Here is a 55,668-nt window from a genome sequence, read left to right on the forward strand (position 1 = left end):
CTTGATAGTGATTTGAACAACCCTATCTTGGCTCATTTGAAGCCTTTATGGGAGGAGAGGGTCCATACCATTAATCCGCATAGATCATTGCCCTCTCAGAAGGCGCTGGCAAGTTTCCTAGCGAAGCGTGGGAAGGCAGGAATGGTGTTCCCTTTCAAATTCCCAGAATGAAGCTAGGAAGCATGCCAGACCTTCCCGAAGGGCGAGTTTAAAATGTCCGTACTCTTTGTTGTGTCACCTTGATGTAGAGCCACTACACCTGCGGTAACACGCCGCGATTCCGAACATTTTAAATCTCGCTGAGTGGGTAATGATCTACGCGGACTGGTATTAGTTGTGTTATTTTTATTTTTGCGTAGAGTCTGTCATTTAATATTGATTATTTTTAAAACAATCACAAACAGCTTCTAGAGTATTTTACCCAAATCGATGGTCATCTTATTTCGCTTATCAGCTATATTCGCTGTTTTAACGCTTTTCGCATGTTCACAGTCTTCACCCAACGCGCCGGTTTGTCGCGTTTCCGATAGGCTTTTATCTCAACAAAACCAAGTCGGAGAAAACAGTCCAGCCCCTTTGATTGCTGCCGCGTGCCTAGTCAAAACAAATAATAAGGTACTGTTAGTAGAACACCGTCTTTCAGGTAAATTGGATTTTCCTGGTGGAGGGGTGCTTGAAAATGAATCGGTCGCCTGTACTGCACACAGAGAAACGTGGGAAGAAACTGGGTTCAATGTTGAAGTTACCCAATATTTATCCACCACACCTAATGGATTGGCTATATTTGGTTGTGATTTAGATGCCGGTGTTGAGACCCTTCCAGACGCCTTCGATGCGCCTCCTTGGGCCAAATTAGAGATAAAAAAACTCGTAAAAGCCGACCCCTTTACCCTTGACCACGACGCAATGCGTTTCGCTGACGATCTTATTCCCTTGCGCGATGGCTACACCCAATTCGATATAACGCAGCACTGACAAAGGATTGTTCATTGTTGCGGGTATTGGTAAATTGTCACCATGAAAAGAATAGGAGAAGTGGCTTGTTTTCACTGCCAACCTTAAGCCTTAAAGGCAAAGTATCTGAACAAGAATGGCAAACTCGTGTCGATTTAGCTGCGTGCTATCGGTTAGTGGCAGATATGCGATGGGGCGACCTTATTTACACGCATATCTCAGCTAAGGTACCGGGCACTGAGCATTACTTGGTTAACGCCTTTGGCCTGACGTTTGACGAGGTTACCGCCTCTAACCTGGTTAAGGTCGATTTAGAGGGTAACATCCTTGACGATACACCTTACGGCATAAACCCCGCTGGCTTCACCATTCACAGTGCTATCCACGAAGTGCGCCACGATGCCCAATGCGTTATTCACCTGCATACACTAGCCACAATCTCAGTCGCATCTGTCAAAGGCGGGCTTAAGCCCTGGAGCCAGTATTCCATGTTTTCGCTACCTTCACTTTCTTATCACAGCTACGAAGGTTTAGCCGTTGATGATAGAGAAAAGAAACGTTTGCAGGACGACCTTGGCGACACTAATCACATGCTTTTGCCTAATCACGGCGGTCTAACCCTTGGCCCCACCGTGGGCGACGCCTTTATGCGCTTTTACGATTTGCAGCGAGCGTGCGAAATTCAGCTTGCCCTGATGCAGTCTAATGAAGAGGTTATCGAGATACCGCAAAGCATTACCGATGGCATATACGCACAGGCTAATGTGGTTCACAGCGGCGAAACAGGCGGCCAAAAAGCATGGCCTGCCATGCTTCGCAAAGCTTACAAACTAGACCCGGGCTTCTGCGAATAATTTAGCTTAGCCAGCTAAACGCCAACTTATTTCAAACAGGAATTGTTTATACATTATGAAAGTCACCAAAGTAGAAATTTTTGATATCGAATGCCCTAAGCGCCCTCAGTGGAACCCGGTTTTCGTACGCGTTTACACCGACGAAGGTATTACCGGTGTGGGCGAAGCAGGACTGGCTTATGATTGGGGTCACAGCGCTGCTGCACACATGATTAAAGAAATTGCCGAAGCCATGCTGATTGGCTTTAATCCTTTTCACACTGAACTGCTGTGGTCGAGAATGCTGCGCGAAGGCTTTTGGGGATTAGGCGGCGGCCCGGTTATTTATGCTGCGATGAGCGCTATTGATACTGCACTTTGGGACATTAAAGGCAAAGCGCTTGGCTTACCGGTTTACGAATTACTGGGTGGCAAAACTAATGGCAAGCTCCGTAGCTACGCTAGCCAGCTACAGTTTGATTGGGACAAAGAAGTAACCAAGCTTAACGACCCCGCTGACTATGCTCGCGCCACTGAAAAAGCACTTAAAGATGGTTACGATGCGGTTAAAGTTGACCCCATCGTTTACGATAAAGACGGCAACACCCATTTCGACAGAACCAAACTATTCACTAAGCCCGAGCTTAAACTTTTCAAAGCCCGTCTTCAGGCGATTAGAGACACAATGGGCGAAGATGGCGACATCATCTTTGAATGTCACAGCTTATTAGGTGCATCAACGGCTATCCAGCTGGGTGACATCGTTGAAGAAATTGACTGTCTATATTACGAAGAGCCAGTGAATTACCTTAACTCGAAGCTTCACGACAAAGTAGCGAAGAACGTGAATGTGCCTATTGCGGGCGGTGAGCGCTTGTACCACCGCTGGGATGTGCGCCCTTACCTTGAAGACCAATCTATTGATGTACTTCAGCCTGACGTTGGCCTATGTGGTGGTTTCACCGAAGCGAAAAAGGTGTGTGACTATGCCGACATTTACGATGTACGTATTCAGGCTCACGTTTGCGGTGGCCCTGTTGCGACAGCGGCAAGCCTACATTTAGAAACGGCCATTCCAAACTTCTTAATTCACGAGCACCATACCTACGCTATTAAAGACTGGAACCGTGAACTTTGCATTCAAGATCCTCAGCCAGTAAACGGCTTTATTGAAGCGCCTGACACACCGGGAATTGGTATCGATCTAAACGATGAGGTGGTTTATCGCTCGCCGCACATAACGGTAACTGCGCTTAAATAAAACTAAAACTCAACGGGTTTATTGAAGGCAATAAACCCGAGGCTAGTTCAGCAGCTCAACTAAGCTAGCTTTATGCGATGTCGTACCATCGCTTCGCATTTTTGTACAGCAGCGCCGCTTTTTGAGTTACAGAAAGCGGCGTTGTCATATCAATGAACCCATGCCAAAGCGCGGCATACGGCATTCGCCACAGACACAGCGGGAAGTTGCTGGCAAACATCATGTGATCTGTGCCAACGGTGTCCAGCAAGGTTTCAAAAACATAAGACGCGCGCGGCCACAGCCAACGGCGATCTTGCATTTCTAATCCCGAGAACTTAAACACAACTTGCTGCGTTTCATTCAAGTCGCGAATATGCTGCCGCCATGTTTTAAACGCAAAGCTATTTACATCAATCGGCGCTATTGCGGCATGGTTTATAGCCACTTTTAGCGAGGGTGTTTGTTCTAGTACCGTTAGCAGCGCATGCACAGCATTGCTATCTGCAAGATTTAACTGCGCTTCAAAAGACAAGCCTTGCGACGCCATATGATGTAGCCCCCATTTAACTTTAGGGGTGCGTAAAAGTACTTTAGCATCGTCATCTAATATGTGACGAAGCCCACGTATTGAGTGGTACCGCTTTAGCTTGTCGATATGACTGCCAACATTACTTCCTGTTAAATCGATACACCCAACTGAACGGAATGGCAACGTACAATGACGCTCCAGGAACGCAATTTCACGCCAGGGTCTTTCGTTATCGTAACCCGCTTCAATGTGAACAAAACCGCCTAACTGCCCTAACGACGCGCGATAGAGCATGTGCTCTGTAGTATGTTTTGCAATCGCTTTTTTATCTGGCCAAAAAGGGGCATTGGCAGGCTTTAGCCAATCATAGTGCCCTTCGTTTAAGGCAAAGAAGTGAATATGAGGGTCTATCCAAGTGATTGAAGGCTTGCTCATCTTTGTTTATAAAACCTTGGTTTATTCTATTGCTGATAAGGCATTTCACGTTGCTTTTTTGTTCAGCTCTTTCTATTGTGCTGTGTAGCCCCCATCCACCGCATACAAGCTACCCGTGATGAACGATGCTTTGTTGCTGCATAGGAAATAAGTCAGTTCAGCTACGTCTTCGGGCTGGCCCAAACGTCCAATAGGTTGTGCAGCGGCTTCTTCAGCTACCACTTCATTTTTATCTGCCCCAGAACGTGCCACGTAATTATCAATCGCGTTATGAAATAGAGGTGTTTCGATGGTACCCGGGCAGACCGCGTTAACGCGAATATTATGGGGTGCGTAGTCAAGCGCGGTGGTTTTCGCCATAGACGCCAATGCACCTTTGCTGACCCCGTAGGCGAACGAATTGCGCTTTCCAATAAAGGACTGATCTGAGCCCATCACCACAATCGCGCCGCTGCCCTGCTCTTTCATGGTTGGCAGGCAAGACTTAATCGCGCCATACGCCCCTTTTACGTTCAAGTTTAGTACCTTATCAAGCAGCGCTTCATCAGTGTCTTCAATGGTTGCTGAAACATGTATACCGGCATTACACACCAATGCGTCTATGCGTTGATAAGAATTAATAACCTCATTCACCGCGGCTTCAATATTACGCACAACACTTACATCACACGGCTTCCAGATAGCATTAGGTAACGCTTGCTCAAAGTCTCTGATATCTAAATTAATGACTTGATAACCGTTTTGACTAAACAGCTTGCATACCGCAAAACCGATACCCAAGCTTCCCCCCGTTACAATGCAAACCGGGATCTGCGCATCATCACTGCTATGTTTAAGGTTTTTCTTCGCGCTTTCTGGATTCATGTTTTTATGTACCGTGTTGCTTGTGCGTATGTGAACGGGTTATTTCAATGTAGGCTAAGCATGCCAGTGAGAATTTGAATTGCAAGCGAGCTTACCACTTGAGTTCACTTTTCCATATTAACATCAATGCGTCAGACATCATCATCAGAGCCTGTGTGACCTTTGCTGCACATTTAAAGTCAACGAGTCTTGGTAAACCTATGTGTTTCTCTCATATCAGTCCGTATAGATCATTACCCACATCATCCAAATTTATTATTAACTTTCCTTTAACGGACTATTCGGATTACGCTTTTTGTGACTATAATAGACAAAATTAAAACACTTGTTTGAAAAAAGGAGTCATCCATGCCTCTGTACCACGCCCCTACGACTGATTTTCAGTTCTTGTTAAAAGACTGGCTTGGACTTGATGCTCACTACGAAAAGCTCGGTATCAGCGATTTTGATAGCGAACTTGCCAACGAAATTATTGCACAGGGTGCAAAGTTTGCTTTGGATGTGGTTGCCCCTCTTAACCGTGAAGGCGATGAAGAAGGCTGTACGCTAAAAGACGGCAGCATTACCACGCCTAAAGGCTTCGCTGATGCCTATCAGGAATATGTTGCTAACGGCTGGAATGCAATGCTAGGTACTGCCGAGTACGACGGGCAAGACTTGCCGTATACCATGGCTGTGCCTGTTCACGAAATGCTAAACGCGGCGAACTTAAGCTGGCGTTTAACCACCATGCTTACTGAAAGCGCAACACTTGCGGTTACTAAGCACGCCAGTAAAGAATTAAAAGATATCTACCTTGCTAAGCTAATCAGCGGTGAGTGGACAGGTACCATGAACCTGACCGAACCTCACGCAGGAACAGATTTGAGCTTGCTTAGTACCAAAGCTGAGCCACAAGGCGACGGCAGCTATAAAGTCACCGGTAATAAGATTTTTATTACCGCAGGTGATCACGATTGGAGTTCGAACGTTATTCACCTTGTTCTAGCTCGTCTACCTGACGCCCCTAAAGGCGTTAAGGGTATCAGCTTATTCTTAGTGCCCAAGTTCCTTCCAGATGCCAGCAATGAGCCTGGCGAGGCGAACAGCTTGTCAGTGGGAAGCATCGAACACAAAATGGGGATCAAAGCGAGCCCGACTTGTGTGATGAATTTTGACGGTGCAACGGGTTACCTTGTTGGTGAAGAAAACCAAGGCCTAGCATGTATGTTCACTATGATGAACGATGCACGCTTCCAAGTAGGTCTGCAAGGTTTAGGGGCGGCAGAAGCCTCTTACCAAGGCGCGCTGACTTATGCCCGCGAACGCGTTCAGTCTCGCGCACCTCAGGGAATTCAAAATCCAGAAGGCAAAGCAGACCCGATCGTCTTTCAACCTGACGTGGCGCGTATGTTACTTACGCAGAAATCACTGATTGAAGGCTGCCGTGCACTTTCACTTTTCTATGCCAAGTTTATGGACGTTGAGAAGCTTGGTGAAGGTCAAGAAAAAGAAGATGCCGACAAGATACTTCAGTTTTTAACCCCAATCTGCAAAGCTTTTATGACTGATATGGGCCTTGAGACCACCAGCCTAGGTGTACAAGTATTTGGTGGTCACGGCTTTATTCGTGAATGGGGTATGGAACAACTTATGCGCGACGTGCGCATTGCTATGTTATATGAAGGCACCAACGGTATTCAGGCGCTAGACCTTATTGGCCGTAAGCTTACCCGAGATGGCGGTCAAATGATGGAAGCGACCTATAATGCGTTTAACGCTTTGGTCAGCGACATTCAAGACAGTGAGGCGAAGGGTCTGGCTCAAGGAATTCTTGATGACTGGCGTGCATCTTCAGCCGATTGCTTAGGTATGGATGCCACCACCGCTGCAGCTGCTGCTTGTGATTACTTGGCATACAGCGCCTATTCCTTGATTGGTGTACTGTGGTACAGCATGGCCGACAAAGCGCAGGCATCAGGTAATGCGTTACTTGCAGCGTCTAAGATGAAGACACGTGACTTCTATATGGAACGTATCTTAGTACGTCGCGATGCGCACAAAGCCGCTTATAAAGCTGGCCCTGAAAGCACCCTTGCAATATCAGGTAATGAGTTTGATTATCTGTAGGCAGCTTATACTGCTATAGTCCGTGAAATATGGGCTATGAACGCAAAAAAGGTCACTATATGTGACCTTTTTTATTATGATTTGAACGAAACTATTAGTCGTTCGCTGCTACTTGGGTTGAAAAGGTATCTGAAAACCAATCGTTAAGCATCGCTTTTTCATAAGAAAGCGATTCCGTGCGATTGCGACGAATATTCGACTCCATAAAATCCATATCTTTAAGTTTCACATCTTCACCACTTAAAATGACCTGACCGTCGGCATTAGCCAACGAGTAGCTGAATGTCATTCTAGGAATATCAACGCGCTTAATGATACGGACGTCGCTACCGGCACCGTTACCGAAGCCGACAAACTGGCTTGGCCAAACCTGGCCAGCTAAATCAACATTTGTTACTGTCATTGACAGCACTTGCGACTCAGGTAAATCACTGGCCAAATCTACAATGTGTTCTTCAAGCTCTTGTAGCGTTCGTTCGCGGAACCGTTTACGAGATTCATTGGTTGGCCTTACATCGCTATAAGACTCAGGTTCTTCCCACGTTATCTTCACCTCAGCGGCTTGAGTGGGAGCAAAAACGGTAAGGAGTCCCACCGCTGTGGCGCAGCTTAAACAAGAAAAAGTACGTAATTTATTCACTTTTATGCTCCTAAATTCAGTCGTTTAAACTATGAGTTAGCAAGACATTTAGAGAAAGCTTAGCATGCAGCAATTGTAGGCTTTTATATCAGCTTTATATTTAACCAACCTTGTTAAAATTGGCTAGTCTCGCTTTGCTACTTGCATAACTGACGACTGTTTAATGATTAGGCATAGTTGAACGCGTTTAGTTCCCGTAAAGTTGGGGTTTATATCGTCCTTTTCACAATAGGTGTGATAAAAACGTTTAACGCTTGCGCTATCAGCGGTGATTTGCTGAACATATGTTTGCTGGTAAGGCTTTAGGGGACTTAGCTGGACATTAATTTTGTCTTGTAAACTACGTAGTTCCTCTCGCTCCGGTAAAGTTGCGATTGAAACTAGCCATTCAGAAAGCGAGTTCTGAATATCTTCAAAGAGATACTGAACAAAAGGGGACCGCAGCACAATTACCAAAACAATAATTTCAGCAGCGATGATAAAGAACCTTAACATGACTTCTCAGCTAACTTTGACAGACGTTTACTACAAATAGCGCCAATTATTTAGCACCTTTCTTACTATGTGCTCAACTACACTTTGCCAATTTACATTTTCACAATGCTCACTGTACACGATTCAAACGGTAATTGACTACATTATTATCGACGATAATAGGGTCATATCGGTTTACCTGTAAATACAGCAAACTATACTCATGTATAGTAGGTAAAGCCTAATCGTCGATGTTGGGCATCAAATGGCATCTGGCCGTCATATTAATCCTCATTATTCACGTAACTGTATTTAACTATTTACAAAGTTACATAGACTGAGGAAATCAAAACAAAAAACGACTTACGTTCTGAAGTTTCAGTATTGACTGAAACTTTAAAAAGATACACCATACGCCGCATTATTGATCTACATTAAACATGACGTTTTGAACGCAGTTATACTGCACAGGCAGTTCGTTACGTCACATAAGGTTAAGCTATGAATGAACAAATACCGGTAAAGACCGTTACACCGGTAAAAGTACATAAACCCAAAGGTGGACCTGAGGGTAAACGCCACGACTCTCGTAGCCGTATTTATGTGCGGGCTGTACAAGGCCCTCTAGAGACGTTTAGACGCATGTTTGGCCTTTTCTTTTTGGGCCTCTTTGCCATCATTCCATGGATTCAGTACAACGGGCATCAAGCCGTGCTACTCGATATTGGTGAGCAGCGATTTACTATATTCTCACTAACTTTATGGCCTCAAGATCTCACTTTACTGGCCTATATATTTATTGTTTCCGCCTTTGCGCTGTTCTTCGTCACCACTTTCGCTGGTCGAGTGTGGTGTGGATTTATGTGTCCTCAAACAACGTGGGTATACATTTATACGTGGTTCGAAGAGAAATTCGAAGGCCCGCGCAACAAGCGTATAGCGCTAGATGCACGCAAAATGGATGCAGATAAATTTTTGCGTAAAACAGCTAAGCACACCGCTTGGGTATTGGTAGCGCTGTTAACGGCTTTAACCTTCGTTGGCTACTTTACGCCAATTGATGAACTGTTTATCGATTTTGTAACATTTAACACCAGCTTCTGGGCAGGTTTATCGGTTATTTTCTTTGCCGTATGTACGTACGGAAACGCTGGCTACATGCGCGAAATCATGTGCACGCACATATGCCCGTATGCGCGTTTTCAGTCTGCCATGTTCGACAAAGACACGTTTACTGTATCGTACGATGCAAAGCGTGGAGAGCAACGCGGCCCGCGACCACGCAAACTTAGTCACGAGCAAGTAAAAGAAAAAGGGTTAGGCGACTGTATAGACTGCAACCTTTGTGTTCAGGTATGCCCAACCGGTATCGATATTCGAAATGGCTTACAATACGAATGCATCAACTGCGGCGCCTGTGTTGATGCCTGTAACGGTGTTATGGATAAAATGGGTTATCCTAAAGGCCTGATAAGCTTTACTTCTGAAGAAGAGCTAGCTGGCGGTAAGACTCACATTTTACGTCCAAAGTTAATTGGTTACTTTGTTGTTTTAGTGGTGATGATAGGCTTGCTGTTTGCCAATATTTGGATGCGCAGCCCCACCGAAGTTGACATTATCCGCGACAGAAACTCGCTATACCGCGAAACGAATGAAGGGCTAATTGAGAACGTCTATACAATAAAAGTACTTAACAAAACACAGCAAACCCAAACCTACTCTATTGCTGTAAAAGGTTTGCCTGACTACAAGTACATTGGTGAGCAAACTGTAACAGTTGAAGGCGGTGCGGTGTATAGCACGCCAATTTCAGTTGCAACTGACGCCTATAATCTGGAAGATACGGTTACCGATATTTTTATCAGTGTAACCACCACTATTGATGGGGAAACGGTTACTGTTGATGAGCCAACTAAGTTCCTTTATCGATGACAGATTTTTCATTCTCTGGGCTTAGCCCAGACACCATATTAGATGCCCTGGAAAGTCAGGGCATTTTTCTTCAAAGCGGTTTACTAGCACTAAATAGTTATGAAAACCGCGTCTATCAGTTTTTGGCTGAAGACGGTCAGCGCTATGTAGCAAAATTCTATCGCCCAGGTCGATGGACCGACGCTCAAATTCTTGAAGAACACGCGTTTGCTGCAGAGCTAATCGACAACGAAATTCCATTGGCTGCGCCCATTTCTCTCAATGGCAGCACGCTGCATCACCACACCGTGGCCGAAACTGACTATCGATTTGCGTTATTTCCTTCGGTAGGCGGCAGGCAATTCGAAAATGACAACCTTGATCAACTCGAATGGATGGGGCGTTTCATTGGCCGTATTCACCGCGTGGCCCATGCTAAAGGGTTTGCACATCGTCCCTCGATTGATATTGAAAGTTACCTCGATGAGCCGAAGCAGGTGCTTACGCAAAGCACACTGCTGCCAGAGCATTTAAAGACAGCATTTTTTGCCATACTTAACCCCGTTATTGATGCCACGAAAAAAGCGTATAAGCCAACATCAAGTATTCGGCTTCACGGTGATTGCCACCCGGGCAATATATTATGGCGCGATGGCCCTACTTTCGTTGATTTAGATGATTGCCGCATGGGCCCTGCTATCCAAGATTTGTGGATGATGCTAAGCGGCGACCGCCAACAACAGCTTTTGCAGATCGATACTTTGGTTGAAGCATACGAGGAGTTTCACCCGTTTGACACTGCACAGTTGCCACTTATTGAGCCCCTCCGCGCTATGCGAATGGTGCATTACATGGCATGGCTTTCACGACGCTGGGAAGACCCTGCTTTTCCGCGGGCATTTCCTTGGTTTGCTGAAGACAAATACTGGGAAGGCCAAATACTTGCTCTGAAAGAACAGCTATCGGCCCTTCAAGAGCCTCCCCTGAAATTAGGATATTGAGCCAGCCCCTTTACTGCTGAAAAAACGCTTTTTCGATGACAGTTGTCGATAATCTTATGGCGGTTACGAAAAAGCGTAAGGTATAAGAAACCGTATTCGCTATCACTTTTTAACTTAGATATAATCGACAGTGTGTAGGTGCTCTTGTCTAGCTCCATATTAACTACGGCGACAAGGGTTAAACGGGAAATCAGTGAAAAACTGATGCTGCCCCCGCAACGGTAAACTCAACGCGTTGTCGTTTTCTTTTCATACGCCACTGTCTTTTATGCGTTACGTATTAAACGCCATTAGATGGGAAGGCAAAAGAGCTATTACATTTTTAGTAATGGTGAGTAAGCCCGGATACCGGCCTGTACTTCATGGTGTCGTTTGCTTGCTCACATCCATAATTAAGCAATGCGTGCACTTTCCCTAATCATGTGCTCGGGTGGAGCGCATCAAAGACAACATAAAAACCATGCGTACACATTTTACTAAAGCAGCCCTTAGCGCTGCAGTTATTTCGTGCTTAAGCACACCTGCCTTTGCTCAAACTTCTGACCAAGATATTGAAACTTTAACAGTAACAGGCACGCGTTTGCCTATTTCGTTAACCAAACTTCCTGGTTCAGTATCGGTGCTAACTGAAAGCGACATTAAAGCTTCGGGCGCACTTCAACTTACCGATCTAATTCGCGGCCTACCTGGCGTTAGCTTGTCTCAGTCAGGCAGTCCTGGTGGCTTAACAGAGCTGCGCGTGCGCGGCGGTGAAACCAACCATCTACTTGTTTTAATTGATGGCGTTGTTGCCAACGACGTAGGCCAAGGAAGCCTAGTTGACCTTGCTCACTTAACTAGCGCAAACGTGGTGCGCATAGAACTTCTTCGAGGCCCGCAGAGCGCAAGATGGGGCAGCGGCGCTATCGGTGGTGTATTGAGCATTACTACGAAATCAGGCCAGTTTGCCGATAATGCGTCACACGTAGACTTCTCTGCTGGCGTTGGCACACAAGGTACGTTGCAGGGCAGCATGAACGCGCGCTCGCAAAGCGATAACGTAGGTATTTCTGCATACGCCAGCTACATACGTACCGACGGCGACAACGTATCTCGTGTTGGTAACGAAGATGATGGCTACGACAACATGACCGCTGGCATTAATATTAATTATGCCGCAACGTCGGAGCATACGTTAATAGCTAACCTTCGCACGGTTCAGTACGAGAATGATTACGACGGCACTGATTTTGTGACGACAGGCCTTCCTGCTGACTCAGATAACGTGACGGATGGTTCACAAATTAGTGCGAAATTAAGATGGGAATTTGCTCCGGAAAATACAGGTTATCGCTCAGCGCTAAGTGCGCATTATCGCAAAGATGATAATGATAACACTGAGTCAGGTGCAGACACTGGCGGAACCACTGGTGAGCGCATAGAGTTAAACTGGACAGGTTTCTATACCATGGATAACTGGGATTTTGCTGGCGGTGTTGAATACCTACAGCGCCTTTTTACCCAGCGCGGCCCAATTGCATTTGGCGATCCGAACCAGAAGCAGCACGACAATACTTATAGCGTATTTGCCGAGACAAATGGTCAGCTAACCGAGTCGCTAACCGCAACACTAAGCGCACGATTCGACAACAACAGTGAATTCGACAATGCCGTAAGTTATCGCGGTGGCCTTACCTGGCAGCTTAACGATTACTACGCTGTTTTTACCAGCTATGGTAAAGCTGTTAAAACACCCACCTTCACCGAGCGCTTTGGCTACTTCCCAGCAAGCTTCATCGGCAACCCAAACTTAGAACCTGAAACCAGTGAAGAATGGGAAATAGGCGTTAAGGCAAACTGGAAATCACTGTCTGCACAAATCAGCGCATACACTACCGACCTTGAAGATGAAATCAATGGCTTCGTATTTGTGTCAGATTTGGGTGCATATAGTGCCGATAATATCGACGGTGAAAGCTCGCGAGAAGGTATTGATCTAGAACTTAACTGGGACAGTGGCTATGGTGATTTTACCGCAGCGTATAGTTATCTAGATGCGGAACAAACCGACAATGGTATAACAACCACTGAACTGCGTCGTGCCCGTCACCAAGGCTCATTAACCTACAACACTGACTTTGGAACGGAGAAGTTCAGCTTCTACACCAAGCTAGCTTACACAGGGAGTCATTACGACACCTTCTTCCCTCCTTTCCCTGAACCGTCTCAGACTCTGGCGCTGTCAGCCTATACGCTTGCAACCGTTAATTTAGGCTATCAGATAGATAAGCAGTGGCAGGTCTCGTTGAAGGTCGACAATGTATTTGATACTGATTATGAAGACATTGTAGGTTATGCAGGCCAAGAGCGTCGCGCTCTACTTTCAGTTAACTACAGCATGTAAGTGATGTAACGTTAATGAACCTTCTGTTGAGCGTTGCTTAAAGGCAAAACTCAACGTGAAATCAACAAACAATAAAGGGCTATACATGGTTATAGCCCTTTTTCTTTGAGTTTCTGTTAGGACCTGATGATTCAGACTCTGTTCATCATGCGTATATAAAATACTGCATTTACCTAAACCTTGAGTCGCGTTTTTTAGTGAGCTTGTCGCGTACTAAGGCATTGAAGTAGAACAGGTCCTAGTTAAGCGAACAAGCCTGTGATAATCTCGGTATCGATAATAGTTTTTTGAACATAGGATTATATTCCATGAAAAAGTTTGCAGTAATGTTTGTCATGGCAATGCTTTTGCCACTAACAGCATGCGCTCAGGAGCCAGCGTCTAAATGGAAAGAAGGTACGCACTATACTGTGCTTGATAAAGAAGCCACAGATAAGCCTGTTATTACTGAGTACTTCTCATTTTGGTGCCCTCACTGCTTCCAGTTCGAACCAATTGTTGCGCAAATTAAAGAAAAGAAAAGCGACGGCACGAAATTCAATAAGGTGCACGTAAACTTTATGCGTTTTACTGGACCTGAAGTTCAAGACGATGCAACTAAAGCCATGCTAATTGCGCGCGCTATGAAGCAAGAAGACGCGATGAACGGCGCTATTTTTAACTATATCCACAAGCAACGTGCATCTATCACTGGCTTGAAAGACCTTCGCAATATCTTCGTTGTGAACGGAGTAGACGGTGAAGAGTTTGACAAAATGGCCAAAAGCTTCGGCGTAAATAGCATGGTGCGCAAGAATCAACAGCAAATTGATGAGTATCGTGAGCACTTAACTGGTGTGCCAAGCTTTATTATCAACGGTAAATATCAGCCTACTTTCACTGCTGACATGACCTTCGACGACATCGCTGACCTAATCGTGTGGCTATCTGAGCAAAAATAATTTGGTTAATAACCAATACACTCATTAGACCTTGAATAACTAAATGGGCGCTCAGGCGCCCATTTTTACGCCTTGGAGCATCCCAATGTATGCAGTAAGTGACTTTGCTGACTTTATCTGTGAACTTGACCAGCTAAAAGCAGTTAAGCGCCAGATCACCCTTCCCTGTGATAACTATCGACAGGAAAACTCCGCAGAGCACAGCTGGCATGTTGCATTAATGGCAAATATGCTAAGCGAATATGCGGCTAAACCCATAGATGTGACCCGCGTTATTCGCATGATCCTTATTCACGATATTGTGGAAATTGATGCTGGCGACATGTTTGCTTTCAATCATCAAACAGATCACGACGCACAAGCCGAGAAAGAAGTAGCTGCCGCTAAGCGCATTTTTGGTTTATTGCCGAGTCCACTTAGTAGTGAAATGCTCGATTTATGGCTTGAGTTTGAAGCAGCGGAAACCGCCGATGCAGAATTTGCAAAATCAATGGACCGCGTACTTCCCGTATTTCAAAATATGAAAGACAACGGAGGAAGCTGGAAGCGTCACGGTATTGCAAGGGAGAAAATTGAGAAGCGTAATGCTCACCTTAAATCTTGCGCACCGGCTTTATGGGACTACGTTATGCAGCAGCTTGATGTGGCCGTTGAAAAAGGCTGGCTAAGTCAGTAACGACTCAGCCAGACCTGTAGTATTAATTACAACATAACGTTGTAATAGTGTATTGCAATTAGAAGCGTGTACCAATCCACATCCAGAAGCGATTGGTATCCACCTTTATATCTCCCGCATCGTAAGTACCGTACTTAATGCCAAAATTGTACTTACCTGCAAACTTCTTCGTATACTGCACATTAATTTCGCTGCCTAAGTCGTCAGCACCGTTGCTGCTGTCGTCAGCGCTGAAATCGTGGTAAGCCAAAAGCCATTTACCACCGGCTAGCCCACCTGATAGAGATAACTTAAGATCTTTTAAGCCCTGTGCTGGCGTGCCCAAGAACTGATCAGTCCAACCGTTGAATTTGTGCAGCGTAGCTAGCGGCGTTGCAAAACCGTACAACCCATCGTCAGAACCTAGTATTTCGTAATCGACCTTAGCAGTCACACCAGAAAACGTGGCTGCGACATACGCATTTAAATACGAGGCGTCAAAGTCGCTGGCCGTTTCGCCCGCGCCAGCTTCGCTTGATTGCGTGGCAAACTCACCACCGTAAGCCCAACTCACGCTCTCACTTTTCGTCTTTCCATCGTAGCTCACGCCATACGTGTCCAACGCGTTATCCGTGTCGTTGTCCACCTCTAAAAGGTAAGCGTAGGCCACAAACTTGCCAATTTTAGATGTATAAGTCGCATGAAGAATATGATCTTTAGAATCTAAATCTGCCGCCTCAGCAAAAATACGGTTGCGTTTGTAAAGATAGCTATAAAATAGCGCTAGATTGTCGGTCGCCGCATATTTTGCGCTTACCGCATCAAAGGTCTGGCGGTCTTGTCGCCAGCCAACGTGGCCAACAAATCGATGGTCATCAAGTGTAATTACTTGGCGCCCTACTCTGGCGGTAAAGTTATCTGCCTTATACTGAATAAAAGCTTGATCAACTTCGGTGGTTTCAGGGTCGGCAATGACCGAGTACTCACCCACGTTAAAGCCAGTAGGCCCCACAGTAAACTCATCTTGCCCCAATACAATACGGCTATCTTCAACCTCGGCAGTAAACGAAAAGCCATTAACACTACCCGAGCTAAAGCCCAAACGGGTGCGCAAAGTCAGTGCACTTGCATCTTCTAATGCATTGTCTTGATCAACAGATTCATAACGTAAATTCAGGTCCGCCCATGCTTTTGAATCACTAAGGGCGGCGTGAATATCGGCAGCCATTACGCTGCCGCCTAGTACTGTCATAACAGATGCCGCCAGCATCTTGATGCCAAAGTTTTGTAACGTGTTCATGTGTATCCCCTATTGGTATTGATGAGGGCCTGCTGGCTTTTGCTGTACATTTTTTGCAGCGGTCTGTGTGCCATCTAGGCAAGGCGGATGTTTGACGGTTTAGTGGTTCTAAATCGAAAACATTCACGGCAGTATAGATGGCACACAGGCGCTGCCCGAAGGGGTCGTTATGGAAGCCTTTTACTCTTTGTCACAGTCCTTTAACTTAGCCCACTAGGCTTGCAGGACTGTTTCGCGATTAAAAGGCTTCCATTTAGACCAAAACTTGTACAACAAAGGCCAACAGGCCCAGAAGTCAAAACTTATCCAGCCAGCATTAGAATGCCGGTTGAAAAGTACTGGTTTTGGTTGGTGGCGGAAAAGGCTTCCGCCCTAGTCAGGTGCCGATAAAGCTAGGCGGCATCTGATTTCTTAGCGTCTTTTTTTTCAGATGACACCCCGCTGGGTTTTGCTTGTTGTTGCGATTGTTTGTTAGTAGTTGGCGCTTGGTTTGCGCGTGACGAAACGGTTTCAACCTTCTTTTGTTTGTCGTAAAGAAAGGTTAAGACTTCATGTCTGTAGTGGTTGTACTGCTTGTTATCTGCAAGTGCTAATCTATCTCGTGGACGCGGCAACGCAATATCTAGAATTTCGCCAATGGTGGCCGCTGGGCCGTTATTCATCATAACAATGCGGTCAGATAGCAATACTGCCTCATCCACATCGTGGGTAATCATAATAACCGTGTTGCCCAAGTCAGCGTGAATTTCCATGAGCGAGTCTTGAAGATGAGCGCGAGTTAGGGCGTCTAGCGCACCGAACGGTTCGTCCATTAGCAGCACTTTTGGTTCCATTGCCAATGCTCGCGCAATGCCTACTCGCTGTTTCATACCACCTGATATTTCACTGGGTAATTTATCAAGGGCGTGGGTCATGTGCACAAGCTCTAGGTTGTGCATGATCCAGTCACGCATCTCGGTTTTACTCTTGTCTCGCATGGTAGATTTCACGGCCAGTTCAACATTTTTGTATACCGTAAGCCAAGGTAATAAAGAGTGGTTTTGAAAGACTACAGCGCGCTCAGGTCCAGGCTGCTTCACTTCTGCGCCATCTAAAATTACGCCGCCCGTGGTAGCTTGATGTAGACCTGCGACGATATTCAACACCGTTGATTTACCGCAGCCCGAATGGCCAATTAACGACACAAATTCACCTTTACTGATTTTAAGATTCACATCTTGAAGCGCAGTAAATGGCCCCTTCGGTGTGGGGAAGTCGATACCCACCTGCTCTAACTCTAAGTGTTTAGTGTGCATAAAATTCTCCTCAAAATTAGCGTAGTACGCTCGACTTGTCCCAGCTTACAGCGCGCTGAATCGATAACATTAAGCGGTCTAGCACAAAGCCAATAGCGCCAATGGTGAGCACTGCTACCATGATTCTCGCTAGCGACTCCGAACTTCCGTTTTGGAATTCATCCCACACAAACTTTCCTAGGCCCGGGTTTTGGGCAAGCATTTCTGCCGCAATCAGTACCATCCAGCCAATACCAAGCGACAATCTAAGTCCTGTAAAAATCATGGGAATAGAAGATGGAAGTACTATTTTGGTGAGATGAGCAAAGGGCGTAAGACGCAATACTTTACTTACGTTGATTAGGTCTTTATCAATATTGGAAACGCCTACAGCGGTGTTAATAAGAGTTGGCCATAAACAACAAAGCGAAACCGTAAAGGCAGAGGTGACAAATGATTTAGAAAACGCCGGGTCATCGCTGACATAAAGGGCACTTACTACCATAGTCACCAGCGGCAGCCATGCCAATGGAGACACTGGCTTAAATAACTGGATAAGTGGATTTATTGCGGTGTAAGCAGATTTACTTAGACCACATAGTATACCCACGGGAACCGCCACGACTGATGCAATTAAGAATCCAACCATGACGGTGTAAAGGCTTGTCCATATCTGATCAAAAAACGTTGGCGCACCGGTGAATTCTCTAATTTTTGGCTGATAAGTAGGGTCCTGCGCTACACGCGCTGCATTTCTTGCTTCTTGACGTTGATAGAAAGCGTCCGCTTTTTCACGCTGTGTAATATGCTCGTCAATTAACGCACTGGCTTGCTCGAAAACTTGTGCAGGTCCTGGGAACTGCCCCAGCGACGTGTCGATACTTTTTGCTACACCATTCCAAATGGCCAAAAACATCAGCAAGCCGATAACAGGCAGCAGCAACGCAGGCGTGGATTGATATAAACGGCTCAACAAAGAGTTGGCGTTTGACGGCGACGATGGAAGGCGAAGAATGGTTGTCATCTTGCTCATTGCTTGCTCCTGACTCTTGATGTGCGCTTTTGCGCTGTTTATGCCCCGCCCTAGTTAGAACTGAAGGTAGGGCCATTAAATCAGACACTTACAGTACAGTGTCGCCCTTCAGACCAATCTTAAATTGCTCTAAGTAAGCGTTAGGCGTGCTTCCGTCAAACGTCACGCCATCAATGAATTCGCTCTGAGGCGGCTTGTAGCCCGTTTCCGTCCCAAACTCTGGAAAATCAGACGCCTTAGCTTTACCTTCGGCAATCAGTGCTTTAGCAGCCTGAGCATAAACCTCTGGTTTATAAACTTTTTTGGCTGTCTCTTTATACCAATCGTCAGACTTAGCCTCTGAAATTTGACCCCAGCGGCGCATTTGTGTGAGGTACCAAATAGCATCACTGTAGTATGGGTAAGTGGCGTTGTAGCGGAAGAACACGTTAAAATCAGGCACGTCGCGCTTGTCACCTTTCTCGTATTCGAAAGTGCCTGTCATGCTGTTAGCCAGTACGTCTTCATCTGCCCCTACGTAGTTACTTTTAGCAAGAATCTTTACCGCTTCAGGACGGTTCGCATTGTCGTTTTCATCCAGCCACATTGCCGCTCGAATTAGGGCTTTAACCACGCGAATGTGCGTATTTGGGTATTTGTCAGCCCAGCCCTGGCTTACGCCGAACACTTTTTCAGGGTTATTTTTCCAAATTTCGTAATCGGTGATCACAGGCACACCAATACCTTTGAATACTGCCTGTTGATTCCATGGCTCGCCTACGCAGTACCCATAGATGGTGCCGGCTTCCATCGTCGCTGGCATTTGCGGTGGGGGAGTGACTGACAACAGAGCCTGAGCGTCTATTTGGCCCGCGGTATCGCCTTTATGCGGCGCATAATATCCAGGGTGAATTCCACCTGCCGCAAGCCAATAGCGTAACTCGTAGTTGTGTGTAGAAACTGGAAATACCATTCCCATGTTGAACGGCTTTCCAGCATTGCGGTATTCATCAACCACTGGCTTTAAATAATCAGCTTTAATAGGATGAACTGGCTTGCCATTTTCGTGTGGAATATGGGCCTTCATTTTGTCCCAAATTTCATTAGAAACGGTAATTCCATTACCATTGAGGTCCATACTAAACGCTGTTACCACATGCGATTCCGTGCCGAAGCCAATGGTCGCACCAAGGGGTTGGCCAGCCAGCATATGAGCGCCATCTAGTTGGCCGTCGATTACGCGATCAAGCAGCACTTTCCAGTTAGCTTGCGCTTCCAATGTAACGTAGAGGCCCTCATCTTCAAAAAAGCCTTTTTCGTACGCCACAGCAAGCGGTGCCATATCAGTTAGCTTGATAAAACCAAACTTAAGTTCTTCCTTTTCAGGCCAGCCTACCGCTGGCTCTTGTGCTGCCACACTCGCAGAAAAACTTGCTACAGAGACGGCAAGTGCTGCACATACTCCAGCACTCGCCGTTCGAAAGCGTTTTAGCAGTGATGTTGTCTTTAACCCAGTCATACGTGTTCCTCGTAGCCAAAAAAAAACCCACCAGCGTACGACGTTTAACCGTCGAGCATGGTGGGCTTCGTTGCCGTGTTTGTAATATCGGAGTTCTTACAAACGCATCAAGTTGTTAATGGTAAGTCAGGAATTCCCGCTCACACACCTCATCTTTAAGGGAGGTTTATTAAAAGCTTTAGCTTATAAAACCATCTTTATTTTTTATTATTATGCACTTGCCATAAATGCCGGAGATGATGATGCTTCCTTACCGTTCTCCGCTGAATCCTATTTGTTTACCCTATGGTAAGTGTTGTGCATTCCACTCTGCCATCGCATTTGTGTTTGCACCCGTTGCATTGTACAGCAACGTTGCTGTTGCACGGATTATTTAGCACCCATCGTGCCAGAAATGTAAGCCATTAAAATTTATGAATATTTACACTATTGAGGTAAGAGAAAAGTGAGAATGAATTCGTTTTGGTGCACCAAAACAGGGGGGGTGTTCAACCTTGGTGCGCGAAAGCAGATACCAAGGTTGAACAAATATGGCCAATGACTGAGGCTGTCTGATTGTGTCGCTAATTTTCTAGAGGCGTTTAGTAAATTGCCCGATAGCGTTTACCACTTCATTGGCACCGCTTTGGATTTCGCTCATTGCTTTGCCTGACTGCGTTGAATACTCTAAGGCTTCGCGCGCTTTTTCCTGACCCGCTTCAATTAACTGAACTGCATTTTCTGTTAACTTTCTGTTTTCTACGACGACGTTTACGATTTCTTCAGTTGCGCTACTGGTTCGCGACGCTAGCTGCCTGACTTCATCGGCAACCACCGCGAAACCACGCCCTTGATCGCCTGCACGTGCAGCTTCAATAGCAGCGTTAAGCGCCAATAAATTAGTTTGATCGGCAATTCCGCTAATACTTTTAACCAAATCCGCAACTTTTTGGGATTGCTCATCTAGGTCCTTAATACCTTCACTCGCATTGCCCATCTGTTTCGTTAATTCGTTCATCGCCTTAACCGTAGAATCGAGCACTTGGTTACCCTTACATGCTTGCTCTCCAGTTTCTTGCGAAATGTTGAATGCAACGTTGGCGGCTTCAGAAATGGCGAATTCCCGCTTCATTTGCTCTGTAATTACCGTTGCGAATTTCACTACTTTATAAAGCTGACCATCTTCGTTTCTGATGGGGTTATATGACGCTTCTAGCCACACGTCATTCCCTCGGCTATCAATGCGTTTGTAGCGTCCAGATTCTAACTGTCCTTGCGCTAGCCCACGCCAAAAATGTTTATATTCTTCCGAGTTCGCCTCTTGCTCTGTGCAAAAGATCCTGTGATGCTTCCCAACTAGTTGCTCCAGCTTGTACCCCAAACCTTTCAAAAAGTTTTCGTTGGCTTTTATGATGGTGCCATCAAGGTTAAATTCAATAACAGCAGAAGAGCGATGAAGCGCGGCAATCATATCTCTAAGCTCATTACTGTAAGAAATATTGCGCGTTTGCTCTGCCATATAGAAAGAAATACACTTCACATTTCCATAGGCGTCGTCTATGGGCTGTATAATTCCTCTTACCCAAATCTCATGACCTTTTGCATTGTTGAATCTAACTGCGCCATGCCAATGACGATGATTTTTAATAGCGCCTAGCATATCTTGAACGTCCGATTTTTTGGGCGATTTCGGATCCATTAGGCTTTCAAGAGACTTCCCTTCTAGCTCTGAAATCTTAAATCCTGTTGCTTGAGTATATAGATCATTAATTGCACTTATACGTCCGTCTGCATTCAACTCAATGTACAACATTTCTTCACGAAGCTCTTCCTTAACCGTTTCATGTGCCGCCATTTCCTTTTCCAAACGTTGGTTTTCGGCTATCAACTCTTTATTTTTGAAAAACATCCTGCGCTCCTAATGAACTTCGTTTCACGCATTATTTATCAGCCGACTCAGCTCATAACGAAGCCACCCTGACAAAATAGGCACTGGCGTATCACACTGAAATACGGTTAGTTGTCTGAAACGATAAGCTAGTATTTATTGGTTTTGATTAAAGATAGCAGAGCAAGTGAAGTTTATTGATGTTTCACACAAATAAAACTAAATTTTTTGTTCAATAAAGATTAAAGATAGCCCAGTTTGGGCATTGACATAAACCCGCCTCTTTTTGCTATACCAAAATACTCATGGCAGCGATGAAAACACGCAGCGATTCCTTCCGCCCGTTTTGGCGTCGTACAACGCTTTATCAGCGGTATTCAGGATCGAAGTTAATGTCCAGTTGTGGTGATTAACGAAGTTGACCGTTGCAACGCCCAAACTTGCGGTAATTACGGGTGAAACTGTGCTCTTGCTGTGCTCTATCCCTAATGATTCTATCGCATCTCGAATCTCTTCAGCTTTCACCTTCGCGCCTTTCTCATCGATATTAGGCAAAATCGCTACGAACTCCTCACCACCGTATCGAGCACAAAAATCAGTATTACGGGTAATAACTTCATTAAGCCCAATAGCGACGGCTTTCAGGCATTCATCCCCTTTAGGGTGACCATAATTGTCATTGTAAAGTTTGAAACTATCGACATCCAAGATAATCACCGTCAACGGCCATTCATACCGTTTTGACATTGCTATTACCTTTTCCATTTCCATTTCAAACGCCCGTCGGTTTGGGATGTTAGTGAGCGGATCGCTAAGTGACAAACGAATCAATTCGGTTTCTTGGCTCTTCACTCTCTCAAAATACAGTGCAAAGGTTTTAGCCAGGCGAGATATCTCGTCACTGCCTTCGAAGCTTGCTACCTCGTCACTATTTTTTTCAACCAAATTGGTTAAAGCAATTAAACGCAGAATAATACGTTTGTAGATGTAGAAGATGATGGCGCAACAAATAATCATCACAATTAATGAGAGTGCCAATGACAGGGTTATTTGTTTGGACACGGCCTGGTTGGCAGACAATGCGTAAGAAGAGGTGTCTTTTGTGATTGAAGATGCCCTAAACTCAATATTTGACGCGACTTCTTCAGCCAAGTGCTCAACAAAACTGCCTCGCCCTCTTGAACGTCCACGAATACGCATGACATTAGCTTGTTTATCAATCATGCCCCATTTACCTAATACCCCCTCCTCTAGCGCTCTTACCAGTTCGCTGCTGCGCTTGTCTAGCGATGTCGCCTCACGCAAGGAAGCGATGCTTTCTTCAATACTGTCCTCTAACTTGCGTAACTCATGCAGTTGGAACTGCTGATTTATTTGGGCAATTTGTAATATCAGAGGAACCAGCGTTTGAGAAGATTGAATACCCACATACTGCGATTTATTGTCTTCGAAAATATTGTTCAAGTAAGTAAAGAGTACTTCCCTTTCCACCCGCACTTCTTTTTCAACATCAATTCGCTGACGCACTAATGCGTTTAGTTCTTCTATTTCTAATGTAAGTACATTCAGTTGCGTCGCTAAGTACTTGTCTCCCTGCTCAAGTTTCAAATTGGAGGAATCCAGGCGCTCTATCGTTTCATCTAACTGAGTTTTGACAATACGCCGAGACGATTGGCTCTCAGACGATGTTAATCGCGCAGTAAGTGAAATTAAGTGCTGAACTTCACGAGTAATTTCAGTAGCTTGGCTAAGAGTGGGGATAGAAGACGAGGTGATATCGTCAAGCACTGTTCGCACGTCATTTAAACGCAGCAGCGTCAAAACCAGTATTAAAAGAAAAAATCCCATCACACTGCATTGTGCAATGATAAACAGATACAAAATCTTTTTCTTATGCTGCATCTGATCACTCGCCTTTTGCCATATTTATTATGCGGTTATCAGTTTTAGGCTTTAAATCGTATTGATTGACGATGGCCTGCATAACAAGGTCTGATATTTGAGGGGGACGTGTGCTCGAGGCCGGACGCTTTTCGGTATTCTTTAACGCATAGAAACCGTCTCCGCCATTAGCCAGAAAGTTACTTGTAGCCAATGAATAGGTTTTCGACTTATCTATTCGCTTTCCATTAATCGTGACATTTTTTACTCGTTGAAGCACTTTCGCTGAAGGGTCGAAACTATAAGACATACCCGATACATGAGGAAAACCACCTTTTAAATTTTGATATTGCGAAAGCCCCTCTTCCAGAGCTTGAATTAACTGAGCGCCAGTTATATCCAAAGCCACAACATGCGCGCGAAACGGCATTTCGGTGACAATATCTTGCCGAGTAATTGGTGTACCTGCCGTATATTGTTTGTTGCCTCGGATACTGCCTCCGTTTATCAAGGCAATTTCAGTATTGGCATAGCGTTTAATGGTATCCGCGACAAAGTTTACAAAAGGATTCTCTTCACTTCTCACTTCTTTGCGCGCAGTCGAAACGGCAATCTTCCATTCGCCAATTTGGATATTTAACAACCGCTTTAGGCGCGCTTCATACTCAATGAGTTGCTCGTTTAACTCAGCATCAGCCTCTATATCTTCTAACGGCTGTTCTATATACGACGTTGCTTGCCACCCAGTATTTTTCACAAAACTAGCAACGACAGCGGTTCCCTGCTGTGTAAGTACCATACTATTAGGATGACGCGTAGTTTCGAGCATATTTTTCTCGTCCAAGCGACTGTCTGTTATAAAAGCGACATCAATAATGCGTTTGTTCAGCATGGTATTAATAAAAGGGAACGGGTAGGAATAGTGAAGCAAAATAATATCTGCGCCTTGCTGTCGCAATCTTTTAGACTCCTCCATGATGGCTTTTTGAGGAGGCGTTATAGCAATATCAGATAATTGGTACTCCTCTATCACTCTCTCATGTAAAACTGATATAACACCAAGTGTTAATTCTTCTTTTTCTACAATCACAGAAGTGTGCAGGCCATCTGGGGAACGCCCCACCCGGTTGTCTATTACGTTGCTGGCTACCAATGGAAAGGCTGCTTCATAAGAACGAAGAGATAATTCATCCTCATAGAAACTAAATTCTCTCTTTGTGACCCCCATCACATCTGGCTCAAGGGAATTGAGAATATCAATAATGTGGGAGCCACGGTCAAACGAGGATAGCGCGCTCGGCCCAATCGAGCCGCCGCCGAAAATGAAGAAGACGGTTTCACTAATTTGCCGCTGTTGTTTTACGAGGGTTTGAAGATTAGCGTAACGCCCTGTGCGTGCGTCGCTAATATTAGGCATATCTGCGGTTAGTACGAAAGTTACGCTAGAGGTTGTGACCTGTTCTCGATTTTCAGATACAGCATAACCTGCTCGAAATAAGAGCGACAGGCTAGCTAAAAATACGAGCCATTGCGTGATTCGCATAACACCACTTAAGGAAAACTTGTTAATACTATTAACAAGTATAGCAACGATTAAGTCAATGCGACGATTGGCTATTTTTCCTTAAAAAGAAGGGCTTTATAACAAGCAATATAGATAATTGCCCGCTCAGAAAACGCAGGTGACCTTAAAATGGCGTTGCGCTTTTATCGCGCTGTGCCCAAAGCTGCCTTGCCTGGGACAGGGCATCTGCAACATCACACTTTTGTAGCAGTATCAAATAGCTGGCAAGTGTACTCAAAACGGCTTGTTCACCGTAAAGGCTATTCGCGTTACCCGCCCACACATCAAGCATGTCGTTAACGTTCATGTCTTTATCTTTAAGCGCCCATTTGTCAGCAACCACCGGCATTATTACTTCTTCGGTCTCACCATTTCGGGTAATAAATAGCTCAGTTTCCCGTTCACCATTAACTTCAGGATCTCCGCCATCACCACGAAAGCAAAGCGCATCTATAGATGGATAATTTTCATTAACGCGGCAGTGTTTGTGGTCAAGATGCATATGGTAAACGCCCTGTACGCAAAATTGTGCAGCGGTGGGATTCAACAACCTTGCGAGGGTGTTAGCGCATGAACGCAGGCCAAATACCTCACGAAGCTTAATAATTGTGTCGAGCGCAGGCAGCAAATAAGACAAATCAAGGTAAGTCACCCCTTTATCCGTTAACTGCTGTTTGGCATCTTCAATACTGCTAACTTCAGACAGGCCCAATTGGGGTAACGCTATACTTGCATAAAGGCGCCCTGAACCCGGCTCATGCGCACCGTGGAGCATAACCGAGTAACCATTGTTGGCTAGAACCGCTACGGCCAATAAGTACCATGGTAACTGGCGACGCTTTCCCGCGTAGCAGCCAATATCTAACGTGGGGGTGAGGGTTTTGACTTCTGGCTCTATTAGCTCTCTGCATGCATCGACAAAGCCAATAACTTCTTCTGGTGTTTCTTCACGCGTACGCAGCAACATAAGAAATGCGCCGCGTTGATCGCCTGTCACTTCATTGGCCAATACCATTTTCATGGCATGATAAGCCTCATCACGGGTAAGGCTACGCCCCCCTTTTTGACCTTTGCCAATAATTTTTATGTATTCACTAAATGGTTGCTGCATGCTTGGATGAATGTAATAGAAGAGTATTTACCTGTTGACGAGACTCTACCACCTTTCCAAATATAAGTAACGTAGGCCCCGTTAAATTTGCTGCTTCTACCTTGCTATGAATATCGGCAAGCACGCCAGTAATCATGCGCTGTTCAGGCGAAGTGGCATTTTCAATTACCGCTACTGGCCATGTCGTTGGCACGTTGTGATGAATCAAGCCTTTGCATAGACCTTCAAGCCGGCTTAGTCCCATATAAACCACCATGGTTTGGTTCAACACATTTTGCGCCAAAGGTGCCATCTCTGGCCATTGTTCCGCGTCTTTAAAATGTGCGGTCATAAAACTCACCGATTGAGCGCAGCGCCTGTCGGTTAAAGGGATACCCGTATAGGCTGACACACCCGATGCTGCCGTAATACCAGGAACAATAGCAAAAGGAATGTTGGCCTTTGTGAGTGCATCGGTTTCTTCGCAGGTTCTTGCAAATAGGGCTGGGTCACCGCCTTTTAACCGCACGACAGTGTGACCGTTGCATGCCAATTCAACCACTCGCTTGCATATAGCGTCTTGGGTAAAGCTATGCTTTTTGCAGCGCTTCCCTACATATTCTTTCACCACTTTAGAGGGAATTAGCGCGAGAATATCTTCGCTGACTAAGGCATCGAACAGCACGACATCGGCTTGTTGCAGAAGACGAAACGCTTTTAACGTAAGTAACTCGGCATCGCCGGGGCCAGCACCGACGATGAACACCTGCCCTTGTTTATGACCTTCAGTTTGCCTGTTTGCTAACTTCAACCACTTGCCAAAGTATGAATGCTTAGCTGGAGCTTTTGGATTATCGGAGCGCTGGCGCGTCGTCACGGTCGTGACCGTGGTAGAAATAGCATCGCGATAAAAGAGGTTTAACAAAGGTTTCTGCGGTTTAAATAAGGTGCGCAAAAACGGTAACGACCAACTAGATGCAATTGACATGATTTAACGCTCCTAAACAGATTGAATTTCAATGACTAAATGCTTGTCTATCAGCTGAGACAAGGCGGGCTTACACGAGCCACAATTCGTACCACACTTTAATGCTTCACCAAGCTCTGCCACCGAACTACAGCCTTCTTCGATGGCATGTGTAATGGTTTTTTCGCGCACTTCAAAGCAGCTACAAACTACATCACCATTTAAAAATGCGTCGTCTACTTGGCCACGTATTAAATTGCGCTGTATGTCTGTAGAAATAGATGTGTTGAGAAGACTGGCAAGCCATTCGTTAGGTACTGACCATGTGCTTTTTGAATGTGGCGCTGCCTGCGCTGTTGTATGTGCAGTTGCTGGTGCCCTTTCACCCTTTTCTGGCTCATCGCCCAAAAACGCCGCGAAACAAAGAGTATCATCGACAAGCGCAAGGCATACTGAGTATGTATGATGATGAAACTGCAATAGCACCGCGTTTTGCGGCAGCAGAGGTATCAACCCTTGGGTAAAATCCCGACGACCTTTGTTCGAAGCAACATTCAATACTGATAATGCTGCATCCGAGTTATTTAAAGGTGAAGACGCCTCTGTGCTTTCAAGCGGTGTCGTATTCCAGTAATCACACGCATGCTTTAGTGCGTCTTCACTAAACGGATTAAGTTTTGAATTATGTGCTGATTGGTTTACTGATGAAACAAAGAGCTTGCCGTAGGTAGCGAAATGAGCAGGCGCGATAGCTACCGCCGCGTGTTTTAACTCTGGCTGCCCTGAAATAGGGTCTACCGCGCTGGCGTAAAGTGCGCCTAGTTTACTGTGCGAACCCCATTGCGCCGACCAGTGAATAGGAATGAATACTTCCCCTTTGCGCATATCCGTATCCGCTTTAACCGGATAAATAACAGGGGCGTCTTTACACACTGCACTTGAAAGAGAAACGAGGCTTCCATCTTCAACGCCCAATTCAGCAGCGTCTTTAGGGTTGATATGCACGCAAGCACTTGGCATATGAGCCAGTAACTTTGCCGCTTTACCCGTGCGCGTCATGGTATGCCACTGATCTCGCGCTCGGCCGCTGTTCACAACAAAAGGATAAGCGTCTGATGTTACCTGCAGTGGCGCTCTGTAAGTTACGGGAATAAGTTTCGCTTTGCCACTAGGGGTTGAAAACCGTTTATCTTCAAAAGGACGTTTACTGGTAAGGCGAGGGTTAGGGTTAGATTTAGAATTAGAACTGGCCGTATTCTCAGCTTTTATAACTGTGTGAAAAGGCCACTGCAAAGGCGATAGCCCATTGTACTGAGCTTCACTTAACGCTTGTAAAGGTGACAGGTCTAATTGTCGCTTACCGTTATTTTGATAGCCGGTTAGCCCAGCGTATTCGCAGAATATTTGTGACGAATGGGTAAAATTAAATGCCTCGCCAAAGCCCATTTTACCCGCCACTTCGCATAGTATTTGCCAATCGTGTTTTGCACTACCTGGTGGGGGCAATATACCGCGCTGACGTGAAATACGGCGCTCTGAGTTTGTTACCGTGCCGTCTTTTTCCGACCACCCCGTGGCAGGAAGGGCAATGTGCGCGTAGTTAAGCGTATCGTTAGACTCAACAATATCAGACACCACCACCATGTCACACTTTGAAAGTGCGCGCTCAACTTGACCGCGATTTGGCATACTGACAACAGGGTTAGTCCCCATTATCCAAACGAACTTTACCTTTCCACTCTCAATTGCATTAAACAAATCAACTGCTTTAAGCCCCTGCCCTTTAGGCATGACGGGTGCATTCCAATAGGTTTTAACAGCGCTGATATGATCAGGGTTTTCAAGGTCCATATGAGCAGCTAGCATATTGGCTAACCCACCGACTTCACGCCCTCCCATGGCATTTGGCTGGCCAGTAATTGAAAACGGACCACAACCGTCTTTAGCAATTAAATCCATTGCTAAATGACAGTTGATAATGGCTTGGGCTTTATCCACACCAGCAGAAGACTGGTTCACGCCCATAGAATAAAAAGTAACTACGCTAGAGGCTTCACAAAAGGCATCAAAGAAGGCCTTAATGCTGTTAATGTCCAGGTCGCATACTTCAGCAACGTCATCTAACGTTAAGGCATTTGCACTTTTGAGCGTTTCTTCAAGTCCCTCGGCATAGGTCTCAACGGCGGATTTGTCTATTCGACCTTGTGCGTTTGCATAGCTGAGTAAACCGTTAAATAGCGCTACGTCGCTACCCGGCTTTATAGGAAGGTGTAAATCGGCAATGGTACAGGTTTCGGTTTTGCGTGGGTCAACAACAATGACCTTCATATTCGGATTTTTCAGCTTTGCTCGCTGAATGCGTTGAAAAAGCACTGGGTGCGCCCACGCCGCATTACTTCCGGTGATCACCAGTAAATCTGTACATTCCAAATCGGTGTAATCGCAAGGCACTACATCTTCACCGAAGGCTCGCTTGTACGCGGCAACGGCTGATGACATACATAGGCGTGAATTCGTATCGATATTGGCACTGCCGATGAAACCTTTCATAAGCTTATTGGCAATGTAATAGTCTTCGGTGAGAAGCTGACCTGATACATAAAAAGCAACGGCATCCGCGCCATACTGCGCAATGGTAGAGGTGATCTTATCCGCAATCACATCGGTGGCCGTGTCCCAATCCACCGATTGACCTGCCATGGTTGGGTGAAGCAAACGACCGTTTATGTCGTTTGTTTCAAGCAGGTTTGTTCCTTTGACACACAATCTTCCATAATTGGCGGGATGCTCTGGCGTGCCTTTAACAGTGTCCAGGGTTATGGCACGCGTGCTTACGTTGCAACTGATATCTACACCACACCCTACGCCGCAGTAAGGGCATGTTGTTTGTCTTAATTGTTCAGACATCATGTCGGGTTGTCGTGTAGGCATATTCATTTCATTACCTTTTTCGGTTTCACAGCTTTTGAATGCATTTTGCTAAAAGGCTTTTTTCATGTGGGCGTTCAAATAAAGGCAGTTTGCTTAAACACCGACAAAAACCTTTTCGCCCTCTACCTTCACAGCGTAAGCCGTGACGGAAACATCGTCGTGTTCTTTACACAGCCCGGTTTCTAAAAAGTAATGCTCTTTGTATAGAGGCGAAGCAACAACAGGCGCACCGCCTATCGACCCTAGAAGCCCGCGATAGAGTACGTTTGCTTTACCAATAGGGTCGTAGTTACTAATGGCGAAAACCTGGGTTTCGCCGTTTATCTTCAAACTGAAAATTGCCACTTGCTGTGAGTCGACAAGGGCGCAAACCCCACTGTTTGTCACTAAGTCGTTCGTCTCACAAACATAGTGCCATTGCACTTGCTGTGGTTCTGACGCCATTACATTTTGCGCTGCTGACATAATTTGATTCTCCTAACAGGGTTGATAAGCCAGTGGCTATACCATAGAGACAGGAATGAACTGATCTTTACCTGCTACTTTTTCAGCTTCAGTAGCTGGGCGAACCTGGCCTCGCTCTGAAACAAACTGAATATTGGTGTCGCTAGCATTGCTGTTTACGAATTGACGGAAACGCTTGCGCGACTCAGGGTTTTCAATGGTGGTTTTCCATTCGCACTGATAAGCATCAACCACAGCATCCATCTGTGCTTCAAGCTCACCATTAATGCCAAGAGCATCGTTTATCACAACGTCTTGCAAGTAAGCTAACCCACCTTCTAAGTTGTCCATCCACACCGATGTGCGCTGTAGGCGATCAGCCGTTTTCACATAAAACATCAGCACGCGGTCGATGTACTTTATAAGGGTTTCGGTATCTAGATCGGTGGCAAACAGGTCTGCATGTCGAGGCTTCATACCGCCATTTCCGCAAACATACAGGTTCCAGCCTTGCTCGGTAGCAATAACACCAATGTCTTTGCTTTGGGCTTCTGCGCACTCACGGGTACACCCCGAAACGGCAAATTTAATTTTGTGCGGTGCACGTAAGCCTTTGTAACGATTCTCTAAGTCAATGGCAGTGCCAACAGAATCCTGTACACCGTAGCGGCACCATGTGCTGCCCACACACGATTTCACGGTACGCAGTGCCTTCGCGTAAGCATGGCCGGTTTCAAAACCACCAGCGACCAGTTTTTCCCAGATATCCGGTAAGTGCTCTACGCGCGCTCCAAATAAATCAATGCGCTGACCACCCGTGATCTTGGTGTACAGGTTGTATTCTTTTGCCACTTCGCCGAGCAGAATCAACTTCTCAGGCGTTATTTCGCCACCAGGTACACGCGGTACAACCGAGTACGTGCCATCTTTTTGCATGTTGCCAAGGTAGATATCGTTGGTGTCTTGCAGAGGAAGATGTGAAGCCTTAAGAATGTAGTCGTTATACACCGAAGCTAAAATTGAGCCGACAGCGGGCTTACAAATTTCACACCCTAGACCTTCACCATGCTGCTCTAGTAGCTCGTCAAAGGTGCGAATGCCGTTTACCTTAACAATGTGAAATAGCTCTTGTCGGGTATGGTTGAAGTGCTCACAAATGGCTTTTGATACTTCCACACCGCGCTTTTCAAGTTCGCTATCCACAACATTTTTAAGTAAGGCAGCACAGCCTCCACAACCTGTACTGGCCTTAGTTTCACCTTTTACATCACCAACGCTACAACAGCCGCCTTCAATGGCTGAAACTATGTCGCCCTTAGTCACATTTAAGCATGAACAAATAGACGCGGTGTCTGGTAGTGCATCGGCACCTAACGCCGGTGCGGCATCGGATGAGGGCAGAATTAGGCTTTCTGGGTGTTCAGGTAATTCAATATTATTAAGTGCATACTGTAAGAGCGTGTCGTAGTCGCTGGTATCGCCAACGAGCACAGCACCAAGCACGTACTTTTGCTCGCTATCTACCACCAGCTTTTTATACACGCCCTCGGGCTGATTTAAGTACGTGTAGCTAAGCGCTCCGTCTGTGCGTTCATGGGCATCGCCAATTGAGCCCACTTCTACGCCCATTAGCTTGAGTTTAGTGCTCATATCTGCGCCAGCGAACTCGGCATCGCCACCTGTAATATGACTTACGGCCGTGCGTGCCATGGTGTAGCCAGGTGCAACAAGACCAAAGATTTTGTTATCCCACAGCGCACATTCACCCACAGCGTAAATGTTTGGGTCAGACGTCACGCAATGGTTATCAATGACAATACCGCCGCGCTCACCCAGTGTTAGCGCTGACTTTCTGCCAAGCTGATCGGAAGGTCGAATACCGGCAGAGAATAAAATCATGTCAGTTTCTAGTGCAGTGCCGTCAGCAAACACCATTTTATAGCGGCAGGTATCACCAGCCTCGATAGTTTGGGTGGCCTTTTGGGTGTGAACCATTACGCCCAATGCTTCGATTTTATCTTTAAGCACGTTACCACCAGCTTGGTCTAGCTGTACCGCCATAAGCTGCGGGGCAAACTCTACCACGTGGGTGTCTAGACCGGCTTGTTTTAGTGCGTTAGCGGCTTCTAAACCTAGAAGACCGCCGCCAACGACAACCCCTACTTTGCTCACCGCTGCTGACGCTTCAATAGCAAGTAGATCGTCTATAGTACGGTACACCAAGCAATGCTCTTGATCGTTGCCAGGAATGGGTGGCACAAATGGGTAAGAGCCCGTAGCTAACACAAGCTTATCGTAGCTAAACACCTGCCCTTCCGACGTCGTCACTTTATTATTGTCACGGTCTATATCGGTAACCAAGGCATTGGTAACTACGTTTACGCCCCACTCGGCGTACTGAGCGGGAGTAGTAAGCGCTAAGTCATCAGCACTCGCGCCGCTAAAAAAAGACGACAGATAAACGCGGTCGTACGCAAGGCGTGACTCGCCGCATAAAACGGTTATTTCTACATTGGCATCGCTTTGGTGAAGCTGCTCAACAAAATGATGCCCCACCATGCCGTTGCCTACGACGACAATTTGCGGTTTTGAGTCCAATGAAGTCATGGTATTCCCCTTTTTTCGGGACAAAAAAAAGCCCGCTTCAACTTTCGTTGATGCGGGCTTCGTTGCCTATTTTGCCAACGGTTTAGGTCGGCTAACACATTTTACGGAGTGTTATAAATCACACAATTTTCAGCGATTGACACAAATCACCAAAACACACTTTACGTTTATAGCTATCCAAGTTCAGTGCCAAAACCGTAAATAATTGTTTTTATTTGATTTACTACAAAATAAGCATTATTCAGACTTCACAACTGCACCAAACAAGCGCAAAACTGTGTTTACTTGGTGCATTAAGGCTATCAAATAACTTAGGCCAGCTTATCCGTCGCTACGCGGTAGCGAGGGTCTTCAACCACGTTAATTTCAACAAACTTATCGGCCTTGCGAAGCAGTGAGCGACATTCATCACTGATATGGCGAATGTGTAGCTTTTTACCCTGCTCTTCGTATTTGTCAGCAAGGGTATCTAGCGCATCGATACCTGATGAATCCCAAATGCGAGAGTCTTTAAAGTCAATAACTACATCATTAGGGTCGTTGGCGATATCAAACAGGTCTTTGAAATGCGATACCGAGCCAAAGAACAGCGGGCCGTCTAGCTCATAGACTTTCCAACCGTCGTTATCGATATGGGATCTCGCTTCAATATGACGAGCGTGTTTCCATGCAAACACCAGTGCTGAAACGATAACACCCACCACAACCGCAATAGCCAGATCAGCGATAACGGTAACGCCTGTTACTAGGAAAAGTACGAACGCATCTTCTTTGTTTACGCCGCGAATAATTCTGAATGACGCCCACTCAAATGTAGCGATAACCACCACGAACATAACGCCAACAAGGGCAGCGAGAGGAATCATTTCAATTAGCGGAGCAGCAAATAGAATAAAGCCTAATAATACAACCGCCGCGGTGATACCAGACAAGCGGCCACGGCCACCAGAGTTAATATTAATCATACTTTGACCAATCATGGCGCAACCGCCCATACCGCCAAAGAAACCGTTTACGGTATTTGCAACGCCTTGGCCAACGCACTCTTTGTTGCCGCGCCCGCGGGTATCTGTCATTTCGTCAATTAATGAAAGAGTAAGAAGCGACTCAATTAGACCAACCAAGCAAAGAATGACTGAGGTAGGCAAAATGATCATGAAGGTTTCCCAGGTGAACGGCACCATAGGAATAGCAAAGCTAGGAAGTTCACCCGCTAGCGTCGCGGTGTCGCGCTGGTCAGCTGGTAGCAAATCGCGAACAAAGTCGATTACAGTGCGCGCTTCAAGGTCAAGACCGTGTACTAACAAGGTTACCGTAACAATCGCTACAAGCGACGCCGGTACAGCTTTGGTTAGCTTTGGTAGTAAATAGATAATAGCCATAGTTAGCGCCACAAGCCCTAACATCCAATATAACAGCGTACCTTCCATCCACTGTAATTCACCGGCTGCGTTGGTCACTTTGAACTGGCCTAATTGCGCCAAGAAAATAACAATTGCCAAACCATTTACGAAGCCTAGCATTACCGGATATGGGACCAGACGTATAAACTTTCCGAGCTTGAAAATACCACACATTATTTGCAGTAAACCAGCCAAAATAACCGCGGCAAATAAATACTGCACGCCGTGTTGGGCAACCAGTGCCACCATTACAACGGCCATGGCGCCGGTAGCACCAGAAATCATTCCTGGTCGGCCACCAATAGCGGAAGTGATTAAGCCCATCATGAAAGCCGCATAAAGACCAATCATTGGTTCTACGCCGGCCACAAATGCGAATGCAACGGCTTCAGGGACCAAGGCAAGCGCCACGGTAATACCTGATAGCACGTCGTTTTTAACGTTGCTGTCTTTACTGGTAATTAAATCGAACATGTTCTCTCAGAAGCTAAGATGTTAAACACAACAACCCACCATGGCGTACACCGCGTTAAAGCAGAACACCAAGTAGGTAGGAGATTTTTTCGGCGATTCTATCACCATTGTAGCGCAAAATCTTTTAATAGATTGTTACTAGGACCTGTTGAACGTTGATGTGCAGCAAAGATCAACAGGCCCCAGTCCGAACTACTTGGCGCTTACGTGATAAGCGCAGGGCTCTTTGCCCCTTTCCTAATGCTGTGAGCTTGTCAATTTTTCATGTTCGGTCTCAGGGCTTAATTTAATAGCGAATGCTGACAAATTGCATCGTACATGGCATCGTATAATGGTTTTTATTAACCGCGTCGTTCAATGCGCTTCGATTTCTAATACGGGGCTACGGTAAGACGTCGCAATAAGGCACAAGTCTTATTCAACGAGGAGTTAAAGTGGTACCTTATATTCTGACTATTTTGTGCGTGCTAGTGGCAGGCGCTATTCATTGGATGTCGCCGAAGGCTTATTGGAAAGCCACTATCATGTCGACCGCCGTTATTTTACTATTTTCTGTAGCAGCATTGTTCATCTTTAAAGCATCAGGAATGCTGGTTAGCGAGCACACTGGCGAGAATGCTGACTTTTCTGGGCAAATGTTAACTATCACCACAATGATTGCCTTCTTCGGTTTCTTAATTTCACTGTTTGTAGGTTGGTTTCTTCGCGTAGTCAGAAACTAATCCGGAAAGCAAAACCACATAGTTTGCGAGGCTGCACCATTTTGGCGCAGCTTCTTCTCTCTCAACTTCCCTCTTAACGCCGCTAACCTTCCCGTCCCCCCTTATAAAGTCACCTTAAGTTAAAATTCCAGCCGAACCACATGCCGCTAAATGTCAGCACTCCGGGCGTTTTTGTTCACTCTAACGCTTATCTTCATTAATTCTAATAAACAGGGCATAAGTGTTGCTTGGTACACGTATTGCTCTGCTGAGTGCAGGGGGCTAAGAGCAAAGAGTTTCAAAAAACGTTTCGCCAATAGATGCACTCATCAATAGAAAATTCGAAACGTGTGTACCGAAGATTAGCAGGCCTTAACATGCTTCATGAACCAGAACAGACCATTGCGCTTTGTAGCGACGCCACTAAGCGCTTTTTGCTAGCGGCCAAGCACGCCGAAATAACCGTGCTTGAGCAACTATCTAGTAATTGTCGAATTGTAATTGCCGTTCGAGAACTTATTCATGAACTGCAAAAAGAGCGTGGGGCCAGCAATATCTTTCTTGCTTCAAAAGGCGAGCGTTATGCCGCTGAGCGAATGCAGTACGTCAGTGCTAGCGAGCAAGCGGAGTCAATGTTGAAAAGCCACTTGAAATCGCTCTACCTGACAGATGAGATCACAACGGGTAACCCGCGGTTGTTGAGCAGCATTACACTTGCTATGCAGGCGACGGACTACCTGCCCAGACTGAGAGAACAAGTAAGCAAGCAGCTGCTGACACCACTGGAATCTACACGAGCATATAGTCGTCTAGTTGCCAGTTTGCTTACGGTTATTTTTGAAGCGGCAGATATTGCAAGCGACCCAACAATCACTCGCTTATTGGTTGCACTGTTCAATTTTATGCAGGCAAAAGAATACGCTGGGCAGGAGCGGGCGTGGGGCGCTATTGGTTTCGCAGAAACTCATTTCGATGTTCGCCTTTGTGAAAAGCTGGCCGCGCTTCAGCATGCCCAAGAACATCACTTCAGTATATTCTGTGAGTTTAGCTGTAAGCCGCATAAAGATGCATTAGACGCGTTGAACAAAAGCCCTGCTGCAATCGATATTACACAGCTTAGAAATATGATTGCACAGCTTGGTGACGGCAGTCCGATTGCCGGAGAAATATCGGAAGTTTGGTTTGATGTAGCAACACGTCGAATGGATGCAATGCAGACTATCGAAGTGGCGCTCACTGAGGCCCTTACTCAGCAAGCTAACAGTAAAGTCGCCAATGCAAAAAATGAGATGGCCAATCATCAGCAGTTGCTTACGCGCTTCAATGATGAACACGCTACTGATGGCTCACCGCTCACCTTATTGTTCGATCCAAGTATGCCTGGACTCGCGGAAGACACCAAAGAAGACGAAATCAAAACGCTATCACTTAACGAGCAAACGAAGACTTTATCTGCTCACCGCTCTTTTTATGATTTACTGCGTTCACAGGCCCAACACATAGAAGATATGGGTCGGGAGCTCGAAGAGGCCAAGCGTGCAATACAGGAACAAAAACTGATTGGGCGAGCAAAACTGGTAGTAATGGAGCAATTCGGATTAAGCGAAAATAACGCGTATCGTCGACTGCAAAAACAAGCTATGAGCGAAAATACGACCATAGCGGCTATTGCCGCTAAGATAGTAAATATTACAACAAAGACTACTGCTCAAAGGTAGCTACGCTCAATTGAGTCACTTCTAGTTTAATTAAGCGCGTTCTAGCTCTTAAGGAGAAATTAAAGTCAACAAAGGCCAAACAGTAAGCCAATTCTTAGAAGCTAGTCGCTGTTTAAAAACTTCGGGCCTTGGATATTTTGGGTTAATACTTATGGTGCCGGCGAAGTTTGCTTCCAAGCCAAATGGCGCGAGTATGTCTAAATCATCATTGGCTAAAAGACGAACCGCAACACAGGTTTCTCGTTCTATCCAATAAGAAATAGCGTCGTGGCAATTTTGATAGGGAGCGTGCTCGTGAGCTACGTGCATACGCGCTTGGTTTTTAACTTGCCAATTAGCTTGAGGAACCATACGCGCTAGCTCGCGTTCTATGGCTTGTTCTTGTGCTTTCAGCCCTGGTTTAGCAGCTGCAGAATTTGATGAGTAAGCTTGCGGTTGAGGTACTGATTCCAATGTATTATCGGCACTCGCAACACTTTGCGGCGGATTAATTTCACCACTAAAGTAAATCACATCAATATCGTTAAGCGGAGTTGGTGTCGCTCTTGCGTGTAACTCATCCCAAATGGCATTTCGAACAAATCCAGCACCAATGTACCCTTGCGGTAAATCGAGCGCTCTCAAAGCGCGAAGGCAACGCATGCGAAAAGGATCCCGCTTAATAATGTCGCCTAGCCGTTTGAGATCTTGCACGTTTAACCTTCGCCTTTTATACGCAGTTTGCGTTTCCACTTGATGATATAAAAGCAAAAGGCAGCCATACTGCCACCAGCAAACCACCCTGCAATAATGTCGCTAGGCCAATGCACGCCCAATAAAATGCGGCTTAAGCCAATACAAAATACAAGAAAGGTGGCTGCCATGTAGATCCACACTTTTACTGAAGCGTTTTGCGTGAAGTACGTTAACAAATAGGCGATATAGAAATAAACAAGCGTAGATAAGGTAGCATGTGCAGAGGGGAAGCTTTGTGTATACACACTTACATCCTGCATGGGCAGCGGAGGACGAGGCCTGTCGATGCCAGCTTTGAGTAAGAAAGTCGTTGCGATCCCCACGGCAACAGCAATCAAAAAAGTCAGTGCCTTTTTCTTTTCACCGGCCATCGCCAAGGCTCCGGCAACTGAAATCGTGACAAAGATAAGTGCCGTATTACTGCCTAACGCGGTGATATCGCGAAGCGCGTCTTCTTTCCAACCCGATACATTGCCTGCTTCACTAATTACATTGAATAACGCATCGTCAAACGTAGTCAGCACGCCCATGTAGACAAACAACATCATAAGCAAAAAACCGGTGCCAAGTAGTAACACCTGAATAGAGGGTGTTTTAATGATGTCTAAGTAAGAGGCTAGCGCGCCGCTGTTTTTCGTTTCACTGCTTGTCATAAATCTACTTCCATTTAGTACAAAAAGAGCGTTATTGGTCGTGCTTGCTACCACCTAGGCAGTTTGGCGATACCATAGATTGCCCACCTCGAGCTTCCCACTCTGTCGGCGTATACGTGTGAAGTGCCAACGCATGAACAGGCCCCTGCAGCGCTTCAGCCGCAAGACCGTTAATTTCTCTGTGTCTCGCTATTAAGCGCTTACCCTCAAAAGCATTACTCACTACCGTTACTTTGAAATGACTCTGAGCCCCTTCTGGAACATTGTGCATAAAACTCTCATCTACAACCTCGAGAAAACTCGGGTTAAGTGCAGCTTCAATCGTAGTTTCCAGAAACGCTTTTACTTGCATTTGGCTTACCTTGTTCTGTGAATAAGATGTCGGAATGTAAGATTAATTCTACCACCGATAGGCTTAGCCGTCTTCGCAATACCGTGCACATAATGACTTTGTGTTGTTCCTGCCATAATTAATACACTGCCGTGCTCAAGCACCTGTGTATACTTTTCCTTTGTTTCTTTGTGCTTAAAAACAAAGGGCCTTGCTTCACCTAAGGTGACGGATGCAATAACCGGGTTTATACCCAACTCAGGCTCATCATCTGAATGAAAGCTCATGCTATCTTGTCCGTCACGATACCAATTCGCTAACACACTGTTGAACTTTGTATTTTGGGTTGCAGCACATAACGCTTCACAACAATCCTTAATGCTTAAAAGGCTGTTCGTCCACGGATTTGGCGACATGGTTAAATTCGAATAGGTATAGGTGCAATCGTCATCGCCGTGCCAGCTCTGAAGGCGGGGAATTTTTACCGGCTTGCCAAACAATCTGATCGAGTCCTGACGCCAGGGTAACTCGGCCTTCAGTAACTCAAAAAAAGTATCTGCATCATTTTTTGATAGCGCGTGAGGAAAATAAGTGACATCGCCCTCTGACAGCGGGAGCTTATGAGATGAGCTATTGTTTTCTGGGGTCTCGAAAAGAGAAAACTGCATGCGTAACTATGATATTTCCGGTGATTTTTAATTTTGGCTATGGGCACTTGATCTCAAAAGTGCTTAAACACACCTTTGAAGTTCCCCTAATTACACCTTAATTACGCATGCATTGCTAATGTGGATTGATGTTAACTTCTATAAGCGTGATTTTTCTTTGAAGTCGTCATCTGCAGGTGTGGCACTGTATGCACCGCTGTCTTGAATAACGCCTTTATTCTTGTTCATCCACGTTTTGATTACGGTACTGCTCGCCGATGCGCTCGGTACTTGGGTATTGCTTCCGTCAAGTGTCAACGGGCTGAAAGCTCGTGACCAAAAATAGTGAGTCACTGCAGCACCGTGCTTCTCAGCCACTTGCCACCAAGAAAAATTCCATGGTTTTAGCTCTGAAAATGCAATGCTATTCATTAGGCTAGCGTTATTGTCACCAGCAAGAAATGTGCTGGTAACCGGCAAGCTACGATACGCTTCAATGGCAATTCCCTTAGCTTTTAGTGCATCAACAATGCTTTTACTTCTCTCACCAGTCCAATCGTTATTCAGATAAGATTTTTCGCCTATGGAATAGAAAGGGTCGAGCAATGCGATACGATTTGGCCGATATGATGATGTCAGAACACCTCTATTTACCGCATCGTCTAATTTCTCTGAAATAGTAAGCGCGAGCTGATTCCCCAAAGAGTGACCCGCTATGCGGAGCTCGCTACCATTAAAGTTAGGCATTCCATTCGTGAGTGAGTTGTAAAGTAACTGTGTTACCGAAGAGCTTGGTCCCGAGCTGTAGCTGCCATTTGACGACTTCCAGCGCATATTTCGAGGACCAGAAGCCGAATGAATCTTGGCTTCAGCATCTTTAACTTCAGACTCATCTGCAAACTGGTTCCAATACAGAATCCCTACATTATACCCTCTATCTAACCAATACCATGCGAGGTCTTCGTTAGGTCCTCCCGAGTTTGAACGATTCAACGTCTCGCGACGACGCTCCGTTACCGAGCCGTTTTGCCATCCGTGAATGTAGATGACCGTTTTATTATTGGCGTTGTAGTATGGATTAGGTTCATTAACATTCGCTTTTTTTGCGTCGTTGTAGTCAAACCAATACAAACCGTAATCTAAATTACTAAAGGCGGCATCAGGGAAAGTTACTTCAGCTTTAACATTTAGAGAGAGCGTTGAAAAGGCAATGGACAGTAGAATTATCAGTCGTGTTTTCATAGTTTTCTCAGTTAATTATCAAGTGGTCAGATGAGATTTCATTAACAATATTTTCACATAAATAAAACAAAGTAAACGTTTTACCTTTTATTATCATCGAAACATTCGCGTTTTGAGTCTTCTTGGCTGTTAGAGCCGCGTAGCTGATATGATAAGATAGGCAACGCGTACATAAACCAAATAGGCATTCCCAAAAGTATGTGAGTGCTTTGAGCCTTCTCTGAAAACAGACTCCAATGAATACAGAATTTATTTTTGCCGACCGACAATTCTCGCTTATTCGCTACCCTGAAAAGCACCAGCACATAAGCCTTCAAGCATGGGATAGCGCTGATGAACTCGTTATTGAGCACATTGAGAGCTTATTAAGTGAAGCGTCGCTTTCAATTGGCAGTGGCGACAATGATGGCTCAATGATGATTTTTAATGACGATTTCGGCGCGTTGGGTTGTTGGTTTTCGCACTTAGCACCTTACTGGGTATCTGACTCCTACATATCTTTGCGATCACTCTCTGAGAATTTAAAAGCCAATCATTTACTGAGTAATGCAGAAACGGGTAATAAAAACGGCCTGCTAACCGCGCCGCTGAAAACCTTGACTAGCGTGCAAAGCTTAACGTTTAAGCCAGAAAAGGCGCCGAGTCTTGTTGTGCTGAAGGTCCCCCGCGCCCTTGCACTTCTTGAACAACAGCTTATTGATTTACAAAAATATATAACACCTGACACGCGTGTTATCGCAACCGGTAAAGTGAAGACCATCACAAAATCCGTACTCAACCTATTTGAACGATATATTGGCCCCACCACCACGTCCCTTGCCAAGAAGAAATCGCGGCTTGTGTTCGCTTCGCCTCGTGAGTCAATAAAACTATCTGACTCGCCCTATCCGACGCGCTGGCAGTGTAAAAGTACGATGGGAACGGCGTTAACTATAGACAATCTGGCGAATACGTTTTCCCGACAGTCATTAGATATAGGGGCTCGCATTATGCTTGAACATATGACGGTGAGCGCTAATGATGTGTTGGTAGATTTAGGCTGCGGCAACGGAGTACTGGGGGTTAATGCCCTTTCTCTTGCCCCTGATGCCAAAGTAATATTTGTGGATGAGTCGTATATGGCATTAGAAAGTGCCAGACTCAATGTGCTCAACAACTTCCCGGATAAAATTGATCAATGTGAGTTTGTTGCAAGTAATTGCCTTGAAACATTAATCAATAGAGAGAATAAACCCGCTGTTACCAAAATTCTGTGTAACCCACCGTTTCATCAACAAAACGCAATCACTGACCATATTGCATGGCAAATGTTCACTGATTCCCGGGACGTACTTATTAAAAGCGGTCACTTAGTTGTGGTTGGTAACCGACACCTCGACTATCACATTAAACTTAAAAAGTTGTTTGGTGGCGCTAAGGTACTTGCGAGTGACAAAAAGTTCGTTATCTTAGGCACTTCAAAACGCTAAGCGATTAAAAAACGTGCGCGAATTAAGGAAAACATTTAAAGGCGTTTTTATGAAGAAAATACTTTTATCACTGCTGACCGCCATCATGTTAATAGGCAGCATTTCACCCGTTATGGCCAAAAAAGACGATGGGTCTCAGGTTCAGCCAGATAACTATTACCCTCGGGTGAAAATAGAAACCACCATGGGCGATATTGTGGTTGAACTGGACAGAAGACGTGCGCCAATTACCGTAAATAACTTTCTTCGTTATGTGGATAAGCGCGCCTACGAAGACACCATTTTTCACCGCATCGTGCCTGGTTTTGTTGTGCAAGGTGGTGGTTATACGGCAGACTTCAACGGCAAGTCGAACTTTCCAGATATCTTCAATGAGTCTGGTAACGGTTTGACTAACGACCTGCACACCATTGCAATGGCAAGACAAGGTGACCCGCATACCGCAAACCGACAATTTTTCTTCAACGTGAATGACAACAGCAGCTTAAACCCCGGAAGAGACTGGGGCTACGCGGTTTTTGGCGTAATTGTTGAAGGCGAAGATATTGTTGATGCCATGTCGGAAGTAGAAACTGAATATTCGATTCGCCTTAACGCGAATAACGTACCCATTGAGCCGATCATTATTAAAAAGATGACCGTGTTACCGCCCTTATAGCGATTAACAGATACTAACAGCCATAAAGAGCAATGCTTTATGGCTGTAATTCCAACCTGAACAAATGCTGTTTTGGGAACGTTTTGTCGAAGTAAAAGCCCTGCTTGTTAAATCCTAAGCGCTGTAAAAGCTTCTGCGACGCCATATTTTCTGGGTGCGTCATGGCTGTTAAAAAACGATAGCCCTCAGAGGCAGACCACGCTATAACACACTGACATGCCTCATAACATATACCCTTGCCTCTTGCTTCAGGCAGCATGGCAAAGCCTAAATCTGGACATTCAAATGCAAAGCGATTGAAGAGACCACAAACCCCTAACGGTTGTTTGGTTTCGGTTAATTCGACAGCCAGCAGGCCATATCCCCACTCTTCGCGCTGCGCATTTGTTTTGCCAATGTAGTCACACGCATCGTCTACTGTATGGACATTTTTACTTCCAATGTATCTAAGCCATAGCGGGTCCTGCTGCAGCGCAAGTACCCAGTGTTTATCATCAAAAGTAAGCGGCCGTAGCGTTATTTTATCGTTTGTAAAAATAGCGGTGTTTGTGTTCACACTAATCCTTTTAGCAAAGTTTTTATGACGCGCATGTAGTACTCGCTTTTGTACCTCTACATTTGAACGTATAACTAGAAGTAAGACCTAAGGCAAACACTATCTCTTTGATAGAAGCCTGTCTATGTGCTCAAAGTGGTCTGGGTTGACCACTGCCGCGCGGGGGTACTTTGGGTTCGCTCTGTCGTTTACTCTTGGGTGCTCCCACAACGATGTATGGACGATAAATCGCTCGGCTTCCTCTATACCACCGTGCTCTAAGCATCCACTCAAGCATGTATCTACGTACGTTTGATGTACGGGATAGGCGTCATTTGCCTGTGTACAGTCGAGTGTTTCGCAAATCCAAAAGGTAAATTGTGCAAGCACATCGTCTAGAGACGCAGAACCCTTGTGTTGATGAAAGTTGAGTGCTTTAGCGCTTACTTCGACAAACCGATAGTCTTTTTCTCTCTCCTGTAAGGCAGGGTTAATTTGTGTTGGGATAAGCTGGGCGTTTAATTTGCAATGCGCATTGGCCACGGCGCCAACGTAAGTCTGTTTTTCATGAAGACTACGCGTCACCCATGCCCTTTCGAAGCCTGAAACCGTCACAGAGATCCCTGGTGTAAAAATGTTGGAGTAGCGCTCTCGGCTGTCTTTGCTAAGTAAGCTTCCATAACCTAACACCATGTGTTTTTCGGTTTGCGTACTTAACCAATTCGCTATGTCATTCATTTTCACCTCTACTTCACAACCGCTCGACGTTTACCATCTTAAGCATGTTTATCTTTGCAGTTTATTCAACTGGAAAAAATCGTACTGACCACTTTCCCCTAGTATAAAAAAAGGCGATGTACTGAGAGCCCCAATACATCGCCTTGTATACCGCAGTGGAGTTGTTTAATTAAAACAACGCTCTCACACCCATAGTAAAGTTTCTACCTGGAAGCGGTGCTTGGTCTTTTAAGAAAGATGTATGAACACGGGCTTCCTCGTCAGTTAGGTTTTCACCGCGCGCAAACACTACCCAGTCAATGCCCTGTGTGCCAAATTCATATTGCACGCTTGCGTTAACCAAGGTGTAACCGTCGGTTGCAGTCTCAAATGACGCAACTTCATTTTGGTCGTCGTACCACGTAAAGCCCACGTCAGCACTTAAACCATCGTTCACGTAGCTTAATTCACTACCAAAGCGCATAGGCGGCGTGCGCGGAAGGTTGTCGTCTTCAATTTCTGCGCGGATATAGTCACCAAATACGGTTAAGCGTAGCGTGTCTGATAAATCAACGTAAGTTTCTGCTTCGAAGCCCCAGATGTCAGCGTCAGCCTGTTGGAAATAATAAATTGGCAAGCCTTCTTCATCGCCGTGTTCATCATGTCCATGCTCTTCGTGTTCGCTGAGCGCAATTAAGCCTGTGCTTGTTTGGAAGATATAGTCATCTGCCTGATTGTAGAAGAAAGACGCACTATAGCCCCAGCTACCGGTAAATTTACGGAAAGTAATATCTAGGTTGGTACTAACTTCTTCTTTTACGCCTTTAAGTGTTTCTTCGATATGGCCTTCTTCATCCATATCAAATACTAAACCCACTTCGTAGCTTTGGGTTGCTAAATGCTGGCCAGCAGAGAAAAGTTCTTGCTGACTAGGCGCACGCTCACTGCGTGACAACGTAACGGCAACCGAGTGACCTTCCTGGTATTCCCAGTTAGCGCCCGCTGAAAGCGATAGGCTGGTAAAGTCGTAGTCAGGGAAGTTGAAAGCAACAGCATGCTCCTCGCCTTCATGCTCATCATGCAATACGTCAAGTTCCACTTCGCTGGCATCAGCATCTAATGTCGTTCGCTCTAGTCGGCCACCAAGCTCAAAGGTTACATTACCTACTTTCTTTTGTTCTATAAGATAAAGTGCGTAGCTCGATGTAGTATTAGCTGGGGTAAAGGCTTCTTCGCCCACGGCATTGTAATCGCTATGATTAAACTGTAGCCCGAATACGCCGTGCCAGCCGTTCACTTCTTCGTGATAAGCAGACAGGCGAATGTCGCTCGATTCATTTGTGAATACCGTGCCTGGCTCACCGTCTTCAATCTCAGCATGTTCGTAATCGGTGTAAGCTGCGGCAAATTTAAGGTTAGTTATTCCTTCAAAGGGTGAATGCCACTCACCGGCTGCTTGATAACGGGTCATATCTACATCAAGTAACACGCCTTCTTCAGCGTGTTCTTCATGATCATGTTCTTCAAGATCGTGGTCTTCGCCCTCATGCTCTTCCTCACCATGAGCATGGCTATAGCCAGGTACGCCATATTTGTTGTCGAGTTGTTCAACAGCGAAACCGAAGTAGCCTTCTTCGGCCACGTAAGATAAACCTGCAACGACGTTACGCGTCTCCATTGCGCTGCTTTCTAGCACACCGTTTGGTTCATCTTCATCGGGGTCGATAGACGCAAAGCCCGGAATATCCGCGTTATCTGTATCGCGATAAAACCCGTCGACATGCCATGCAATATTGCCACTGCCACCCGTTACATCTGCACGGGTATACGAGCCGTTATTCACTGTGCTATAGCTAGTTTCAGCTTCGCCTTCTACGCCGTCTATCTGATACTGAGGAATACGTTTGTCAACCACGTTAACCACACCACCAATAGCGCCACTGCCGTATTGAAGCGTTGCAGGACCGCGAAGTACTTCCACCTGCGTTGCACTTGAAAGTGTGGTGGCAACATTGTGATCTGGACCTACTCGAGATACATCAGATACATCCAAACCGTTTTGAACAATCTTTACGCGCGGGCCATCATTACCGCGAATAACTGGGCTGCTTGAAACCGGGCCAAAATAAGTGCTGTGCACACCCGGAGCGTTTTTTAGGGTTTCCCCTAAGGTTGGTGCTTCTATTTTACGTAATTTTTCAGCACCAATTACTGTCACTGGCGTAACAGATTCCAGTACTGATGATTGAAGCGCATTGGCGGTAACCACGATATTTTCGACGGATGCAGGCTTTAAAACGAAATCTACATTTTGATCCGTATTTACGTCGCCTAAGTCGTTATCACCATGAATGTAGTTTGAAGAATAAACATGTAAATGAATATGTGGCTGCTTTACATCGTCAAAACGGTAAATACCATTTGCATCGGTGTATGCTACACGGCGGCTGCCTTCGATTTTTACTTCAGCCCCTGCAACAGGTTGCCCTGCCGTGTCGGTGACTTTTCCCGTTACTGTGGTGGCATACACAGGCGCACTTAACAGCCCTGCTATGGACAAACTTAGCAGCGAACGCATTTTCATGGGTATCCCTCTGTGGATGTTATAACATTATTTAGTGATGTTATAACATTTTAGCCATTACCCATTGCTTGTCAACCGCTGCTTTACTCACTTAATCTTATGTTTTTGCAATTTAATCGGACGCGCCTACTGGAACCCAAGGTTTAAGCAATTCATAGCTAATTGGGCACGAAGGTACTAAGCCCTACTCACAGTGAAATTGATCACTCCTTGAATATGCTTCGCGTTGATTTTAAGCATTAACAGCCTGTCGATGCCCAGCGCCACACCCGCACACGGTGGCAAACCTGCGTCAAGCGCACTTAAGAAATTCTCATCAATGGGCTTAGTGGGAAGGCCATGTTCTTCGCGCTTTCTGTTATCCGTTTCAAAACGCAGCCGCTGCTCTTTTGCTGCACTTAACTCATGAAAACCGTTAGCAAGTTCAGCGCCTTGGTAATACACCTCAAAGCGTTCGGCAACCCGTTCATCAACTGGGCTTAGTTTGGCAAGCGCCGCCTGAGAAGCAGGGAAATCGTAGATGAAGCACGGTTTTTCGTTACCGATTTTAGGTTCGATTACATAGCTGAATAACAGTTGTAACTTGCTGTCATAGCTTAGATTTTGCGGCGCGTGAATATCTATGTTCTGCTCTTCCATTACCTTTAGCAAAACGTCGTTATCAGCACTTAACGGGTCAATATTTAAAAAGGTTTGAAAAGCTTGCTGATACGTCATCTTGTCGGCTGGAGCTGTCGCCAGTGTTTCTTGCAATAAAGCGTCGACCTCTTCCATTAATGCAAAATGATCAAAGTCCAAGCGGTACCACTCTAGCATGGTAAACTCAGGGTTGTGCCAGCGGCCTTCCCCTTCATGGCGAAACGCTTTGCACACTTGATAAATACTACCGCTGTCAGCGCATAGTAACCGCTTCATGGCATATTCAGGTGACGTTTGAAGATACAGCGTAGTTGGCTTACCGGATGAGCCAAAATTGAATTGTGTATCGAACGCGTCTAAATGCTCATCGGTAACCGTACCGTTTGAAAGTAAAGGCGTATCTACCTCTAGAACGTTTCGTGCGTAAAAAAACTCACGTATTGTTCTGAGTAATTCTGCTCGCGCAACACGCGCTTCATGAGTGGTAGTAGGCTGCCAAGATTGCATGTGTCCAAACCTAAGAAGATTAGCTAAAACAAAAAACCGGTACACAAAGGTACCGGCTTTACACGTAAACAGAATGTCTCAGATACTATTTTTGTGCGCGAGACACGTATTCGCCAGAGCGCGTATCTACACGGATAACTTCGCCGGTTTGAACGAATAGAGGAACGCGAACAACTGCACCAGTGCTCAGCGTTGCTGGCTTACCGCCTGTACCCGCTGTATCACCTTTAAGACCAGGATCAGTTTCAGTGATCTCTAGCTCAACAAAGTTTGGTGGCGTAACCGTGATAGGTGAACCGTTCCACAATGTAATGGTACAAACGTCGTTCTCTACCAACCACTTTTTATTCTCACCCACTGCTTTTTCGTCTGCAGCGATTTGTTCGAATGTATCGTTGTTCATAAAGTGGTAGAATTCGCCGTCGGTGTACAAGTAGGCAAGCTCCGTATCCATTACGTCAGCGCCTTCTACTGATTCACCTGAGCGGAAAGTTTTCTCTAAAACTTTACCTGAAATAAGCTTGCGGATTTTTACGCGGTTAAACGCTTGGCCCTTACCCGGCTTTACGTATTCGTTTTCTAGAATGTTGCAAGGTTCGCCGTCCAGCATGATTTTCAGGCCGCCTTTGAACTCGTTAGTGCTGTAATTAGCCATAATTCCTCTGTCTAAACATAAGGTACAAAAAGTTTCGTGGAACAAATAATACCTAAAAAACCGATTTCTGTAGAGCATAACTGGCAAAAAGAATTAGCAAGTAGCTTTACCGATCCTGCAAAGCTGTTGCAACACTTAGGTTTAGACCAAGAAAAATACGCCCAACACATTAAAGCGCGTCGACTTTTTCCTATGCGTGTTCCACGACATTTTGTGGAACTGATGGAGAAAGGCAATCCACACGACCCGCTTTTTTTACAAGTTATGCCGCTCAGCGACGAATTTCTAACATCACCAGGCTATAGCGAAGATCCGTTAGATGAGCACGATACAGCAGGCAAAGGCATATTGCACAAATACGATTCTCGCGTGTTGCTGATGGTTCGCACCGGCTGTGCAGTAAACTGCCGTTACTGTTTTCGCCGCCATTTTCCTTACGCCGATAATGCGGTAAGCAAACACCAATGGCTTGATGTGCTTGATTACCTTCGCAATAACAGCCAAATAAATGAGGTGATTTTCTCAGGCGGCGACCCACTGATGGCAAAAGACGATCATCTGTCGTGGCTAGCCAACGAAATTGCCGCTATTGCTCACATAAAGCGCCTGCGTATTCACAGTCGTCTTCCGGTAGTGCTGCCAGAACGAATTAGCCGTGAATTTGTTGAATGGTTTACCGCGTTACCCCTGCAAAAGGTGCTGGTGCTGCATGCAAACCACGCCAATGAGATGTCAGAAACGTTGAAAGCGCGTTTAAATACATTGCGAGAAAAAGGCGTGACCTTGCTCAATCAATCGGTATTGCTAAAAGAAATAAATGACTCTGCCGATGCAATTAGTGATTTAAGCGAAACGCTGTTTGAAGCCGGGGTGTTACCCTATTATTTGCACGTTTTAGATAAAGTACAGGGTGCGAGCCACTTTTATGTGAGTGACGATAAAGGCCGAGCAATTATGGAAGAAGCGATAAAGCGCCTGCCGGGCTTTTTGGTGCCAAAACTGGTGAGAGAAATTGGCGGTCAACCCGGCAAAACGCCTATCGACTTAAAGATGCATCCCTAACTTACGCGAAGGTATCGACGTTGGCGCCTAACGCGGGGTTTGAAGATGACGATTTTGGTACGTCAGAAGCTGATTCCAGCAACTGAAGCGACGCTTGTCCCTCTTGCTCTTGTTGGCTTTTAGCCAGCTTAAGAGAGGCCAACTCAAGTGACGCACCGGACGTTCCAGAGGCACTAGTACCTTGTAGATCCATACCATTTTCCTTTGTTGCTTGTAGCAAAGTAAAAAAATGGGCAGAATTGCCCACCTTTACGGCGTGTTGTGCATTACGTAACCAACAAGCTTCGTAATTTACAACAGTCTTTAGGTTATCGGCCTTGAAAGACGAAACTTTAATCATTATTTACCGAGTGGCATTTATTGTGGCAACAATGATAGCCACGGGATTTATACGTAAACATGAAGTGTGCGGGTAATGCGTACACTTAACACTCAGAAACAAAAGGCGCGATCATGCAACAAAGCCAAGAGATGCAAGCTGTTCATCAACAACTTCAGGAAACACTTCAAACGCTGCACCGCAAAGCTGTTGATGCCGACCAAATACTAGATAGTTTACAGCGCGATCAAAAAGGGAAGTTTGCAGCCGTTTTCGCAGATGACAGTGGGTTTAGCACATCAGCAAAACGCTTTGGTCCATATGTTCAAGAGATTGCAAATGACTGGCAATCGCTAAAGGAACTGGATGATGATGCGGCCAAACAAGCCCTAGCGCCATTAGTTAAAAAAATAGAGTTGGCGCTGGTGACCATTGCGCAATTTCAGCAATCCCTATCTAAAAGCTAGCGCGGGCTAAAATATATCTACAAACGAAAAGCCCGCTTTATTTGCGGGCTTTTTTTTGACTTTAGCTTCTCGCTTACGGCGAACTCTCACGCGCCTTACCGCTTATTTTTGATAAAGCGGCAGTAAGCGAATTCTGCGTTTAATTTCCTCGACTTCTTTTAAGTACGCTTCACTGTCTACCCGTTGATATTGTTCGGTAAACGCTTGCTTACTTAAGCCTTCAGGCAGCCCATCGATAGGCGGGATGATTTCAAGCTCACTTTGAATGCGCGCAATCGCGTTTTGCACTTCCATTGCAGTATTTGGATGGGTAGCAACCTTTGCAAACTCAGTACCCGACATGTCTGCCGCTAAGTCTACAAAGCTATAGCCCGAACCACCGTTGCCCCGGTCCATTAGCTCTTTAAACTCACCAATTGCTAGGGACATACCTTGTTCTGCCATTAACTCTAATGCAGCAGAAATGATAAAGTGACGAGCCAAATCGTTGCGCTTGTGCAGCACAGCACCTCTGCGAGGCTTTAGCGCTTTTTCGGAATCTGGTTGTATGTCGCCCACCAGAGTCCCAACACGATGATGCCCAACGTAAACCGCTAAAGCGAGGATTACCGCATTATTATGCAGTACTGCTTCTTCAGGGGTTTGGCTTTGCTCTCTCGCCCGCGCCATCCCTTCGCGCAAGTATTCAATAAGGGATACCGGTTTATTTGATAAGGCTATTTCTCTACCAGACAAATAACGTAAATAGTACGCAGATAACTGCTGAAGCTCGGTCTGTTCGCTTACCGACATGTTCGACGCCACCACGTTTAACTCGCTTAGCAGCTCATCTAAACGCCCAACATCAAGGGTAAGCTCACCGCTTCTCATGATCACACGTTCAACCCGCGATAACGCAATGGTGGCTATTTCTGATTGCGTATAAGAGTTCACCGTACGCTCTAAAAACCCAAGTAAAAAACGACCCGGAATGGTTAAGTCGCCAACTTGGACTTGCTCTATACGCAAGCTATCTCCAGGCAGTACTAGCGCTGACGCATTTACATAATACCCCGTATTGTTGATAGCGTAAGTGACGTTAATGGTTCCCGCCAACGGCGTGATATTCACTACGCCCTTAAAGTCAGGTAATGCACGCTGTAACACACCCACTAAGCTTTCGACTTGGGTTTCGGTGAGCGTAACTTGATGCCCCTCTTCTCGGCGGGAAAACGCCTGTTGCAGCTGACCGAGGAGTTCGTTAACGCTATCAGCACCATCTAGCTGTGTGGGCGCTGTCGATGCGACTAATGGCGCTTTTTGCACAGCCATAACCGTGATCGTAGCAACGCTTACTACAAGCAGAACAACAATGATGGCAAAAGTAATCAAAAGCCATTTTACGCTACGCAAAATCATGAGAAATCAGCTGTACCTGTCATAACAATGAATAAAAAATAAGTTAGCGCCTCTGGCGTTCTTTGCTGTAAAACAAAGAAAGTTACGCCCTAACGTGCTGGTTATACTACGTTATCTATTTTCGCGCCACCAGTGACAAGTGGCACGACAAGTCGGCTATTAGCCTCCACCGCATTCGCTAAAAAACGAGTTCGCAGTCCACCCAGTCTTTCAAGCTTGTATACCGCGCTGTGGCACCAGACAAATTATGATGTTTCGACAATTCCGTGGGTATCACAACGCAGGCTAGGTTTGCAGCAAGTGCCGCTGTCATCCCGGTTTGCGTATCTTCAATTGCCACACATTCACCGGGTATTTTTCCTAGCTTGTCCATTGCAAGCGCGTAACAATCAGGTGCTGGTTTGCTGTTTTCGACATCTTCCACGGCAACCACACAAGAAATATAAGCACTTAAACCATACTGAGATAAGGTTTTTTCCACCGACTTTTTACTTCCCCCAGTCACAATGCCAATGGTGTAACCTTTGTTTGCACATTGTTCAATGGTTTCTTTAGCAAACGGCATTAAGGGAAAAGCTTGCTTATCTAAGTAGTCGCTAATGCTTTTGTGTTTTTGCTCTGCTAGCTGCTGCGGCGCTATATCAATATTAAAATGTTCGACGAGATCGACAGCATTTTGCTTTACTGGAATACCCGCCATCACTTCACAATAAAAATCCTCGCTTAATTCAACATCGTACCCCAGCAAAATGTCTTTCCACAGGTCAAAATGTACGGATTCTGAGTCAATAAGGGTACCGTCGTGATCAAATAACAGCGTTGTGGTTTTATCGCTTACCGCTAACTGGCGGGTTGATGAAGAAAATGAGTGCAATGCCAAAATAAACCTCCTTGCTAGTTCAATACCGGTTGTGAAAATATATTGGGTGTCATCGATACCGAAAAAACGATAACACCTTTAGATCCTGGTGCAGTGCTTTGTTAATGGTGATTGTTTTCATGCCATATGTCAGAACATGCCAGAACAGTGCCAGTGCTGTGGTACACTGTGGCTTTCACGAGCTAGGACATTTTCAACGTGGAGCAAATTGGGTGCTTTACCACATTTTAGGCTTTGCCAGTGCCGCGCTGTTTTTACTGACATGGTTAGGATTATGGTCACAAATTAAGGCCATGACGCGCTTTCAAGTGCCCGTTTCTAGCGAAAGTGACGATGCTAACCACAGTCTGTCACTTAACCAGTTTGGCTCTAGCTATTTTGCCTTTTTCTCAATTTTCCTCTTTGGCATTTCGGTAGAGCCTTTCAACCATTACTTGGTGTGGACACGATTTGGCGCGCTCGTACTTACGCTCATTATCATTTGGAAAATATGGCAACACAGGCGCACTTCAATTTCAGGCTATGTTGCCGCTATTGCCTTGCTAGCCCTTATTGGTGGCACACTTTCCATTGCTTTTCGCCCTTTCCCAGCGCTTGCGCAACTTGGCGCAAACACTTTAATGCTGGTCGTAACCGTCATCTTATTTCAAGGGTCTCTGCATCAATGGCTTGTACTGCAGCGCAGACAAAAAGTAGGCTCTCTGTCATTTTCGTTGTTTCGCAATATCTTGATAAAAGACGTTAGCACTTTACTGTTTGGGCTAACAATGCCATTAAGCCAAAGCTGGCCGCTGCTTATCTTAAATGGTACGAGCGTAATTATGCGCGGCAGTATTTTATTGCAAATGCACAAACTAAAACGCCGAGAATTTCCCGTGTCAGGTTAGTTTCTCGGCGTTTCCAATTTGTTTCGTGAAGCGATAAGTTTGCTTGTCTAGCGGTCACTTGTTTGAACAGCGTTATCAATACAAGCTTCTATAAATAAGCACAAAAGCGGCGCGTTTCTGCAATCTACAACGCCTGTTAGTTAAACCATAAACTGACAAAACTGATCATCTTAACCATAGAAAAATAATGCATCAAAAAACCTCCCAGGCAAAGAATTAAAGCATAATATGATAAAAACAAATAAAATTAAAACCACAAGGTAAAATCATGCTTGAATAAAATTCAAGCAAACAAGAGCTTTTCTCTGACTTCATCAGACCACGCCGCCTGCTTCAGCTTACCTTTCATACTGTCTTTAATAGGATTCAAGCGTGCTAAATTCATTGCAAAGCGGCGGAAGGTCGCCATATATTCGGGCGCATCGCCGCGTCTGATGCGGGAATCGTCCTCTCGATACGTCATATCCAGTACCCAATGTGATGCATTTTCTATCGACCAATGGCTACGAATGGCTTTCGCAATTTGAGGTAAGTTAACCTCCAAGGAACTGATGTAATAAGCGGTCTCACTCGTTTCCTTGTCTTTAAGGTAGCGTTTTCGGGTGACTTCAATGACCGACTTCATATTCGTCCAGCCTTGGCTTTGCGTCAACCAAGGCGTAATGGGTAGCTGAACGTAGGTACGTTCCTCGATGCGTCCATGACCATCATTGGTTAAAGTCAAACTGTTTACTTTGACATCTTGAGGCGAATCACGCCGTGTCTTGTGGAAGTAAGCCGCTATTTCCGTTGCAAGTTTACCTTGGTTATTCTTGACTTGCAGAACATAGTCGCCGCCTTTTGCATTAATGGCTTTAGCGACCTTCTTCAGGCAATGCATGGCATCGGCAGTGACAATACTGCCTTTTAACTCGAGTAATTCAATCAATTCCAGTACCGTCGACACTTCATTTTTCTTACTCTTCGATTTACATTGTGCGAGGACTAAACCTTGTTCCACCGCGTAGGCCGACACGCTGTGAAGGGCGGTTTTCCTATCACCATCGAATGAATGGCGAAGCGTTTTACCATCAAACGCAATCACGGGCTGCCCTTGGTCTTCACGGATTTCATTCACCCAGCTAATGAAGCACGTTAGCAAGGCGTTGGGCTCTAGCGAGCTGATAACACGGGCAATAGTATCGTCGACGGGTACACCCTCTTTAAAGGCCCTGAACTTACGCAACCAATCCAGTTTGCTGTCCCCAAATTGCTTAATGTCTTTCCATCCTTCAGCACCAGAAAGAATGGCCACCACGGTGAGAAAAATCACATCAAGTAGGTCATGCTTCTTATTGATATGAGAGCGTTTATCTTCAAGTGACTCAAAATGGGTAATAAATGACATCTGTGCTAGCCTAAAAAGCTAGATTTGATCACAGATGCGCTAGTTAACGCAAGTCAGAGTATGATCTTGCCCTGATTAAAACCATAAGTTGACAAAATTAATCCTTGAATACTGATTCACATTTACTTCCCACTTTCCTGTAACCATCATTGCAGAACCAATTCGAGCCAGA

At 45.6% G+C, this 55,668-nt stretch carries 47 protein-coding genes and 1 riboswitch; of the genes, 16 read left to right on the forward strand and 31 right to left on the reverse strand.

Annotated elements, in window-relative coordinates; all coding sequences use genetic code 11:
* Positions 1 to 429: 429 nt before the first annotated feature.
* The 3 genes from WA381_RS09430 to WA381_RS09440 all read left to right on the forward strand — a co-directional run bounded on the left by WA381_RS09430 (position 430) and on the right by WA381_RS09440 (position 3,048).
* Positions 430 to 975, forward strand: coding sequence for an NUDIX hydrolase (locus WA381_RS09430; protein ID WP_061439552.1), 546 nt, complete (start codon positions 430 to 432; stop codon positions 973 to 975).
* 65 nt (positions 976 to 1,040) lie between these two features.
* A complete protein-coding gene (locus tag WA381_RS09435; protein WP_061439547.1) occupies positions 1,041 to 1,808 on the forward strand; it encodes a class II aldolase/adducin family protein in 768 nt (255 codons plus the stop codon).
* A 55-nt stretch (positions 1,809 to 1,863) separates the two neighbouring features.
* Positions 1,864 to 3,048: a mandelate racemase/muconate lactonizing enzyme family protein gene (locus WA381_RS09440; protein WP_061439545.1), complete on the forward strand. Its 1,185-nt coding sequence runs from the start codon at positions 1,864 to 1,866 to the stop codon at positions 3,046 to 3,048.
* Positions 3,049 to 3,118: 70 nt separating this feature from the next.
* Here WA381_RS09440 and WA381_RS09445 read toward each other — a convergent pair whose 3' ends face one another.
* Positions 3,119 to 3,994, reverse strand: a complete 876-nt coding sequence (locus WA381_RS09445) for an amidohydrolase family protein (RefSeq protein ID WP_061439543.1) — start codon at positions 3,992 to 3,994, stop codon at positions 3,119 to 3,121.
* 72 nt (positions 3,995 to 4,066) lie between these two features.
* Positions 4,067 to 4,858 carry an SDR family NAD(P)-dependent oxidoreductase gene (locus WA381_RS09450; RefSeq protein ID WP_061439541.1) on the reverse strand — a complete coding sequence of 264 codons (792 nt, stop codon included), beginning with the start codon at positions 4,856 to 4,858 and terminating at the stop codon, positions 4,067 to 4,069.
* Positions 4,859 to 5,206: 348 nt separating this feature from the next.
* Here WA381_RS09450 and WA381_RS09455 point away from each other — a divergent pair, with 348 nt between their 5' ends.
* Complete coding sequence (locus WA381_RS09455) at positions 5,207 to 6,967, forward strand: acyl-CoA dehydrogenase family protein (RefSeq protein ID WP_061439539.1); 1,761 nt, start codon at positions 5,207 to 5,209, stop codon at positions 6,965 to 6,967.
* Between the two features lie 94 nt (positions 6,968 to 7,061).
* Here WA381_RS09455 and WA381_RS09460 read toward each other — a convergent pair whose 3' ends face one another.
* Both WA381_RS09460 and WA381_RS09465 read right to left on the reverse strand, forming a co-directional pair.
* The gene (locus tag WA381_RS09460; RefSeq protein ID WP_014948252.1) at positions 7,062 to 7,607 is read right to left on the reverse strand and encodes a DUF3016 domain-containing protein; all 546 of its coding nucleotides are present in this window, start codon (positions 7,605 to 7,607) and stop codon (positions 7,062 to 7,064) included.
* 123 nt (positions 7,608 to 7,730) lie between these two features.
* The gene (locus WA381_RS09465) at positions 7,731 to 8,102 is read right to left on the reverse strand and encodes a hypothetical protein (RefSeq protein WP_039231779.1); all 372 of its coding nucleotides are present in this window, start codon (positions 8,100 to 8,102) and stop codon (positions 7,731 to 7,733) included.
* A 480-nt stretch (positions 8,103 to 8,582) separates the two neighbouring features.
* On the opposite strand from WA381_RS09465, the gene ccoG reads away from it, so the two are divergent.
* The 5 genes from ccoG to WA381_RS09490 all read left to right on the forward strand — a co-directional run bounded on the left by ccoG (position 8,583) and on the right by WA381_RS09490 (position 14,993).
* Entirely contained in the window at positions 8,583 to 10,013 is a 1,431-nt protein-coding gene (ccoG, locus tag WA381_RS09470) for a cytochrome c oxidase accessory protein CcoG (RefSeq protein ID WP_014975671.1), read from the forward strand.
* The gene (locus WA381_RS09475) at positions 10,010 to 10,993 is read left to right on the forward strand and encodes a serine/threonine protein kinase (RefSeq protein ID WP_061439538.1); all 984 of its coding nucleotides are present in this window, start codon (positions 10,010 to 10,012) and stop codon (positions 10,991 to 10,993) included. Before ccoG ends, WA381_RS09475 begins: the two co-directional genes overlap by 4 nt.
* A gap of 119 nt (positions 10,994 to 11,112) precedes the next feature.
* A riboswitch (cobalamin riboswitch) is annotated at positions 11,113 to 11,364 on the forward strand.
* Positions 11,365 to 11,453: 89 nt separating this feature from the next.
* Positions 11,454 to 13,376 carry a TonB-dependent receptor plug domain-containing protein gene (locus WA381_RS09480; RefSeq protein ID WP_216600737.1) on the forward strand — a complete coding sequence of 641 codons (1,923 nt, stop codon included), beginning with the start codon at positions 11,454 to 11,456 and terminating at the stop codon, positions 13,374 to 13,376.
* 308 nt (positions 13,377 to 13,684) lie between these two features.
* On the forward strand, positions 13,685 to 14,317 hold the full coding sequence (locus tag WA381_RS09485; protein WP_014948248.1) for a thiol:disulfide interchange protein DsbA/DsbL: 633 nt from the start codon (positions 13,685 to 13,687) through the stop codon (positions 14,315 to 14,317).
* Positions 14,318 to 14,402: 85 nt separating this feature from the next.
* Positions 14,403 to 14,993, forward strand: coding sequence for an HD domain-containing protein (locus WA381_RS09490; protein ID WP_014948247.1), 591 nt, complete (start codon positions 14,403 to 14,405; stop codon positions 14,991 to 14,993).
* A 58-nt stretch (positions 14,994 to 15,051) separates the two neighbouring features.
* Here WA381_RS09490 and WA381_RS09495 read toward each other — a convergent pair whose 3' ends face one another.
* From WA381_RS09495 to WA381_RS09555, 13 genes are all read right to left on the reverse strand, one after another.
* Positions 15,052 to 16,272, reverse strand: coding sequence for an alginate export family protein (locus WA381_RS09495; protein ID WP_061439534.1), 1,221 nt, complete (start codon positions 16,270 to 16,272; stop codon positions 15,052 to 15,054).
* A gap of 392 nt (positions 16,273 to 16,664) precedes the next feature.
* Positions 16,665 to 17,567: an ABC transporter ATP-binding protein gene (locus tag WA381_RS09500; protein ID WP_061439531.1), complete on the reverse strand. Its 903-nt coding sequence runs from the start codon at positions 17,565 to 17,567 to the stop codon at positions 16,665 to 16,667.
* A 16-nt stretch (positions 17,568 to 17,583) separates the two neighbouring features.
* Entirely contained in the window at positions 17,584 to 18,579 is a 996-nt protein-coding gene (locus tag WA381_RS09505) for an ABC transporter permease (RefSeq protein WP_061439529.1), read from the reverse strand.
* An 88-nt stretch (positions 18,580 to 18,667) separates the two neighbouring features.
* A complete protein-coding gene (locus WA381_RS09510) occupies positions 18,668 to 20,077 on the reverse strand; it encodes a CmpA/NrtA family ABC transporter substrate-binding protein (RefSeq protein ID WP_061439524.1) in 1,410 nt (469 codons plus the stop codon).
* Between the two features lie 571 nt (positions 20,078 to 20,648).
* Entirely contained in the window at positions 20,649 to 21,965 is a 1,317-nt protein-coding gene (locus WA381_RS09515) for a methyl-accepting chemotaxis protein (protein WP_061439522.1), read from the reverse strand.
* 282 nt (positions 21,966 to 22,247) lie between these two features.
* The gene (locus WA381_RS09520; RefSeq protein ID WP_061439521.1) at positions 22,248 to 23,846 is read right to left on the reverse strand and encodes a GGDEF domain-containing protein; all 1,599 of its coding nucleotides are present in this window, start codon (positions 23,844 to 23,846) and stop codon (positions 22,248 to 22,250) included.
* Between the two features lie 4 nt (positions 23,847 to 23,850).
* The gene (locus tag WA381_RS09525) at positions 23,851 to 25,368 is read right to left on the reverse strand and encodes a bifunctional metallophosphatase/5'-nucleotidase (protein WP_061439519.1); all 1,518 of its coding nucleotides are present in this window, start codon (positions 25,366 to 25,368) and stop codon (positions 23,851 to 23,853) included.
* 145 nt (positions 25,369 to 25,513) lie between these two features.
* Positions 25,514 to 26,500 (reverse strand): glycosyl transferase family protein, encoded by a 987-nt coding sequence (locus tag WA381_RS09530; RefSeq protein ID WP_061439517.1) that lies wholly within the window; start codon positions 26,498 to 26,500, stop codon positions 25,514 to 25,516.
* The gene (gene cobA / locus WA381_RS09535; RefSeq protein WP_061439515.1) at positions 26,484 to 27,467 is read right to left on the reverse strand and encodes a uroporphyrinogen-III C-methyltransferase; all 984 of its coding nucleotides are present in this window, start codon (positions 27,465 to 27,467) and stop codon (positions 26,484 to 26,486) included. The genes WA381_RS09530 and cobA overlap by 17 nt, the downstream gene beginning before the upstream one ends.
* Positions 27,468 to 27,479: 12 nt before the next feature.
* Positions 27,480 to 30,383: a nitrate reductase gene (locus WA381_RS09540; RefSeq protein WP_061439513.1), complete on the reverse strand. Its 2,904-nt coding sequence runs from the start codon at positions 30,381 to 30,383 to the stop codon at positions 27,480 to 27,482.
* Positions 30,384 to 30,470: 87 nt separating this feature from the next.
* Positions 30,471 to 30,842 (reverse strand): nitrite reductase small subunit NirD, encoded by a 372-nt coding sequence (gene nirD / locus WA381_RS09545; protein WP_014975661.1) that lies wholly within the window; start codon positions 30,840 to 30,842, stop codon positions 30,471 to 30,473.
* Positions 30,843 to 30,878: 36 nt separating this feature from the next.
* Entirely contained in the window at positions 30,879 to 33,428 is a 2,550-nt protein-coding gene (gene nirB, locus WA381_RS09550; RefSeq protein WP_061439511.1) for a nitrite reductase large subunit NirB, read from the reverse strand.
* A gap of 311 nt (positions 33,429 to 33,739) precedes the next feature.
* Positions 33,740 to 35,305: a SulP family inorganic anion transporter gene (locus WA381_RS09555; protein WP_014978293.1), complete on the reverse strand. Its 1,566-nt coding sequence runs from the start codon at positions 35,303 to 35,305 to the stop codon at positions 33,740 to 33,742.
* A 434-nt stretch (positions 35,306 to 35,739) separates the two neighbouring features.
* Here WA381_RS09555 and WA381_RS09560 point away from each other — a divergent pair, with 434 nt between their 5' ends.
* Together WA381_RS09560 and WA381_RS09565 are read left to right on the forward strand one after the other, a co-directional pair.
* Positions 35,740 to 36,027, forward strand: a complete 288-nt coding sequence (locus WA381_RS09560) for a hypothetical protein (protein ID WP_014948232.1) — start codon at positions 35,740 to 35,742, stop codon at positions 36,025 to 36,027.
* Between the two features lie 356 nt (positions 36,028 to 36,383).
* Positions 36,384 to 37,724 carry a nitrate regulatory protein gene (locus WA381_RS09565; RefSeq protein ID WP_061486924.1) on the forward strand — a complete coding sequence of 447 codons (1,341 nt, stop codon included), beginning with the start codon at positions 36,384 to 36,386 and terminating at the stop codon, positions 37,722 to 37,724.
* Positions 37,725 to 37,772: 48 nt separating this feature from the next.
* Here WA381_RS09565 and WA381_RS09570 read toward each other — a convergent pair whose 3' ends face one another.
* The 5 genes from WA381_RS09570 to WA381_RS09590 form a co-directional block, all read right to left on the reverse strand.
* A complete protein-coding gene (locus WA381_RS09570) occupies positions 37,773 to 38,417 on the reverse strand; it encodes a nucleotidyltransferase family protein (RefSeq protein WP_156085931.1) in 645 nt (214 codons plus the stop codon).
* 2 nt (positions 38,418 to 38,419) lie between these two features.
* Positions 38,420 to 39,112: a phosphatase PAP2 family protein gene (locus WA381_RS09575; protein WP_014948227.1), complete on the reverse strand. Its 693-nt coding sequence runs from the start codon at positions 39,110 to 39,112 to the stop codon at positions 38,420 to 38,422.
* 31 nt (positions 39,113 to 39,143) lie between these two features.
* Positions 39,144 to 39,464, reverse strand: a complete 321-nt coding sequence (locus WA381_RS09580; RefSeq protein WP_061439501.1) for a BolA family protein — start codon at positions 39,462 to 39,464, stop codon at positions 39,144 to 39,146.
* 5 nt (positions 39,465 to 39,469) lie between these two features.
* On the reverse strand, positions 39,470 to 40,111 hold the full coding sequence (locus WA381_RS09585; protein WP_039224473.1) for an alpha-ketoglutarate-dependent dioxygenase AlkB family protein: 642 nt from the start codon (positions 40,109 to 40,111) through the stop codon (positions 39,470 to 39,472).
* Positions 40,112 to 40,249: 138 nt separating this feature from the next.
* Positions 40,250 to 41,332, reverse strand: coding sequence for a hypothetical protein (locus tag WA381_RS09590; RefSeq protein ID WP_061439499.1), 1,083 nt, complete (start codon positions 41,330 to 41,332; stop codon positions 40,250 to 40,252).
* 236 nt (positions 41,333 to 41,568) lie between these two features.
* Between WA381_RS09590 and WA381_RS09595 the strand changes: the two genes are divergently transcribed.
* Positions 41,569 to 42,801, forward strand: coding sequence for a methyltransferase (locus tag WA381_RS09595; protein ID WP_061439498.1), 1,233 nt, complete (start codon positions 41,569 to 41,571; stop codon positions 42,799 to 42,801).
* Positions 42,802 to 42,850: 49 nt separating this feature from the next.
* On the forward strand, positions 42,851 to 43,459 hold the full coding sequence (locus WA381_RS09600) for a peptidylprolyl isomerase (RefSeq protein WP_080986480.1): 609 nt from the start codon (positions 42,851 to 42,853) through the stop codon (positions 43,457 to 43,459).
* A gap of 37 nt (positions 43,460 to 43,496) precedes the next feature.
* Here WA381_RS09600 and WA381_RS09605 read toward each other — a convergent pair whose 3' ends face one another.
* From WA381_RS09605 to efp, 5 genes are all read right to left on the reverse strand, one after another.
* Entirely contained in the window at positions 43,497 to 44,015 is a 519-nt protein-coding gene (locus WA381_RS09605; RefSeq protein WP_061439496.1) for a GNAT family N-acetyltransferase, read from the reverse strand.
* A gap of 99 nt (positions 44,016 to 44,114) precedes the next feature.
* Positions 44,115 to 44,732, reverse strand: a complete 618-nt coding sequence (locus tag WA381_RS09610) for a hypothetical protein (RefSeq protein ID WP_061439494.1) — start codon at positions 44,730 to 44,732, stop codon at positions 44,115 to 44,117.
* 169 nt (positions 44,733 to 44,901) lie between these two features.
* A complete protein-coding gene (locus tag WA381_RS09615) occupies positions 44,902 to 47,295 on the reverse strand; it encodes a TonB-dependent receptor (RefSeq protein ID WP_061439492.1) in 2,394 nt (797 codons plus the stop codon).
* A 177-nt stretch (positions 47,296 to 47,472) separates the two neighbouring features.
* Positions 47,473 to 48,441 carry an elongation factor P--(R)-beta-lysine ligase gene (gene epmA / locus WA381_RS09620; RefSeq protein WP_061439490.1) on the reverse strand — a complete coding sequence of 323 codons (969 nt, stop codon included), beginning with the start codon at positions 48,439 to 48,441 and terminating at the stop codon, positions 47,473 to 47,475.
* Positions 48,442 to 48,526: 85 nt separating this feature from the next.
* A complete protein-coding gene (gene efp / locus WA381_RS09625; protein ID WP_014975647.1) occupies positions 48,527 to 49,096 on the reverse strand; it encodes an elongation factor P in 570 nt (189 codons plus the stop codon).
* 36 nt (positions 49,097 to 49,132) lie between these two features.
* Here efp and epmB point away from each other — a divergent pair, with 36 nt between their 5' ends.
* A complete protein-coding gene (epmB, locus tag WA381_RS09630; protein ID WP_061439488.1) occupies positions 49,133 to 50,158 on the forward strand; it encodes an EF-P beta-lysylation protein EpmB in 1,026 nt (341 codons plus the stop codon).
* Between the two features lies 1 nt (position 50,159).
* Here the strand turns inward: epmB and WA381_RS09635 are convergent, their stop codons facing one another.
* Entirely contained in the window at positions 50,160 to 50,351 is a 192-nt protein-coding gene (locus tag WA381_RS09635) for a hypothetical protein (protein WP_044556911.1), read from the reverse strand.
* Between the two features lie 260 nt (positions 50,352 to 50,611).
* On the opposite strand from WA381_RS09635, the gene WA381_RS09640 reads away from it, so the two are divergent.
* Positions 50,612 to 50,944 (forward strand): hypothetical protein, encoded by a 333-nt coding sequence (locus WA381_RS09640; RefSeq protein ID WP_014975645.1) that lies wholly within the window; start codon positions 50,612 to 50,614, stop codon positions 50,942 to 50,944.
* Between the two features lie 102 nt (positions 50,945 to 51,046).
* On the opposite strand, the gene WA381_RS09645 is transcribed toward WA381_RS09640, so the two are convergent.
* Both WA381_RS09645 and WA381_RS09650 read right to left on the reverse strand, forming a co-directional pair.
* Positions 51,047 to 52,342, reverse strand: coding sequence for a hypothetical protein (locus WA381_RS09645; RefSeq protein WP_061439486.1), 1,296 nt, complete (start codon positions 52,340 to 52,342; stop codon positions 51,047 to 51,049).
* Between the two features lie 178 nt (positions 52,343 to 52,520).
* A complete protein-coding gene (locus WA381_RS09650; protein WP_061439484.1) occupies positions 52,521 to 53,222 on the reverse strand; it encodes an HAD family hydrolase in 702 nt (233 codons plus the stop codon).
* A 212-nt stretch (positions 53,223 to 53,434) separates the two neighbouring features.
* On the opposite strand from WA381_RS09650, the gene WA381_RS09655 reads away from it, so the two are divergent.
* Complete coding sequence (locus WA381_RS09655) at positions 53,435 to 54,109, forward strand: hypothetical protein (protein WP_061486923.1); 675 nt, start codon at positions 53,435 to 53,437, stop codon at positions 54,107 to 54,109.
* A 283-nt stretch (positions 54,110 to 54,392) separates the two neighbouring features.
* Here the strand turns inward: WA381_RS09655 and WA381_RS09660 are convergent, their stop codons facing one another.
* Positions 54,393 to 55,496, reverse strand: a complete 1,104-nt coding sequence (locus tag WA381_RS09660; protein ID WP_061439482.1) for an ISAs1 family transposase — start codon at positions 55,494 to 55,496, stop codon at positions 54,393 to 54,395.
* Positions 55,497 to 55,668 lie beyond the last annotated feature (172 nt).

The sequence above is a fragment of the Alteromonas sp. CH_MED4-4 genome (assembly GCF_037029575.1).
In the GTDB taxonomy this organism is placed as follows: domain Bacteria; phylum Pseudomonadota; class Gammaproteobacteria; order Enterobacterales; family Alteromonadaceae; genus Alteromonas; species Alteromonas macleodii.

Excerpts from the sequence above, each read along its gene's own strand:
- WA381_RS09430 (WP_061439552.1), top strand. The coding sequence starts at position 430 with ATGGTCATCTTATTTCGCTTATCAGCTATATTCGCTGTTTTAACGCTT.
- WA381_RS09440 (WP_061439545.1), top strand. The coding sequence starts at position 1,864 with ATGAAAGTCACCAAAGTAGAAATTTTTGATATCGAATGCCCTAAGCGC.
- WA381_RS09445 (WP_061439543.1), bottom strand. The coding sequence starts at position 3,994 with ATGAGCAAGCCTTCAATCACTTGGATAGACCCTCATATTCACTTCTTT.
- WA381_RS09450 (WP_061439541.1), bottom strand. The coding sequence starts at position 4,858 with ATGAATCCAGAAAGCGCGAAGAAAAACCTTAAACATAGCAGTGATGAT.
- WA381_RS09455 (WP_061439539.1), top strand. The coding sequence starts at position 5,207 with ATGCCTCTGTACCACGCCCCTACGACTGATTTTCAGTTCTTGTTAAAA.
- WA381_RS09465 (WP_039231779.1), bottom strand. The coding sequence starts at position 8,102 with ATGTTAAGGTTCTTTATCATCGCTGCTGAAATTATTGTTTTGGTAATT.
- ccoG (WP_014975671.1), top strand. The coding sequence starts at position 8,583 with ATGAATGAACAAATACCGGTAAAGACCGTTACACCGGTAAAAGTACAT.
- WA381_RS09475 (WP_061439538.1), top strand. The coding sequence starts at position 10,010 with ATGACAGATTTTTCATTCTCTGGGCTTAGCCCAGACACCATATTAGAT.
- WA381_RS09480 (WP_216600737.1), top strand. The coding sequence starts at position 11,454 with ATGCGTACACATTTTACTAAAGCAGCCCTTAGCGCTGCAGTTATTTCG.
- WA381_RS09485 (WP_014948248.1), top strand. The coding sequence starts at position 13,685 with ATGAAAAAGTTTGCAGTAATGTTTGTCATGGCAATGCTTTTGCCACTA.
- WA381_RS09490 (WP_014948247.1), top strand. The coding sequence starts at position 14,403 with ATGTATGCAGTAAGTGACTTTGCTGACTTTATCTGTGAACTTGACCAG.
- WA381_RS09495 (WP_061439534.1), bottom strand. The coding sequence starts at position 16,272 with ATGAACACGTTACAAAACTTTGGCATCAAGATGCTGGCGGCATCTGTT.
- WA381_RS09500 (WP_061439531.1), bottom strand. The coding sequence starts at position 17,567 with ATGCACACTAAACACTTAGAGTTAGAGCAGGTGGGTATCGACTTCCCC.
- WA381_RS09505 (WP_061439529.1), bottom strand. The coding sequence starts at position 18,579 with ATGAGCAAGATGACAACCATTCTTCGCCTTCCATCGTCGCCGTCAAAC.
- WA381_RS09510 (WP_061439524.1), bottom strand. The coding sequence starts at position 20,077 with ATGACTGGGTTAAAGACAACATCACTGCTAAAACGCTTTCGAACGGCG.
- WA381_RS09515 (WP_061439522.1), bottom strand. The coding sequence starts at position 21,965 with ATGTTTTTCAAAAATAAAGAGTTGATAGCCGAAAACCAACGTTTGGAA.
- WA381_RS09520 (WP_061439521.1), bottom strand. The coding sequence starts at position 23,846 with ATGCAGCATAAGAAAAAGATTTTGTATCTGTTTATCATTGCACAATGC.
- WA381_RS09525 (WP_061439519.1), bottom strand. The coding sequence starts at position 25,368 with ATGCGAATCACGCAATGGCTCGTATTTTTAGCTAGCCTGTCGCTCTTA.
- WA381_RS09530 (WP_061439517.1), bottom strand. The coding sequence starts at position 26,500 with ATGCAGCAACCATTTAGTGAATACATAAAAATTATTGGCAAAGGTCAA.
- cobA (WP_061439515.1), bottom strand. The coding sequence starts at position 27,467 with ATGTCAATTGCATCTAGTTGGTCGTTACCGTTTTTGCGCACCTTATTT.
- WA381_RS09540 (WP_061439513.1), bottom strand. The coding sequence starts at position 30,383 with ATGAATATGCCTACACGACAACCCGACATGATGTCTGAACAATTAAGA.
- nirD (WP_014975661.1), bottom strand. The coding sequence starts at position 30,842 with ATGTCAGCAGCGCAAAATGTAATGGCGTCAGAACCACAGCAAGTGCAA.
- nirB (WP_061439511.1), bottom strand. The coding sequence starts at position 33,428 with ATGACTTCATTGGACTCAAAACCGCAAATTGTCGTCGTAGGCAACGGC.
- WA381_RS09555 (WP_014978293.1), bottom strand. The coding sequence starts at position 35,305 with ATGTTCGATTTAATTACCAGTAAAGACAGCAACGTTAAAAACGACGTG.
- WA381_RS09565 (WP_061486924.1), top strand. The coding sequence starts at position 36,384 with ATGCTTCATGAACCAGAACAGACCATTGCGCTTTGTAGCGACGCCACT.
- WA381_RS09575 (WP_014948227.1), bottom strand. The coding sequence starts at position 39,112 with ATGACAAGCAGTGAAACGAAAAACAGCGGCGCGCTAGCCTCTTACTTA.
- WA381_RS09580 (WP_061439501.1), bottom strand. The coding sequence starts at position 39,464 with ATGCAAGTAAAAGCGTTTCTGGAAACTACGATTGAAGCTGCACTTAAC.
- WA381_RS09585 (WP_039224473.1), bottom strand. The coding sequence starts at position 40,111 with ATGCAGTTTTCTCTTTTCGAGACCCCAGAAAACAATAGCTCATCTCAT.
- WA381_RS09590 (WP_061439499.1), bottom strand. The coding sequence starts at position 41,332 with ATGAAAACACGACTGATAATTCTACTGTCCATTGCCTTTTCAACGCTC.
- WA381_RS09595 (WP_061439498.1), top strand. The coding sequence starts at position 41,569 with ATGAATACAGAATTTATTTTTGCCGACCGACAATTCTCGCTTATTCGC.
- WA381_RS09600 (WP_080986480.1), top strand. The coding sequence starts at position 42,851 with ATGAAGAAAATACTTTTATCACTGCTGACCGCCATCATGTTAATAGGC.
- WA381_RS09610 (WP_061439494.1), bottom strand. The coding sequence starts at position 44,732 with ATGAATGACATAGCGAATTGGTTAAGTACGCAAACCGAAAAACACATG.
- WA381_RS09615 (WP_061439492.1), bottom strand. The coding sequence starts at position 47,295 with ATGAAAATGCGTTCGCTGCTAAGTTTGTCCATAGCAGGGCTGTTAAGT.
- epmA (WP_061439490.1), bottom strand. The coding sequence starts at position 48,441 with ATGCAATCTTGGCAGCCTACTACCACTCATGAAGCGCGTGTTGCGCGA.
- efp (WP_014975647.1), bottom strand. The coding sequence starts at position 49,096 with ATGGCTAATTACAGCACTAACGAGTTCAAAGGCGGCCTGAAAATCATG.
- WA381_RS09635 (WP_044556911.1), bottom strand. The coding sequence starts at position 50,351 with ATGGATCTACAAGGTACTAGTGCCTCTGGAACGTCCGGTGCGTCACTT.
- WA381_RS09640 (WP_014975645.1), top strand. The coding sequence starts at position 50,612 with ATGCAACAAAGCCAAGAGATGCAAGCTGTTCATCAACAACTTCAGGAA.
- WA381_RS09645 (WP_061439486.1), bottom strand. The coding sequence starts at position 52,342 with ATGATTTTGCGTAGCGTAAAATGGCTTTTGATTACTTTTGCCATCATT.
- WA381_RS09660 (WP_061439482.1), bottom strand. The coding sequence starts at position 55,496 with ATGTCATTTATTACCCATTTTGAGTCACTTGAAGATAAACGCTCTCAT.